General features: G+C 72.9%; 40 protein-coding genes and 2 pseudogenes (1 of these 42 running past the window's edge). 22 read left to right on the top strand and 20 right to left on the bottom strand.

Annotated features, from left to right (window positions below):
- A protein-coding gene (locus GPA10_RS22000; RefSeq protein WP_157167009.1) for an SCO1417 family PLP biosynthesis transcription factor crosses the window boundary here: on the top strand, nt 1-735 show its end. The gene continues 771 nt to the left of window position 1, outside the view; 735 of the gene's 1506 nt are visible here — the last part of the coding sequence; the start codon falls outside the window, past its left edge; it ends in the stop codon at nt 733-735.
- Nucleotides 736-899: 164 nt separating this feature from the next.
- On the opposite strand, the gene GPA10_RS21995 is transcribed toward GPA10_RS22000, so the two are convergent.
- Both GPA10_RS21995 and GPA10_RS21990 read right to left on the bottom strand, forming a co-directional pair.
- A complete protein-coding gene (locus GPA10_RS21995) occupies nt 900-2474 on the bottom strand; it encodes a hypothetical protein (protein ID WP_343041206.1) in 1575 nt (524 codons plus the stop codon).
- 36 nt (nt 2475-2510) lie between these two features.
- Complete coding sequence (locus GPA10_RS21990) at nt 2511-2705, bottom strand: hypothetical protein (RefSeq protein WP_030560547.1); 195 nt, start codon at nt 2703-2705, stop codon at nt 2511-2513.
- Nucleotides 2706-3170: 465 nt separating this feature from the next.
- Between GPA10_RS21990 and GPA10_RS21985 the strand changes: the two genes are divergently transcribed.
- The 5 genes and pseudogenes from GPA10_RS21985 to GPA10_RS21965 all read left to right on the top strand — a co-directional run bounded on the left by GPA10_RS21985 (nt 3171) and on the right by GPA10_RS21965 (nt 9446).
- Complete coding sequence (locus GPA10_RS21985) at nt 3171-3563, top strand: ankyrin repeat domain-containing protein (protein ID WP_157167008.1); 393 nt, start codon at nt 3171-3173, stop codon at nt 3561-3563.
- A 302-nt stretch (nt 3564-3865) separates the two neighbouring features.
- Complete coding sequence (locus tag GPA10_RS21980; RefSeq protein WP_058851947.1) at nt 3866-5284, top strand: hypothetical protein; 1419 nt, start codon at nt 3866-3868, stop codon at nt 5282-5284.
- 327 nt (nt 5285-5611) lie between these two features.
- Nucleotides 5612-6736 (top strand): glycosyltransferase family 4 protein, encoded by a 1125-nt coding sequence (locus tag GPA10_RS21975; protein ID WP_157167007.1) that lies wholly within the window; start codon nt 5612-5614, stop codon nt 6734-6736.
- A gap of 206 nt (nt 6737-6942) precedes the next feature.
- Nucleotides 6943-8064, top strand: a pseudogene (locus GPA10_RS21970) (glycosyltransferase); the annotation flags it as partial.
- 518 nt (nt 8065-8582) lie between these two features.
- Nucleotides 8583-9446, top strand: coding sequence for an SGNH/GDSL hydrolase family protein (locus GPA10_RS21965; protein WP_157167006.1), 864 nt, complete (start codon nt 8583-8585; stop codon nt 9444-9446).
- Between the two features lie 41 nt (nt 9447-9487).
- Here GPA10_RS21965 and GPA10_RS21960 read toward each other — a convergent pair whose 3' ends face one another.
- The 5 genes from GPA10_RS21960 to GPA10_RS21940 form a co-directional block, all read right to left on the bottom strand.
- Nucleotides 9488-10366 carry a 5-oxoprolinase subunit C family protein gene (locus GPA10_RS21960; protein WP_157167005.1) on the bottom strand — a complete coding sequence of 293 codons (879 nt, stop codon included), beginning with the start codon at nt 10364-10366 and terminating at the stop codon, nt 9488-9490.
- On the bottom strand, nt 10363-10986 hold the full coding sequence (locus tag GPA10_RS21955; RefSeq protein ID WP_343041205.1) for a 5-oxoprolinase subunit B family protein: 624 nt from the start codon (nt 10984-10986) through the stop codon (nt 10363-10365). The genes GPA10_RS21960 and GPA10_RS21955 overlap by 4 nt, the downstream gene beginning before the upstream one ends.
- A complete protein-coding gene (locus tag GPA10_RS21950; protein WP_157167004.1) occupies nt 10983-11747 on the bottom strand; it encodes a LamB/YcsF family protein in 765 nt (254 codons plus the stop codon). The genes GPA10_RS21955 and GPA10_RS21950 overlap by 4 nt, the downstream gene beginning before the upstream one ends.
- 160 nt (nt 11748-11907) lie before the next feature.
- Entirely contained in the window at nt 11908-12675 is a 768-nt protein-coding gene (locus GPA10_RS21945) for a putative hydro-lyase (RefSeq protein ID WP_157167151.1), read from the bottom strand.
- A 56-nt stretch (nt 12676-12731) separates the two neighbouring features.
- Nucleotides 12732-14033: an MFS transporter gene (locus GPA10_RS21940; RefSeq protein WP_058851954.1), complete on the bottom strand. Its 1302-nt coding sequence runs from the start codon at nt 14031-14033 to the stop codon at nt 12732-12734.
- 305 nt (nt 14034-14338) lie between these two features.
- Between GPA10_RS21940 and GPA10_RS21935 the strand changes: the two genes are divergently transcribed.
- From GPA10_RS21935 to GPA10_RS21920, 4 genes are all read left to right on the top strand, one after another.
- Complete coding sequence (locus tag GPA10_RS21935) at nt 14339-15049, top strand: GntR family transcriptional regulator (protein WP_157167003.1); 711 nt, start codon at nt 14339-14341, stop codon at nt 15047-15049.
- A 160-nt stretch (nt 15050-15209) separates the two neighbouring features.
- Complete coding sequence (locus tag GPA10_RS21930) at nt 15210-16736, top strand: hypothetical protein (protein WP_343041204.1); 1527 nt, start codon at nt 15210-15212, stop codon at nt 16734-16736.
- 115 nt (nt 16737-16851) lie between these two features.
- Nucleotides 16852-17766, top strand: a complete 915-nt coding sequence (locus GPA10_RS21925) for a hypothetical protein (RefSeq protein WP_343041203.1) — start codon at nt 16852-16854, stop codon at nt 17764-17766.
- 191 nt (nt 17767-17957) lie between these two features.
- The gene (locus GPA10_RS21920; RefSeq protein WP_157167002.1) at nt 17958-22769 is read left to right on the top strand and encodes a hypothetical protein; all 4812 of its coding nucleotides are present in this window, start codon (nt 17958-17960) and stop codon (nt 22767-22769) included.
- Nucleotides 22770-22777: 8 nt separating this feature from the next.
- On the opposite strand, the gene GPA10_RS21915 is transcribed toward GPA10_RS21920, so the two are convergent.
- The 5 genes from GPA10_RS21915 to GPA10_RS21895 all read right to left on the bottom strand — a co-directional run bounded on the left by GPA10_RS21915 (nt 22778) and on the right by GPA10_RS21895 (nt 30048).
- Entirely contained in the window at nt 22778-23896 is a 1119-nt protein-coding gene (locus GPA10_RS21915; protein WP_343041202.1) for an aromatic ring-hydroxylating oxygenase subunit alpha, read from the bottom strand.
- Nucleotides 23893-25095 carry an N-methyl-L-tryptophan oxidase gene (solA, locus tag GPA10_RS21910; RefSeq protein WP_343041201.1) on the bottom strand — a complete coding sequence of 401 codons (1203 nt, stop codon included), beginning with the start codon at nt 25093-25095 and terminating at the stop codon, nt 23893-23895. Before solA ends, GPA10_RS21915 begins: the two co-directional genes overlap by 4 nt.
- Nucleotides 25096-25391: 296 nt before the next feature.
- Nucleotides 25392-27881, bottom strand: coding sequence for a GcvT family protein (locus GPA10_RS21905; protein ID WP_343041200.1), 2490 nt, complete (start codon nt 27879-27881; stop codon nt 25392-25394).
- The gene (locus GPA10_RS21900) at nt 27878-28963 is read right to left on the bottom strand and encodes an S-(hydroxymethyl)mycothiol dehydrogenase (RefSeq protein ID WP_343041199.1); all 1086 of its coding nucleotides are present in this window, start codon (nt 28961-28963) and stop codon (nt 27878-27880) included. Before GPA10_RS21900 ends, GPA10_RS21905 begins: the two co-directional genes overlap by 4 nt.
- Nucleotides 28964-29304: 341 nt before the next feature.
- Complete coding sequence (locus tag GPA10_RS21895) at nt 29305-30048, bottom strand: IclR family transcriptional regulator (RefSeq protein ID WP_058852058.1); 744 nt, start codon at nt 30046-30048, stop codon at nt 29305-29307.
- A gap of 315 nt (nt 30049-30363) precedes the next feature.
- Between GPA10_RS21895 and GPA10_RS42620 the strand changes: the two are divergent.
- Both GPA10_RS42620 and GPA10_RS41760 read left to right on the top strand, forming a co-directional pair.
- Nucleotides 30364-30660 (top strand): annotated as a pseudogene (locus GPA10_RS42620) (bifunctional 3-phenylpropionate/cinnamic acid dioxygenase ferredoxin subunit); the annotation flags it as partial.
- Between the two features lie 170 nt (nt 30661-30830).
- Nucleotides 30831-32540 (top strand): NAD(P)/FAD-dependent oxidoreductase, encoded by a 1710-nt coding sequence (locus GPA10_RS41760; protein ID WP_246259542.1) that lies wholly within the window; start codon nt 30831-30833, stop codon nt 32538-32540.
- Here GPA10_RS41760 and GPA10_RS21880 read toward each other — a convergent pair.
- A complete protein-coding gene (locus GPA10_RS21880; protein ID WP_157166999.1) occupies nt 32515-33102 on the bottom strand; it encodes a hypothetical protein in 588 nt (195 codons plus the stop codon). The genes GPA10_RS41760 and GPA10_RS21880 overlap by 26 nt on opposite strands.
- 586 nt (nt 33103-33688) lie before the next feature.
- Here GPA10_RS21880 and GPA10_RS21875 point away from each other — a divergent pair.
- The 5 genes from GPA10_RS21875 to GPA10_RS21855 are packed head-to-tail and all read left to right on the top strand — an operon-like array spanning nt 33689 to nt 42072.
- Nucleotides 33689-36802: a sensor histidine kinase gene (locus tag GPA10_RS21875; protein ID WP_157166998.1), complete on the top strand. Its 3114-nt coding sequence runs from the start codon at nt 33689-33691 to the stop codon at nt 36800-36802.
- The gene (locus GPA10_RS21870) at nt 36799-37239 is read left to right on the top strand and encodes a roadblock/LC7 domain-containing protein (RefSeq protein ID WP_030560569.1); all 441 of its coding nucleotides are present in this window, start codon (nt 36799-36801) and stop codon (nt 37237-37239) included. Before GPA10_RS21875 ends, GPA10_RS21870 begins: the two co-directional genes overlap by 4 nt.
- 9 nt (nt 37240-37248) lie before the next feature.
- Nucleotides 37249-37650: a DUF742 domain-containing protein gene (locus tag GPA10_RS21865; protein WP_058851964.1), complete on the top strand. Its 402-nt coding sequence runs from the start codon at nt 37249-37251 to the stop codon at nt 37648-37650.
- Nucleotides 37651-37675: 25 nt separating this feature from the next.
- Nucleotides 37676-41470 carry a hydantoinase B/oxoprolinase family protein gene (locus GPA10_RS21860; protein ID WP_343041198.1) on the top strand — a complete coding sequence of 1265 codons (3795 nt, stop codon included), beginning with the start codon at nt 37676-37678 and terminating at the stop codon, nt 41468-41470.
- Nucleotides 41467-42072 (top strand): GTP-binding protein, encoded by a 606-nt coding sequence (locus GPA10_RS21855; protein WP_157166997.1) that lies wholly within the window; start codon nt 41467-41469, stop codon nt 42070-42072. Before GPA10_RS21860 ends, GPA10_RS21855 begins: the two co-directional genes overlap by 4 nt.
- Before the next feature lie 196 nt (nt 42073-42268).
- Here the strand turns inward: GPA10_RS21855 and glpK are convergent, their stop codons facing one another.
- From glpK to GPA10_RS21835, 4 genes are all read right to left on the bottom strand, one after another.
- Complete coding sequence (gene glpK / locus GPA10_RS21850; protein ID WP_157166996.1) at nt 42269-43786, bottom strand: glycerol kinase GlpK; 1518 nt, start codon at nt 43784-43786, stop codon at nt 42269-42271.
- 24 nt (nt 43787-43810) lie between these two features.
- Nucleotides 43811-44563, bottom strand: coding sequence for an MIP/aquaporin family protein (locus tag GPA10_RS21845; protein WP_157166995.1), 753 nt, complete (start codon nt 44561-44563; stop codon nt 43811-43813).
- 476 nt (nt 44564-45039) lie between these two features.
- A complete protein-coding gene (locus GPA10_RS21840; protein WP_343041241.1) occupies nt 45040-46230 on the bottom strand; it encodes a lipid-transfer protein in 1191 nt (396 codons plus the stop codon).
- Nucleotides 46227-46652, bottom strand: a complete 426-nt coding sequence (locus tag GPA10_RS21835; RefSeq protein ID WP_058851969.1) for a Zn-ribbon domain-containing OB-fold protein — start codon at nt 46650-46652, stop codon at nt 46227-46229. Before GPA10_RS21835 ends, GPA10_RS21840 begins: the two co-directional genes overlap by 4 nt.
- Nucleotides 46653-46749: 97 nt before the next feature.
- On the opposite strand from GPA10_RS21835, the gene GPA10_RS21830 reads away from it, so the two are divergent.
- From GPA10_RS21830 to GPA10_RS21820, 3 genes are all read left to right on the top strand, one after another.
- Nucleotides 46750-47724 carry a M15 family metallopeptidase gene (locus tag GPA10_RS21830; RefSeq protein WP_246259539.1) on the top strand — a complete coding sequence of 325 codons (975 nt, stop codon included), beginning with the start codon at nt 46750-46752 and terminating at the stop codon, nt 47722-47724.
- Nucleotides 47725-48143: 419 nt separating this feature from the next.
- Nucleotides 48144-48455 carry a YidB family protein gene (locus tag GPA10_RS21825; RefSeq protein WP_058851970.1) on the top strand — a complete coding sequence of 104 codons (312 nt, stop codon included), beginning with the start codon at nt 48144-48146 and terminating at the stop codon, nt 48453-48455.
- 211 nt (nt 48456-48666) lie between these two features.
- A complete protein-coding gene (locus GPA10_RS21820) occupies nt 48667-49206 on the top strand; it encodes an NUDIX domain-containing protein (protein ID WP_343041197.1) in 540 nt (179 codons plus the stop codon).
- A 91-nt stretch (nt 49207-49297) separates the two neighbouring features.
- On the opposite strand, the gene GPA10_RS21815 is transcribed toward GPA10_RS21820, so the two are convergent.
- Nucleotides 49298-51658 (bottom strand): glycoside hydrolase family 31 protein, encoded by a 2361-nt coding sequence (locus tag GPA10_RS21815; RefSeq protein WP_157166992.1) that lies wholly within the window; start codon nt 51656-51658, stop codon nt 49298-49300.
- Between the two features lie 248 nt (nt 51659-51906).
- Between GPA10_RS21815 and GPA10_RS21810 the strand changes: the two genes are divergently transcribed.
- Nucleotides 51907-53889 carry an acetoacetate--CoA ligase gene (locus GPA10_RS21810; protein ID WP_157166991.1) on the top strand — a complete coding sequence of 661 codons (1983 nt, stop codon included), beginning with the start codon at nt 51907-51909 and terminating at the stop codon, nt 53887-53889.
- A gap of 103 nt (nt 53890-53992) precedes the next feature.
- Nucleotides 53993-54904, top strand: a complete 912-nt coding sequence (locus GPA10_RS21805; RefSeq protein ID WP_157166990.1) for a hypothetical protein — start codon at nt 53993-53995, stop codon at nt 54902-54904.
- Nucleotides 54905-54973: 69 nt separating this feature from the next.
- Here the strand turns inward: GPA10_RS21805 and ptsP are convergent, their stop codons facing one another.
- A complete protein-coding gene (gene ptsP, locus GPA10_RS21800; RefSeq protein WP_058851975.1) occupies nt 54974-56644 on the bottom strand; it encodes a phosphoenolpyruvate--protein phosphotransferase in 1671 nt (556 codons plus the stop codon).
- Nucleotides 56645-56725: 81 nt separating this feature from the next.
- Nucleotides 56726-57175 (bottom strand): PTS sugar transporter subunit IIA, encoded by a 450-nt coding sequence (locus GPA10_RS21795; protein WP_058851976.1) that lies wholly within the window; start codon nt 57173-57175, stop codon nt 56726-56728.
- Nucleotides 57176-57671: the final 496 nt, after the last annotated feature.

Genomic DNA, 57671 nt, shown 5'->3' with positions numbered 1-57671 from the left:
GCGTACGTCGTCGCCGACTTCCACAACCCCACCGGCGCGCTCGCCGACGACGACCAGCGCCGCCGCCTGGTCGACGCGGCCCGGCACGCGGGCACGGTCCTAGTCGTCGACGAGACCATGAGCGAACTCCGCCTCGACGAGGACCTGGAGATGCCGCGCCCCGTCTGCGGGTTCGACCCCGCCGGGTCCACCGTGATCACCGTCGGCTCGGCGAGCAAGGCGTTCTGGGCCGGTATGCGGATCGGCTGGGTGCGGGCCGCGCCCGACGTGATCCGCAGCCTCGTGGCGGCCCGCGCGTACGCCGACCTCGGCACCCCCGTCCTCGAACAGCTGGCCCTGAACTGGCTGCTCAGCACCGGTGGCTGGCAGCAGGCTGTCGACGTGCGCAGGGACCAGGCCCGCGACAACCGTGACGCACTCGTCGCCGCGGTCCGCCGCGAGCTGCCCGGCTGGGACTTCGACGTCCCGCGCGGCGGCCTGACGCTGTGGGTCCGCACCGGCGGCCTCTCCGGCTCCCGCCTGGCCGAGGTCGGCGAACGCGTGGGCGTACGCGTGCCCTCCGGGCCCCGCTTCGGCGTCGACGGGGCCTTCGAGGGCTATGTGCGCCTTCCGTTCACTGTCGGCGGCGCGGTGGCGGACGAGGCGGCGGCCCGCCTCGCCGCGGCGGCCCGCCTGGTGGAGTCGGGCACGGGCGGCACCCCCGAGGCGGAGGGGACACACGCCTTCGTGGCGTGAGACGCCCGCCCTCCGGCGCGCGCGGCGACGTTCTCAGCCCGTCCGGCGTTTGAGGACGAGGCGCGAAGCGCCGACAGAGCTGGGGTCCAGGGGGCGCAACGCCCCTGGTTACGGGAAGAGGGCGGGCCTGGGGCGCCCCGGGAAGGCCGACGGCCCCGGGCGCCTCACCCCTCGGCGACCGCCGCAGGCGCGAGCGAGGCGTCCGCCGAGGCCGCCCGCCCCGGAAGCAGGGCGAGGACGGCCCGGCGATGCGCGTCGCTGGTGGCGTCGTCGTACGGGTCGGGAGTCGCGGGAACCTGAAGACGGTGCACGGCACCGGCCCCGAGCCGGGCGTACCCCCGCCCCGCGGGCATGTCCCCCGCGGGAGTGGTGTGCGGCGCCGCCCCCAGCACGGCCTGGACCTGATCGAACGTGGCAGGACCGAGCACCACGCGCGCGCGGGTGTGCCGGTGCACGGCGTCACTGAGGGCGTCCAGGCAGTCGAGCTGGTCGGCCACGACGACGGTGACACCGGCGGCACGCCCGTGCCGCAGGGGCACCTGGAGCAGGTCCTGCGGATCCTGGTGCCCGTCGGCCGCGGCCAGATGACCGAGGACGCTGGGCCGGTCGATGACGATCCACAGCGGCCGCCTGGTGTCCTCGGGCGGCGGATGACCGGCCTGCCGGGCCCGGTTCGCCGCGATGAGGCGCCGCTCGGTCTCGTGCGCGGCCCACTCCAGGCTGGCGAGAGCCCCGGCGAGACCGCACTCGACGGCCAGCACGCCGTCGCGTCCGGCCAGGCACGCGTAGTCGGCGCTGCCGCTGCCCTCGACGACGACGACGTCGCCGTACTGGAGTGCCTGGAGGGCGACGGAGCGCAGCAGGCTCGTGGTGCCGCTGCCGGGCTGGCCGAGGACCAGCAGATGCGGCTCGGTGGAGCGGCTGCCGGTGCGCCACACGACGGGCGGCACGTCGCGCTGTGCGTCGCCGTCGGTCACGGGCAGGGTGCGCTGCACCCCGCTCGGGTCGGTGAAGCCGAGCACGGTCTCACCGGGAGCGGTGACGAAGCGCTGCGCGGCGATGTCGGTGGGCAGCGGCGGCAGCACGGTGACGGTGAGGGTGTTGCCCTCCTCGTCCCAGGTGAAGTGGTACTCGCGGCCGCGGCCCGACTTGGCGTGCAGGACCTGCTCGATCCGTGCCCGCGCGGCGGCCTCGCCGTCGGTGAAGTACGCGGGATAGCGCACCTCCAGACGCGAGACGCGGCCGTCGTCGTCGAACTCGTACGCCGTGAAGGCCTTGTCCCACTCGCCGCCGTGGGCGAACAGCGGACTGGGGTCGTCGGGGACGGAGAAGTACGGCACGAGCGCCTCGTAGAGCGACTGCAGGCGCTCGGACTGCGCGTCGTCCGGGCCGGAGGGGGCCGGCTCGGTGCGTTCGCGGCCGGTCCAGGCGGCCGCCCCCATCAGGCAGACGGCGGCGAGCAGCGGACCGTACGGCATCAGGACCACCACCAGGAACACGGACGCCACCAGGAACAGCAGGGGGCCGCGCCGGTCCTTGGGGGTCGCTGTCCACTTGCGCCGCCCGGCTCCCGCGAGGCGGCGCAACCCGCGTGTGATCGTGATCAGCGGGTGGAGGACGTCGGTGGCACCGTCGGCGGCCGACCGGGCCAGCTCGCGACTGCGCGCGAGGTGTTCCCGGCCCCGGGCGATCCGGTCGCTGCCGTTGCTCAGGATGCGGGGGAGAGGGCGCCGGTCCACGTCGGTCTCCTGGAGGTGGGGTGAAGGGCGAAGCCGTCAGAACTTGATGCCGCCGAGCAGGCTGGCGAGGCTCGCGCTGCCCGCCTTGATGCTCGGTGCGATGGCGGTGCCAGCCAGGAAGAACCCGAAGAGGGCGCAGACCAGGGCGTGGGACGCCTTGAGCCCGTCCTTGCGGAAGAAGAGGAAGACGATGATGCCGAGCAGTACGACACCGGAAATGGACAGGACCATGAGAGTTCTCCTGATCGAGGGGGACAGTCACCATGAGTTCTTCCAGGCTCACAGCATGTATCCATACGATAAAGGGTGCAATTGGGGTAAATTTCCGATATTTCACTCGAACGGCATGGCTCGCTGAGCCGGTCGCGCACGTCCGGAGGGGTGTCGAGGGCAGTGTCGAGACGGGTGTGCGTCCCCCGGTCGAGACGGGTGTCCGTCCCCCGGTGCGATCTTTGCCTCGGGCACGGTCGGTCATGTGCCGCGACGGGCAGTACCCTGTCGATTCACTCGTACGGCTGCACGGCCTGGGCAGCCCGCACGGCTGCGCGGCCGGTGGAGTTCGTGGAACCTGCCGGAGGAGTCGTACATCGGCTCACGTCGAGACTCACGTCGAGACGTGCGCCGAACCCCATGTCGAGACGCGCGTCGAGCCACACCGAAGCGCGAGAGCACCGAGCGCGAAAGGCGGTCATCACCATGAGCGAAGCCCTCGACCCCGAGGTCGTGGAGCTGGCGGGCAAGGTCTTCGATCTGGCGCGCGCGGGCGACACCGACGCGCTCGCCGCCTACGTGGACGCGGGCGTGCCCGTGAACCTCACCAACGACAACGGCGACTCGCTCCTCATGCTGGCCGCCTACCACGGCCACGCGGCGGCCGTACGGGCCCTGGTGGAGCGGGGAGCGGACGCCGACCGCGCCAACGACAAGGGGCAGACCCCCCTCGCGGGTGCCGTCTTCAAGGGCTCCGACGACGTGGTCCACGCGCTGCTCGACGGCGGCGCCGATCCGGCCGCGGGGACGCCGTCGGCGATCGACACCGCGCGCATGTTCGGCAAGGCGGAGCTGCTCGCCCTGTTCGGGGCCGCCTGAGCGGGGTACGCGACCTGGCGCGACGGGGGCGCCGGAAATGTGGTCGCGGCGGGCTGAACCGCTGGGTCATCATGACGACGTGATTCACGGACGCGACGTCGGGGCAGGTGTTGCCGCAGCGCGCGGACCGTGAGCGGCCCGGCCCCGGACTCCCCGTCCGGGACCCTCCCGGGTCACCGACGAGAGGCAGAGGAAGATGGTCTACAGCAAGCAAGAGACGGCGGGCGGCCCGACGTGTTGGCGCACGGCCAGGTAGTGCGGATTCCCCGGTTGCGTCGACGCTTGATGTGAGGCTGTTTCCCATGTTCGAACCGGTCATAGCGCCCAGCGGTACGCTGCTCGGCCTGCTCCAGCGGGGCCGCGGCGACGGCACGCTGCACGCGCTCACCGCACCGCGGTCGGAGGCGCTCTCCGCCCTGGACCACTGCGTGCTGCACGATCCGCGGCACGACTGGCAGGTGGAGAACCGCTCCCTGTACTACGCGCGGCTCTACCTCGACCTGAACGGCGAGCTCGGCGCCATCGAGCGCCATCTCTTCGACCCCGACGACGCGCACGACCCCGACGACACCCGTACGGGGCTCGCGCTGTCCGTGCTCGGCCACCTCGCCTCGTACGACAGGGCGGACGCCCTGCACCTGCTGCGCAGGTACGCGGAGCACGGCGCGAACTGGGCCTGGGCGCTCGACGAGCTGGCCCTGCGCGACGACGACGCCGGACTGCGCGCCCTCGCGGGGCCCGTGCTGGCCAGATTCCCCACCGACGCGGAGGGCGAGGCCGAACTGGCCGTCGCCGTCCGCGACGCCTTCGAACCCAGGCCCTGGCGCCTGTGGGCGGAGGATCCGCGCCCCGAGATCGGCGCCCGCGTGCGCGCCGCCGCCGAACGGGGCTCCTTCGACCGCTGGCAGCGGCAGCTCGCCCCCTCCGGGCCGCGCCCCGGCTGGAGCGTCCAGGCCGTGCTCGCCTGGGCCCAGGAAGGCCTGGAGCGGGGTGCCGCGCTGCATGTGCCGGCCGCCCGCTGTCTCGCCGCCGTCGCCGGACCCGAGGACCGCGCCGACATACTGGACGCGGCGCGGCACGGCACGGACGGGGCGCGCGGCACGGCCTTGCGCTACCTGGCCGATGTGCACGACCCCGATGTGCTCGACCTCCTCGAAGAAGCGGCGCAGAGCCCGTCACGGGTCGTCGTCGACATCGCCGCCGAGACCTTCGAGCGGATGCGGTCCGTCGCCGCCGTCGAGCGCGCTCGGCAGTGGGCGGGGCGCCCCGACACGCTCGGCGCCGCCGCCGGACGCATGCTCGCCTGCCGGGGCGGCGCCCAGGACAGCAGGCTCGTACTCGCCGCGCTCCGCGAGGAAGTGCGCGGGGAAGGCCCCGACGCGCCGACCCTGTGGCCGCTCGTCGACGGCGCGGGACGCCTCGGCATCGGCTGCGCGGCGCCCGTCCTGCGCCATGTCTACCGCGAGACCGCCTCCTCCCACCTCAGGGGCCGCGCCGCCCGCGCCCTTGCCGCCACCGATCCCTCGTTCGCCGCGGGGTTCGCCGTCGAGTGCCTGTGGGACTGCGAGGAGTCCACCCGCGAAGTCGCCGCCCGGCACGCAGAGACCGGTGACGCCCGCGTCGTGAACCGCCTCCGGCGGCTCGCCGCGGATCCCGCCGAGGAGGACGACGTGCAGTCGGCGGTGCGCAGCCGGATCGGTCCGGACGCGCCCGCTGTGTGAGCACGTCGGTCCGCTGAGCGGGTTACGCGTGTCCGTTGCTGCGGGGGCGGGCCGGGGCGACTTCCGGCCCGCCCCCGGGGGGTGTCGGTCCGGCGTTGGTGTGGTGGCGCGGCCCTGGCTCCTGGTCGTTGGTGTGGTGGTGCGGCCTCGGGGCGTCGGTCCGGTCCGCCGCGATGCTCCGGCCTTGTGGCGGTGGTCCGACCCCGCGGGCGGGGGCCATCCCCGCGGCACTGGTCCGGCCTTGCGGAGCGGAACGCTCATGGGACGTTCCTCAGCCGGAAAGATCCACGTTGACGTGGGCACGCCCCGTCTGACGACAACACCCGTATGCGTGTCGTCATCGTCACCGAATCCTTCCCGCCGGACATCAACGGCGTGTCGCACTGCGCCCTGCAGACCGCGCGACAGCTCGTCGCCCGCGGTCACGAACCCCTCGTCGTCGCCCCGGCCACCGCCGCCGCAACCGACGCGGACCTCCTCTCCCCGTGCCCGGTCGTGCGCGTCCCCTCCCTGCCCCTCCCCGGATACCCGCAGGTCAGGGTCGCACTGCCGAGCCGCCGGCTGGCCTCGGCACTGAGCGCGCACCGGGCCGACCTCGTCCATCTGGCGAGCCCGTTCGTCCTCGGCGTACGCGGGATGGCCGCCGCGGCGCGCAAGGACATCCCCACCGTCGCCGTCTACCAGACCGACCTCGGCGGCTACGCGCGTACCTACATGGGCATGGGCGAGGCCGCCGCGTGGCGGCGCATCCGCGCGGTGCACGCTGCCGCCGACCGCACCCTCGCGCCCTCCACCGCCGCCCTCACCGACCTGGTCTCGCACGGTGTGCCCCGGGTGCGGCTGTGGCCGCGTGGCGTGGACACCGACCGCTTCCGGCCCGACGCCCGGGACCCCGCGCTGCGGCGCGCACTCGCCCCCGACGGCGAACTGATCGTCGGCTACGTCGGCCGGCTCGCCCCCGAGAAGCACATCGAGCTCCTGGCCGGGGTGTGCGGCCTCGACGGCGTCCGTGTCGTGGTCGTCGGGGACGGTCCGAGCGCGGGCGCCCTGCGTACGACACTGCCGCATGCGACGCTGCTCGGGCGCCGCACCGGCGACGAACTCGCCCGCATCTTCGCCTCGCTGGACGTCTTCGTGCACACCGGGCCCCTGGAGACCTTCTGCCAGACCGTGCAGGAAGCCATGGCCAGCGGTGTGCCCGTGGTCGCGCCCGCCGTCGGCGGCCCCCTCGACCTCGTGGTCCCCGGCCGGACCGGCAGCCTCGTGGCACCCGGCGACGCCGCCGCCGTACGTGACGCCGTCTGGTCCATGGCCGCCGACCCCGGCCTGCGGGCCGCGTACGGCGTCGCGGGCCGGGCCGCCGTTCAGGCGCGGACCTGGGACGCCGTGGGGGACCAACTGATCGGGCACTACGAAGACGTGCTTGCGGAGAGGACGGCGGTGGCGGCATGAGCGGGGGGCTCGGCACGGGGCGGTCGGATGCGGCGGTCGGGGTGGCGGGGGTGGTCGGGGCGATCGGGGTGGCTGCGGTGGCCGGGGCGAGCGGGGTAGCCGGGGCGTCCGGAGCGACCGAGGCGATCGGGGTGACCGGGGTGGCTGCGGTGGCCGGGGCGGGAGGGCCCGCGCGGTCCGCTTGGCCCGCATGGCCCGTGCGGCCCATGCGCAACACGGGGCCCCTGCGGATCGTCCGCCTCGCCAACTTCGTCACGCCCTCCTCGGGAGGGCTGCGTACCGCGCTGCGGGAGCTGGGGCGCGGTTATCTGGCCGCCGGGCACGAGCCGGTGCTAGTCGTCCCCGGGGAGAGGGCCGGTGTAGCCGACACCGAGCAGGGACGCGTCATCACCCTGCCCGGACCCGTGCTCCCCGGTACGGGCGGCTACCGTGTCCTCGCCGACCGGCGCCGGGTCACGCGGCTCCTGGAACGGCTCGCCCCCGACCGGCTCGAAGTGTCCGACCGCACCACCCTGCGCTGGACCGGCGAGTGGGCGCGCCGCGCCCGGGTCCCGGCCGTGATGGTGTCCCACGAGGCGGCGGACGCGGTCATGCGCACCTGGGGGCTGCCGCCAGGTCTGGCCCGCCGTGCCGCCGACGCCCTCAACTCCCGCTCGGCACACGCCTACGCGCGCGTGGTCTGCACGACGGCGTGGGCGGAGCGCGAGTTCGTACGCATCGGCGCGGGCAACGTCGTACGCGCCCCTCTGGGCGTGGACCTGGCCGACCGGCACCCGGGCCTGTGGGACCGGCGGACACGCGAGCGCCACGCGCGCGTGGACGACGTGCTGCTCCTGCTGTGTTCACGGCTCTCCGTGGAGAAGCGGCCCGGCACGGCGCTCGACACGCTGGAGACGCTGCGCGGGCGCGGGGTGCCCGCGGTGCTCGTCGTCGCGGGCGACGGGCCGCTGCGGGCCCGGCTCGAACAACGGGCGCGGGAGCGGCGCCTGCCCGTGACGTTCCTCGGCCATGTGTCCGACCGCGCCGCGCTCGGTGCCCTCCAGGCCACGGCGGACGTGTGCCTCGCACCGGGCCCCTGCGAGACCTTCGGACTCGCCGCGCTCGAAGCCCTCGCGTGCGGGACGCCGGTGGTCGCCAGCGCGTCCTCCGCGCTGCCGGAGATCGTGGGCGGCGCGGGCGCGGCGGCCGCCGACACCGCGCCCACCTTCGCCCACGCGGTGCGGGCGGTCCTCGAACGCCCGGAACGCGTCCGGCGGGCGACGGCACGCGCGCGTGCGGAGTGCTTCGGCTGGGATGTGGCCGTGGGGGCGTTCTTGGCTGCGCATGAGGTAGCGGGTGGTGCTGGTGCTGGTGCTGGTGCTGGAACCGGTGCCGGTGTCGGTGCCGGTCCGAGTGCGGGCGTGAGCGCGGATGCGGTCGGCGCTGCTGGTACTGACGCTGTCGCTGTTGTGCTCGGTACGAGAGTGACTCCGGATGTGGCTATGGCTCAGGAGGGGGCAGCGGCAGCGGCTGCGGCTGCGGCAGCGACTGCGCTGGTAGCACCCCGATCCGACGGTGCGCTCCCCTCACTCCCTGCGGCGGCCCTCCCGTTCCCCGATGGCGTCGCCGTGGCGGCGGCGGGCGGGCTGGGCGAGCTGAGGGAACTGGAAGAGCCGGATAAGCCGGATGAGGTGAGTGTGCCGGGGGATCTGGGTGAGCTGGGTGAGCTAGGTGAGCCGCGTGAGCCGGGCGTAGTCGCCTCCGCGGAGGCCGTCGGGCACGGTGGTGCCGCGGTGGCCGTCGGACGGGGCCGCCGGGCGCGGATCGCCGCGGGGACCGGCGGGGCACCGGACGGAGGCGGCGCCGGATGACGCCGGTGACGTACGTGGCGCTCGGCGACTCCCTCACGGAGGGCGTGGGGGACCCCGTGGACGGCGCCTGGCGCGGCTGGGCCGCCCTGCTCGCGGCGGGCCTCGGGGCACCAGGGCACGCCGTCGACTTCCACAACCTCGCCGTCAGCGGGGCGCAGACCTGCGACGTGCGCGACCGTCAGACACCGCGGGCCCTGACCCTGGCGCCCGACCTCGTGTCCGTCGTAGTCGGCGTCAACGACACCCTGCGCTGCACGTTCGACATCCGGACCGTCGCCACCCGCCTGGACGAGGTGTACGCCGCCGTGACGGCGGGCGGCGCCGTGCTGCTCACCGCGTGCGTGCCCGATCCGGGGGCGATGCTGGGGCTGCCCGCCGCGCTCGGCCGGCCGCTGGCCCGGCGGCAGCGGGCCGTCAACGCGGTCGTGCACGCCCTGTCCGAGCGTCACGGCGCCCTCCACCTGCACGCCGCGGACGCCGCGTGGGTCGCCGACCGCACCCTGTGGAGCGCGGACCGGCTGCACCCCGGGGAGCGCGGCCACCGGATGTTCGCCGCACGCTTCCACGCCCTGCTGGCCGCCGAGGGCCTGGCTCTCGGCGCGCCGCCCGGGACAGAGTCCGAACTGCCGCCGCCTTCCCGTGCGGCGAGTCTCCTGTGGCTGGCCACGGCGGGTACGGGCTGGGTCGCCCGGCGCTGCACCGACCTGCTGCCGCAACTGCTCGGCCTCGCCGCGGAAGAGGTGCGGCACACGGTGCGCGGCACGGGAGCGGGACTGGACGTGCGCGCCGACCACGCCGCCGCGGCGGCCCTCGCCGGGCTCGTCACGTCCGGGCCGCAGGCACAGCCGGAAGCGGCGTAGGAGGGCGCGGCACGAAGGCCGCACGCGTCTTTCCCGCCCGGTCACGCCCCGGGCCAGCCCCCCACCCCGACGAACCGCACCACAGTCCCCGGCACCGCCTGAGCCGCGGCCGTGAGGTCCTGTTCCCTGACGACGCCCACCACCGGGTAGCCGCCCGTGGTCGGGTGGTCGGCGAGGAAGACCACGGGGCTGCCGTCCGGGGGGACCTGGACGGCGCCGAGGACCATGCCCTCGCTCGGCAGTTCACCGGCCGTCGCGCGCTCCAGGGAAGGCCCCTGCGTGCGCAGGCCGATGCGGTTGCTGGCGGACGACACACGGTACGGGCGCGTGACGAGCGTGCGCAGCGCCGCGGTGGTGAACCAGTCGGCGCGCGGTCCGGGCGTCGTACGGAGGATCAGCTCGCGCGGGGGACCGGGCTGCGGAACGGTGTCCACGCGCGCGTGGGCGAGGGGCGCGAGGCCCAGGGGCAGGACGGCGCCGTCCGTGAGCGGCGGCGGGCCGAGCCCGGAGAGCAGATCCGTGGCGCGGCTGCCGAGGACCGGTTCGACGGCCACCCCACCGCTCAGGGCGACGTAACCGCGTACTCCGTAGAGGGCGGGTCCCACCTCCAGGAGCGCGCCCGCGGGCACCCGCACCGGCGTGCCCCAGGCCACCGCGCGCCCGTCCACGGTGACCGCGCTGGGCGCCCCGCCCACGGCGACGGTCACCGCGCAACGGGGGCGCAGCGCACAGCCGTTGAGGGTGGTCTCCAGGACAGCGGCACCGGACGGATTGCCTACGAGGCGGTTCACGAGTGCGGCGGCGGGCCGGTCGAGGGCGCCCGAGCGGGGCACCCCGAGGTGGGCGTGTCCCGGACGCCCTCCGTCCTGCACAGTGGTCAGCGCACCGGCCCGTACGACCGCGAAGGCCCGGTCGGTCATCGGGCCTCCGGGACGAAGCGGACCCGTGTGCCCGGCGCGAGCAGCGCGGCCGGTACGCGCGCGTGGTCCCACAGCACGGTCCGCGTGGTGCCGATGAGCTGCCACCCGCCGGGCGAGGCGCGCGGATACACGCCGGTGTAGGGCCCGGCGAGGCCGACGGACCCCGCCGGTACCGCCGTCCGGGGAGTCGCCCGGCGCGGCACCTCCGGCACGCCCCCGAGGCCGGTCAGATAGCCGAAGCCCGGCGCGAACCCGCAGAAGGCGACGCGGAATTCGGCCGCCGAGTGGATCCGGGCCACCTCCGGCACGGGCACGCCCCACAGCGCCGCCACATCGGCCAGATCAGGACCGTCGTAGCGCACCGGGAGTTCCAGGACGTCCTCCGCGCGCGCGGTCAGCGGCGGAATCTCCCAGGACGGCAGGCGGGTGGCGAGCCTGCGCACCTCGTCGGGGCCGGGGAGACCGTCGAGGAGCACCGTGCGCGCCGCGGGCACGATCTCGCGCGCCTGGAGGCTCCCCGCCGCGCGGCGCCGCAGCAGCTCGGCGTGCAGGGCCGCCGCTGCGGTGCCGTCGGCCACCTCGACGAGCAGCGCCCGCTCGCCCATGGGCAGGACCCTCACGCGAAGGCCTCCACCCGCACGCCCGCCGCCTCCAGGCGCGACCGGACCCGGCGGGCGAGTCCCACCGCGCCCGGGGTGTCGCCGTGCAGGCACAGCGAGCGGGCCCGGACGGCGATGGTCCGCCCGCTGTGCGCGACGACCGTGCCGGAACCGGCGATCTCGATGGATCGTTCTACGACCGTGTCCGCCGCCGTGACCACGGCCCCGTCGGTGCCGCGCGGCACCAGCGTGCCCTCGTCGGTGTACGCCCGGTCCGCGAACGCCTCCGTCACCACCGGGAGTCCGGCCTCCGCCGCGGCCTCCAGGAACCGCGACCCGGGCAGCCCGAGCACGGGCAGCCCCGCGTCGGCGAGCAGCACCCCCTCGACGACGGCGCCCGCCTGCTCCTCGTCGTGGACCACGCGGTTGTAGAGCGCGCCGTGCGGCTTCACGTACGCCACCGCCGCGCCGGCCGCCCGCGCGAACACCTCCAGGGCACCGATCTGGTAGGCCACTTCGGCGGCGAGTTCGGCGGCCGGCACGTCCATCGCGCGGCGGCCGAAGCCCGCCAGGTCGCGGTACGACACCTGGGCGCCGATCCGCACCCCGCGCTCCGCGGCCCGCGCGCACACCCGCCGCATCGTGGCCGCGTCGCCGGCGTGGAAGCCGCAGGCCACATTGGCGCTGGTGACGACGGAGAGCAACTCCTCGTCGTCGGTGAGCCGCCAGCGCCCGAAGCCCTCGCCCAGGTCGGCGTTGAGGTCGATCGAGGCCCAGGTCATGAACGCATCGCTCCTGTGGATCGGGTTCTCCGCCGCCGGTTCGGGCGACGTGGTGCTGCTTGTCGCCGGTTCGGGCGACGTGGTGTTGCTTGTCGCCGGTTCGGGCGACGCGGTGCTGCTCGGCGCCCGTTTCAGGCGACGCGGTGCTTCTCGGCCCGTTTCAGGCGACGCGGTACTGCTCGTCACGGGCGTCGGTGACGAACATCTGGCCCGGCGCGTGCGTGATCGCGAACGGGGGCCGGGACGCCATGACAGCGGCCTGCGGGGTCACCCCGCACGCCCAGAACACCGGGATGTCGTCGGGCTCGGCGATCACCGGGTCACCGAAGTCCGGCTCGCTCAGATCGGCGATGCCGAGGCCTCCCGGGTCGCCGCAGTGGACCGGGGCGCCGTGCACCGCGGGCAGCAGCGAGGTCTCCCGGATCGCCGCGGCCAGGTCGCGGGGCGGTACCGGGCGCATGGACACCACCATGGGCCCGCGCAGGCGCCCCGCCTCCCGGCACTGGCGGTCGGTGACGTACATGGCGACGTTGCGGCCCTGGTCGACGTGGCGCAGCGGCACCCCGGCCGCCGAAAGGGCCCACTCGAAGGTGAAGCTGCAGCCGATGAGGAACGACACCAGGTCCTCGCGCCAGTGCGCGAGGACGTCGGTCGGCTCGTCGACGAGATCACCGTCCGCCCACACGCGGTAGCGCGGCAGATCCGTGCGCAGATCGGCGTCCGGGGCCAGCGGCGTCGTCCAGGAGCCCGCGTCGGTGACGTCGAGGACGGGGCACGGCTTCGGGTTGCGCTGGCAGAACAGGAGCATGTCGTACGCCCAGTCTGCGGGGACGGACACCAGGTTCGCCTGGGTGTGCCCCGGTGCCCAGCCGGTCGTCGGGCCGCTGTGGCCCCCGCGGAAGACGGCGCGCGCCTCCTGCGGACCCAGCGCGGCCCTGGCGTCATGGGCGCGCCCATTGCTTTCCGGGTGCCCGTTCTCGGCGCTCACAGCAGTTCCCTCCCGCGCGTCTCGGGCAGCCCGAGGAGGGCGACCACGGCCAGTGCGTAGCCGAACGCGCCGAAGATCAGGGCGCCGCCCACACCCCAGCTGTCCGCGAGGAAGCCGACGGTCGTGGGGAAGACGGCGCCCACGGCGCGGCCGGTGTTGTACGTGAAGCCCTGCCCGGTGCCGCGCACGGCCGCCGGGTACAGCTCGCTCAGGAAGGAACCGAAACCGCTGAAGATCGCCGACATGCAGAAACCCAGCGGGAAACCGAGCACCAGGAGAAGGCCGTTGGCCCCGTCCGGGATGTTGGTGTACGCGGCGATGCAGGCCCCGGACAGGAACGCGAACAGCGTGATGTTGCGCTTCCGCCCCAGTTTGTCCGTCAGGTAGCCGCCCGTCAGATAGCCGAGGAAGGCGCCGGAGATCAACAAGGTGAGGTAGCCGCCGGTGCCGACGACGGTCAGCCCGCGGTCCTCCTTGAGGTACGTGGGCACCCAGGTGGCAAGCGTGTAGTAGCCGCCCTGGACGCCGGTCGACAGGAGTACGGCGAAGAGCGTCGTGCGCAGCAGGTCCGGCTTGAAGATGGCCGTGAACGAGCCCTTCTCCGTGCTGCGTTCCCGCTCGGCGGCGGCCTCCGGGGCGTCGTGCACGTTGCGGCGTACGTAGACGACGAGCAGCGCGGGCAGTGCCCCGGTGAAGAACATCACGCGCCAGGCGATGTCGTCGTCCATGAACTGGAACACCAGGGTGTAGACGATCACCGCGAGACCCCAGCCCACGGCCCAGGAGCTCTGGATCGCCCCGAGGGTGCGGCCGCGGTTCTTGGCGGTCGCGTACTCGGCTACCAGGATCGCGCCGACCGCCCACTCGCCGCCGAAACCGAGACCCTGAAGGGCGCGGAAGACGAGCAGCGTCTCGTAGTTGGGTGCGAAGCCGCAGGCGACGGTGAACACCGCGTACGTGATCACGGTGATCATCAGGGCCTTGACCCGGCCGATCCGGTCCGCCACGACGCCGGCGACGGCGCCGCCCACCGCCGAGACCACCAGCGTGACGGTCGTGAAGAGGCCGGTCTGGCCGCTGTTCAGGCCGAAGTAGGCGGACAGCGCGACCATGCTGAGCGGCAGCGTGAAGTAGTCGTAGGAGTCGAGCGCGTACCCGCCGAAGGCACCGGCGAAGGCCCGGCGGCCGCGCGGCCCGAGCGCCCGCAGCCAGCCGAACGCGCCGTCGTCGTCCGGGGGTCGGTCCGTGCCCGCCTTGTCGTCCAGGTCGACGGCGGAGGGCGGTGGAGTCGTACTCATGGGCACCTCACAGAGGAGTCGGCGGTGCTGGGGTGCGGGGTGTGCCGGGCGCTGGGGCGTACCGGGGACATGGGGATCGGGGATGCCGGGGGTGCAGGGGATGCCGGGGGTGCCGGGGGTGCGGAGAGCGCAGAGGGTGCTGCGGGTGCTTTCGGGGGCTGGGTACAGGGCGGGCCCCGGAGGGGGAGCGGGCGTCGCCTGCCGGACAACGTAGAGGATTGTTCAACGATCCCTCAATACCCATGTTGTCTCGTTCTTGTATCTGCGATTGAATCCGGGCATGGCTGAGGGGATGGCTGCTGACCATGGCTGAACTGACCGGTCTCGCCGACGACCGCGCGCTGCTCGGGCGTACGAGCACCGCGGAACGCGTCGCGGACATCCTCCGGAGCCGTATCGCGGAGGGGTACTTCTCGCCCGGCACCCGCCTCTCGGAGGACAGCATCGGCGGTGCGCTCGGTGTCTCACGGAACACCCTGCGCGAGTCGTTCCGCCTCCTCACCCATGAAAGGCTGCTCGTCCACGAACTCAACCGCGGCGTCTTCGTGAGGGTCCTCAGCGTCGACGACGTGGAGGACATCTACCGCACCCGGCGTCTCGTCGAGTGCGCCGTCGTGCGCGGTCTCGGGCGCCCCCCGTACGCCGTGGACGGGCTCGCCGCCGCGGTCTCCGAAGGCAGGGCGGCCGCGAGCCGGCAGGACTGGAAGGGCGTTTCCACGGCCAACATCCACTTCCACCGGGAACTCGTCGCCCTCGCCGGGAGCGCACGCACCGACGAGCTGATGCGCAGCGTCTTCGCCGAACTGCGGCTCGCCTTCCACGTCGTGGACGACCCGCGCCTCCTCCACGAGCCCTACCTCGTACGCAACCAGGAGATCCTGGAGGCACTGCGGTCCGGCCTCGGCCCGAAGGCGGAGCGGCTGCTCGCCGTGTACCTGGACGACTCGCTCGCGGGACTTGTCGACACGTACGCGCGGCGGGTGGCGGAGAGCGATGTCGGGGGCGGCGCGGGCTGAGCCGGGGGCGGCACGGGCTGAGCCGAGGGCGGCGCGGGCTGAGCCGAGGGCGGCGCGGGCTGAGCCGAGGGCGCGGCGGCGGTCGTCGTGCCCGGTCCCGGCGGCAGGGGCATCTGCGTCGTTTCGACCGTTGTCAGACCGAGGACCTAGTCTGTGCACCGTGACTTCGCCTGCCGTACCGGACCCCGTTCCGTCCCAGCTCAGCGCGGGGCCGCGGCCCGCTCCGGGCCCGGCCGCCGACGAGGGCCTGGCGCGGCGCCTGCGCGCGCTCGCGTGCACGGCCCCGCTGCACGACCTCGACGCCCGCAAGGTGAACCTCGCGGGGGAGTACTCGGTGTACGCGATGGCGGAGGTGGCCCTCTCCGCCATCGACCTCGTCACGCTCACCATGGACTTCGACACGGGCGCCGACCACGAGCAGATCGTCGCCAGGCTCCTGCCCCGCGTCGCCGCCCAGGCCCCGCGGCGCCCCACCGCCGAGCACGAGCGCGTCGCCCGCTGGGTCCTGGAGAACCTGATCAACGTCGGCAGCGTCGACCGCGGCTTCCGCGCGGTGTACGGCACGTTCGGCGCGGACGGCACCTACGTCCGGCGGGACTACGACTTCAAACTGATCGAAGAAGTGCCGGGCTACGGCGGCGGTGTGTACCTGCGCACCACCGACGAAGCGGTGAACGTCCTCGTGGGCGCCCTCGACACGGACGTCACCAGCGCCCAGATCGCCGCCGAGGTGAAGCTGGAGGTCCTGATCAGCCGGGGCCGCCTCGCCGACGCCCAGCTCGCCGCCGAGCAGGCGCGGTACCGCACCGTGCAGTATTCGGAGACGCTCCGCAGAGCCCTGGACGCCACCCGGCGCAACGTCCGCGCGGTGGACTGGCTCCAGGCCGTCCCGGACATGATCGCCGAGGCCCTCGACCACGTCGCCGACCGCTATCGCCACGAGAACGCGATCCTGACCAACATCCGCAAGGCGCGCGACGAGTCCGAGGACCCCGAGCAGAAGCGCCGCGCCGCCGAGCTCGTCGACATCGTCAAGGACTGCATCCGCCGCCACACCCAGCTGCAGTCCCGGCTGCTCGAAGCGGGCCCGCTGTTCCGCGCGGAGCAGGACCGGCAGGCCTTCGCGACCCCGACCGCCCGCGCGGGGCTCGATCTGTACGGCCAGCTGGTGGCGCCCCTGATGCCGCTGCCCGCCGAGCAGGCGACCCGCGTGACGGACGCCTTCTTCGCCCGCGGGACGGGCCTGCGCACGCCGGTGTCGGTGCGCGTCGCCGACCTCGTGGACATACTGCTCACGCCGCCGCAGGAGCGCGAGCACCTGGGCGCGGAGATGCCCGAACCCGACCTCATCGCCACGCCCGACGACAGCCGCTTCAGCGAGGAGCAGCTGGCGAGCGCCATGGAGCTGCTCGCGCTGCCGCCGGATGCGCCCCGCAGGCTCTCCGGACTGCTCGCCGACGCCCGCCGCCGCGATCCCGAACTGCCCTACCTGGTGGCCCTGCTGGCCGTGCACGCCGCGAGCCCGCCGGTGGGCACGGCCTACCGGCAGGGCGAGCAGCAGCTCCTGTTCGCGGTGGACGACGGCACCGAACTGGACGACCAGGAGTTCGGCGGTGCCGACCTCATCGTCGGCACGGCGCTCCTGGACGCGGCGGGGATGGCGGCCGACCGCACGGAGGCCGCGTGATGACGGCGACCCGCGCCGCTCGGCGCGCCCCACACCCTGTGCGGCAGTACGCCACCTCCCGCCCCGTGCAGCAGCCCCCCGAACGACACCCTGACCGCATCAAGGAGCCCAAGCCGTGACCGACCACCCCGCAGAGCACGCCGCGTGGGGCGAGCCGGACGCCGCCGCGGCATCGGCGGCAGCGCCCACCGGGGCCGCCGCCACCCCCGCCGTCACCCCGGCGGACGCCGCCGACGCGGCCCGCCTCGTCTCCTTCGGCCTCCAGCCCAAGCTCCAGCCCGCGCGCGACCAGGAGTACGGCGAACTTCTGCGCAGATACCGCGAGGACCCGCCCTTCGCCCGGCTCGCCGACGCCGTGGCCACCGGGCTCGGTCTCGTCGTCCTGGAGGTGTCGCCCCGCGCGGGCATGGCCGTGACCGCCGACGAGGACTCCGTGTTCGCCGTCCGCATGGGCGACTACGCGCGCCGCGCCGCCGCCGACTCCACCGACCGCTTCCTGCACGGCCTCGCCCACCTCGCCGTCGCCGCCATGGCCTTCCCGCGCCCTGAGGACCTCGTCGACGACGGGTACATCGGGCGTGTCACCGTCAACGGCGTCGACGCCTTCGTACGGCAGGCCTGCCGCCGCCTGGAGGAGCGTGCCGAGGAGCACGGCGAGAACACCGACCCCGCGACGGACGCGCCGGGCCTGGAGTCCGCCTGGCGGATCTGGGCCCGCCGCAGCTCCACGGGGGCCACCAAGGACGCCCGCAGGCTCGCCGGTTCGACCACCGGCATCGTCGGCAAGGCCGCCGCCTTCCTCACCGACTCCGGGTTCCTCCAGCGCACCGGCGACGACTCCGGCGGGACCTACCGCACGACGGCGAGATACCAGCTCCAGGTCCGCGACATGGCGGGCACCGCCGCCATGGCCGAACTCCTGGAACTCGGCGTCGTCCCCGTCACCGACGGCTCCGCGACACTGCTGCCTCCCGACGACACCGACGACCTGGAACTGGCCGCCGACGCGGGTCTGCCGTTCCACTCCTGACACACCTGGCACCGCGGGTGCCGCCCAGACCGCAGCACAACTCAGCAGCAGCACTAGTCAGCACACAGCAGCACTACTCAGCACGTAGCAGCACAATTCAGCACACAGCAGCACCCCGAAGTACTCCGCAGCACCCCGCAGCACCCCTGAACCCCCTACGTCCGCACGACTTACGACGAGAGTCCGCCGCCATGTACGAGCTGTCCCGGGTCCGCCTCTACTCCATCGGCCCTGCCGGTGCGCGCTACGCCGACACCGTGCTGGACCTGCGCGGTGTCGGTGACGTGGTGCCCGACCCCGCGCCCGCGCAGGCGGAGTTCTTCGAGGAGGAGCCCGTCGGCCCGCCCCGCCGCCCGGCGCCCGCGGGCGTGCTCTTCCTGGAGAACGGCGGCGGCAAGTCCGTCCTGCTCAAGCTGATCTTCTCCGTGATGCTGCCCGGCCACCGGAACACGCTGGGCGGTGCCAGCTCCGGTGTGCTGCGCAAGTTCCTCCTGGCCGACGACTGCGGACACGTCGCCCTGGAGTGGCAGCACACGCTGACGGGGGAGTGCGTCGTCGTCGGCAAGGTGAGCGAGTGGCGCGGACGGCAGGTCTCCAACGACCCGCGGAAGTTCGCGGAGGCCTGGTATTCCTTCCGGCCGGGCCCCGGTCTGAGCCTGGACTCGCTGCCGGTCGCCGAGTCCACCGCGGTGCGGGCGCCCGTGGAGGGTGCGTCCGGTGCCCAGGGACGACGGCGCACCATGAAGGGCTTCCGGGACGCCCTGACGGACGCCGTGAAGGCGTACCCGCACCTCGAAGTGCACTGGGAGGAGATCCACGACCGCTGGAACGAACATCTCGGGGAGCTGGGCCTCGACCCCGAACTGTTCCGCTACCAGCGCGAGATGAACGCCGACGAGGGCGAGGCCGCCGGTCTCTTCGCCGTCAAGAAGGACTCCGACTTCACCGATCTGCTGCTGCGCGCCGTCACCGACACGCGCGACACGGACGGCCTCGCCGACCTCGTACACGGCTTCGGCAACAAGCTGGGACGCCGCGCCGAACTGATCGCCGAACGCGACTTCACCGCGGGCTCCGTCGACCTGCTCGGTCGCATCGTCGACGCCGCGGACACCCGGGCACGCGCGCGTGACGTGCACGCGGGCGCCGAGCGCCGCACCCGCACCCTGGCCCGCCGGCTCTCCGCCCGCGCCGTCGAGGAGCGGGGCCGCGCCGCCGAACTCGCCGAGCAGGTCACCTCGGCCGCCCACACGGTCACGGCCGCCGAGCAGTCCCGTGGCCGGTCCGCGCTGATCGCCGCCGAGCTCGCCTACCGGCACGCCTCCCTGGCGCTCACCGTCGCCGAGAAGGCCGCCGCCGCCCAGCGCCGTGAACTCGCCGACGCGCGCACCCTGCACTCCGCCTGGCAGGCCGCAGAGGCCGTCCTGCGCCACCGCGCCGCCGCCGACCGCTCCGCGCGCGTGGCCGTCGCGATCCGCGAGGCCGAGCGGGACGCCGCCCCCGCGCTCGCGGCCCGCGCGAAGGCCGCGGCCGACCTCGTGCGCGCCCTGCACACCGCCGCCGAGGGCGCCGAGTCGCACGCCAACGAGGAGGAGGAGCGCTCCGCGGCCCTCCAGGAGTCCGGCGAGACCGCGCACCGCGACGCCACCGTCGCCGCCACCGAGGCGCAGCGCGCCCGCAGCGAGGCCGGGCATCTGCGCCAGCGCCTCACCGAGGTCGAGCAGGAGACCGACGAAGCCGTCCGCGCGGGCTGGCTCGACGACAGCGCGCCCGACGCCGACCCGGCCCGCGCCGCCCTCGCGGCGAGCGACGCCGAGAAGTCGGCGGTCGCCGCCTGGGACGAGGCGAGGGAGGCCGCCCGCCGCGCATCCGACCACGCCAAGGAAGCCGCCGGGGTCGAGGCCCGTGCCGAGTTGACGGCGGCCCGCGCGGCCGACGCGGCGACGGCCGCCGGGCAGGCGTACGACGCGGAGCAGCGCACCGCCGAGTCCCTCGCACGGGAGGAGAGGCTCGCCGAACTCCTCGGCCTGCCCGGCGCGTACGGGGCCCGGAGCGCGTCGGCCGGTGTGCCGCAGCCCCGCCACGCCGACGCCGGAACGGCCGCAGGCAACGGCACGGGCACGGCCGGCGGCAACGGCACGGGGACTGTCACCGGGGCCGGGGCAGGCTCCGGGACCGCGTCCGCCCCGGACGGACCCGTGGGCGCGCACCCCGCGCGCGACGGCGTCCACCCGGACGGCTCGTACGCGTCGGCCGCCGCGGGACCCGGCGGCGAGGCCCCCCTCACCTCCGCGGAGCTCGACCGCGGCGCCGACGACCTGAAGACGCTGCTCGACGACGGAGTGGCCGCGGCCGAACGGCAGTTGTTCGAGCTGCGGACGGCCGCCGCCGACGACTCCCGCATCCTCGGAGCACTCGGCGACGGCGGCCTGCTGCCGCCGGGCCCCGACGTCCTCGCCACCGTCGAGTTCCTCGGCGAGCAGGGCATCCCGGCCCTCCCCGGCTGGCGCTACCTGGCGCAGGCCGTCGATCCCGCGGACCACGCGCGCGTGCTCGCGGCACGCCCCGAGCTCGTCGACGGCGTCGTCATCACCGACCCCGACACGCACGCCCGCGCGCGTGAGGCACTCGTCGGAGCCGCGCTGCTGCCGCGCTCCACCGTGGCCGTGGGCACGGCTGCCGCGCTCCTCGCGCCGACACCGGGCGAGTCCCTTGACGGTGCCGACGGCGCCGTCTTCCTCGTACCGCCGAACCCGGCCATGCACGACGAGCACGCGGCCGACGAGGAGCGCCAGGCCCTGCGCGCCCGCGCCACGAGCCGCGACGAGGAGATCCGTGCGCTCGCCCAGCGCCTCGCCAAGGACCGGGAGCTGGCCGCGCGGCTCGCCTCCTGGCGGTCCGGCTGCCCCGCGGGACGTCTCGCCGAGCTCGCCGCCGCCGCGCGTGACGCGTGTGCCTTCGCCGAGGAGGCGGAGGCCGAACTGGCCGAGGCGCGTACCGCACGCGCGGAGGCCGACGAGGCCGCCGCCGACGCCGCCCGCGTCCGCGACGAGCGCCAGGACGTCGCCCAGCGCGCCCGCCGCGCCGCCGACGCCCTCGCCGGACTGGCCTTCCGCCTGCGCGAGCGCGCGGGCTGGCAGACGAAGCTGCGCGAACTGGCCGACGACGCCGTCGAGTCGGAGGCCCGCGCCCAGACCTGCCTCGACCGGGCCCGTGCCGCCGACGAGGACCGGCGCGCCGCCCAGCGCGCCGCCGACGACGCACGCCGCACCGCGCGCGCCCTGCGCGCCGAGCGCGCCGAGATCGCGGGCGCCCCCGAAGACGTCCCCCTGGACCAGGACGGGCCCAAGACCTCGCTGCCCGCGCTCCGCGAGGCCTACCGCGCGGCGTCACAGCTGTACGAGAAGGTCGGTGTCGGCGCCGACCTGCGCGCCGAGCAGGCGCGGGCCGAGAGCGACGAGAGCGCGGCCCTCGCCGAACTCGACCGGCTCAGCAACAAGGTGCGCACCCGCGCGGCCCAGCTCCTCGAAGGCACCGACGGCGCCGACGGGCCCTCGCGGCAGGCCGCCGCGGCCCGCGCGGAGGCCCAGGTCCAGCTCATCGAATCGCGTGCCTCCACCGCCAGTGAGCAGCTCGGCCGGCTGCGCGGCGAAACGGAGCGGCACGCCCCCGAGGACGGCGACGCGCACACCGACCTGCCCGACGACCTCGTGCCCGCCGACGCCGAGCAGGCCCAGGTGCTCCTGCGCACGGCGACGACCGAGCTCGCCGAACGTACCGAGGCCCTCAGCCAGGCCAAGGAGGCGCACGCCGCGCTCCTGCGCGCCCACCGCGCCACGGAGGACGCGGCCGGAGGCTTCGACGAGACGGCGGCGCTCCTGCGCGACCTGCTGCGCGAGCACCACGACGGCACCGAGGACGAGGAGCAACCCGAGACCTACCCGGGCGCCCTGGAGGAGGCCCGCCAGGCCGCCGCCGAGGCCCGGCGCTCCCTGCGCGGCTGCGCCGCCGACCTGTCCGCTGCCGAGTCGGCCGTTCGCGAGGCCTCGGACGTCCTCGTGCGGCACGCCAACGCCACCCGGTACGAGCAGGTCCGTACCCCCGCCCGGCAGCAGATCCGCGAACTGCCCGCCTCCGCGCTGCCCGAGCACGCCAAGAAGTGGGCCGACGCCTTCGCACCCCGCCTGCGCGTGCTCACCGACGAGCTGGAGCAGCTGGAGCGCAACCGCGACAGCATCGTCGACCGGCTGCGCGGTCTGGTCGAGTCCTCGCTCGCCACGCTCCGCTCCGCCCAGCGCCTGTCCAGGCTCCCCGAGGGCCTGGGGGAGTGGTCGGGCCAGGAGTTCCTGCGCGTCCGCTTCGAGGAGCCCGACCAGGCGACGCTCGCCGAGCGCCTCGGCGAGGTCATCGACGAGGCCACCCGTGCGGCCGTCAAGAAGAACTCCGACCTGCGCAGGGACGGCATGTCCCTGCTGCTCAGGGGCGTGCAGGCCGCCCTGGAGCCGCGCGGCGTCGCCGTGGAGATCCTCAAGCCCGATGCGGTGCTGCGCGCCGAGCGGGTACCGGTGGGGCAGATGGGCGACGTGTTCTCCGGAGGGCAGCTTCTCACCGCCGCGATCGCCCTGTACTGCACGATGGCGGCCCTGCGCTCGAACGACCGCGGCCGCGACAAGCACCGGCACGCGGGCACGCTGTTCCTGGACAACCCCATCGGCCGCGCCAACGCGACCTACCTCCTGGAGCTCCAGCGCGCCGTCTCGGACGCCCTGGGCGTGCAGCTCCTGTACACGACAGGCCTGTTCGACACCACGGCGCTCGCGGAGTTCCCGCTGGTGATCAGGCTCCGCAACGACGCGGACCTGCGCGCGGGCCTGAAGTACATCAGCGTCGAGGAGCACCTGCGGCCGGGCCTGCCGCAGGAGCAGCAGGCACCGGCCGAGGAGACGGTGCACGGGGAGATCACGGCGACACGGATGTTCAAGAAGCCGGCCGCCACCGGCTGAGGGGTGGCTCAAGCGGCCAGGCGTCGGACGAGCCAGTCGTGGAAGACCCCGATGTGGTGCTCGGTCGGCACCAGGACCCCGCCGTCGCGGTAGGCGCGTGAGCCCATCGCGGGCTGGGTGCGCTCGCAGGCCGCGAAGTCCTGCTCGTTGACCCGGTGGAACAGCTCCGCGGACTTCGTCACGTCGGCCCCGGACGCGACGACGTCGGGCGCGTACAGCCAGTCGCACTCGACGACCGTACGATCGACGGCCAGCGGGAACATCCGGTGCAGGATCACGTGGTCCGGTACGAGGTTGACGAACACGGCCGGTTTCACGGTGATCGCGTAGTAGCGGCGGTCCTGGTCCTCGGAGACCCCCGGGAGCCGGCCGAAGCCCGCGGAGCCGTCCACCGTGAAGCCGTCGACCTCGTCCCCGAACGCGGCACCGTGCCCCACGTAGTACTGCGCGGCGAAGCCCTCGGCGAACTCCGGCAGGACCTCGGTCAGTTCGGGGTGGATGGTCGCGCAGTGGTAGCACTCCATGAAGTTCTCGACGATCAGCTTCCAGTTGGCCCGCACGTCGTAGCGGACGCGGTGGCCGAGCGCCAGGTCCTCGGTGCGGTAGCGCTCGATGGCCGCGGGATCGCCGAGGCGCTCCACGGCCGCCCCGATCACCGTGGCCTCGAAGGACGGCGGCTCGTCGGCCAGGCACACCCAGGCGTAGCCCAGCCACTCGCGCAGCGCGACCTCGACAAGACCGTACGCGGAGCGGTCGACGTCCGGCATCCGCGTCAGGTTCGGCGCCGCGATCAGACGGCCGTCCAGGCCGTACGTCCAGGCGTGGTACGGGCACTGGAGGCCGCGCCGGACCTCGCCCGCCTCGTCGGCGCACAGCCGGGCGCCCCGGTGGCGGCACACGTTGAGGAAGGCCCGCAGGGAGCCGTCCCGGGAGCGGGTGATCAGGACGCTCTCGCGGCCGATCCGCACCGTGCGATACGCGCCGGCCTTGTCGAGGTCCGCGGCGCGTACGGCGCAGCACCACAGGGCTTCGAAGACGCGCTCCTGTTCCTGGCCGAAGACGTCGGGGTCGGTGTAGTAGTGGCCGGGCAGCGTCGCGAGGAGGCTCGCGGAGACCTCTGTCGTCACGTCCGTACTCCTGGAACGGGCGCCGCGGCGGGCGCGGGGCCGAGCGGGCCGGTGATGCGTGCGGGATCGAACAGGCCGATGGGGTGCCCGGTGGTGCCGTCGAGCGCCAGATCGGCGACGATCTCGCCGACCACCGGCACGAACTTGAAGCCGTGACCGGAGAACCCGCAGGCCACCGTCACCGACTCCGGGTGCGCCGGATGGCGCGTGATGACGAAGTGCTCGTCGGGGGTCGTCGTATACATGCAGGTCGATGCCTTCAGGAGGCGTCCGGGGAGCAGCGGTATGTGCCGGGACATGTGGTCGGCCATCATCGCGGCCTCGTGCGGGTGCACCGTGCGGTCGATGGTCTCCGGAGTGCAGACGTCGCCCTTCCTGAAGAAGGCGACCTTCACACCGAGGTCGGGGCCGTCGATCGAGGGGAAGCCGTAGGCCTGTACGCCTGCCTCGTCCTCCCAGACGTAGATCGGGTGTCGCTCCGGCAGGAACGGGCCGACGCCACCCGTGGGCTGGAACCAGTACATGATCTGCCGCTCGATGGTGAACGGCACCCCGAGGTCCGCGAGCAGCCCCGGCGCCCAGGCTCCCGGGCAGATCACCAACTGGCCCGCGGTGTAGGTGTCGTCGGCGGTGTGCACGCGCACGCCCCCGCGGAACGGTTCCCACCGCGTGACCGGCTCCTCGAAGTGCAGGTCCGCGCCCTGGCGGGTCGCGCATTGCAGATGTGCGGCGACGGTGTTCTCGGGGCGGACGAGACCGGCGCGCTCTTCGTAGAGGGCCACTTCGTCGTCGCGCGGTGTCAGCGTGGGGAAGCGGCGGCGGATCTCCCGGGCGTCGAGCATCTCGTGCGGCAGCCCCCAGGTCTCGGCCGAAAGACGCGCTCCGGAGACGACGCGCCCGTCCGGCCTGCCGACCATGACCCCGCCGCACAGGGTGGCGATGTCGCGGCCGGTGTCCTGTTGGAGCTTTTCGTAGAGTTCGTACGCGCGCAGGAGCAGCGGTACGTAGGCGGGGTCCTCGAAGTACGACTGCCGGGTGACGCGCGAACCGCCGTGGCTGGAGCCGCGCTGGTGCACGGGGCCGAACTTCTCCAGGCCGAGGACGCGGGCGCCGCGCACGGACAGATGGTGGGCGGCGGCGCTGCCCATGCCGCCCAGGCCGATCACGATCACGTCATGGGTGGGGGTTGCGGGGGACACGGTGGCCTCCTGGGGCACGGGGCCGGCACCCGACGCGACCGGGGGCGGCACCTTGTGGGGCTCGGGGCTAGGGGGCTCGGGACTAGGCGGCTCGGAGCAAGGGGGGCTCGGGGCTAGGGGGGCTCGGGGCCAGGGGGGCTTCTGATGGATCTGCGCGGCGTCGCGACGCCCAGCACTCCCTCTCGCCGCACCGGCCCAGAGCCCAAGTGCGCTCCATCACGGGGGCTTCCGGTCGGCACGCCGAGAGCAGTCACCGGACGCCGCTCCTTCCTCCCAGGGGATCCATCAGAAACCCCCTAGCACCTGATGCGGGTCATCTCCGGGTCGAAGAGCGGTTCGTCGGCGACGGTCGCGGGGACCCTCTGACCGAAGTACTCGATGGCGACCCCCGTACCGGCGGCCAGCGGCGGCAGCCAGGCGTACGCGACACAGCGGCCGAGGGTGTAGCCGTACGAGGCGCTGGTCACGTATCCCGCCGACGCGGCCCCGGGCGCCGCGTCGGCGCCGACGTACACGGGCTCGCTGCCGAGGACGACGGCGGTGGGATCGTCGAGGAGGAGAGCGGTGAGCCTGCGGGTGACCGGGCCGCGTCGCGCGAGCGCCTCGCGGCCCACGAAGTCGTCCTTGTCCATGCGGACGGCGAACCCGACGCCCGCTTCGTAGGGGTCGTGTTCGGTGGTCATGTCCTGGCCCCACGCCCGGTAGCCCTTCTCCAGGCGCAGACTGTTGAACGCGCTGCGGCCCGCGGCGATCACGCCGAGGTCCCGGCCCGCGTCCCAGAGCGTGTCCCACAGCCGGAGCCCCAGGTCGGCACTGGTGTACAGCTCCCATCCCAGCTCGCCCACATAGCTCAGACGCATCGCCGTGACCGGTACGTGGCCGATGTGGGTACGGCGTGCCTTGAAGTACCCGAACGCCTCGTGCGAGAAGTCGTCACGGGTCAGCGGCTGGACGAGCGCGCGGGCCAGCGGCCCCCAGACGCCGACGCAGCACGTCCCTTGGGTGATCTCCCTGATGTGGACGTCGCCGGGCGCGTGGGACCGTAGCCAGGTGAGATCGGCGGGGGAGTTGGCGCCGAGCTGGAAGTGGTCGGGGGCGAGCCGTGCCACGGTCAGATCGGAGCGGATGCCGCCCGCCTCGTCGAGAAGGAGGGTGTACGTGACCGAGCCAGGCTTTTTGCGGAGATTGTTGCTGGTCATGCGCTGAAGGAAGCCCAGGGACCCGGGCCCTGCGACCTCCAGGCGGCGCAGGGGCGTCATGTCGTACAGCGCGACGCGCTCCCGGGTTGCCCGCGCCTCGGCGGCGGCGACGGGTGACCAGTGGCGGGCCGACCAGTCGTCCCGCGCGGGTACGTCCCAGTCGGTGGCGAGCGCGGCGTTGGTCTCGTACCAGTGGGGCCGTTCCCAGCCTCCGCTCTCCAGGAAGACCGCGCCCAGCTCCTGCTGGCGGGCGTAGAAGGGGCTGACGCGCAGCGGGCGCGGCTCGTCGGCGGGCTGGAGCGGATGGACGATGTCGTACACCTCGGCGAACTGCCGCGCACCGCGTTCGGCGACATACGCGGGGGAGCGCTGGGCGTCCTCGAAGCGGGCCGGGTCGCAGTCGTGGACGTCCGTGCCGGGCCGCCCGTCGACCATCCACTCGGCGAGCGCCTTCGCCACGCCCGCGGAGTGGGTGACCCAGACGGCCTCGGCGAGCCAGAAGCCGCGCAGCGCGGGGGCCTCACCGAGCAGCGGCATGCCGTCCGGGGTGAAGGAGAAGACACCGTTGAAGCCCTCTTCGACGGCCGACTCCTTGAGCGCGGGCAGCAGTCCGCAGCAGTCCTGCCAGCTCGGAGCGAAGTCCTCTTCGGTGAACGGGAAGGAGGACGGCATGGCGAGGCCCTCGGCGGTGGCCTCGTCGTACGGGGGAACGGCGAACGGGTCGACGGGAAGGGGACGGTGGGCGTAGGAGCCGATGCCGATGCGGTCGGTGTGCTCGCGGAAGTAGAGGTCGCGGTCCTGGAAGCGGAGGATGGGCCGGGACGCCTCGGTGCGGGGATCGTTCGCTCCGGCGAGCTCGGGCAGGGGGCGGGTCCGTGCGTACTGGTGGGCGAGCGGTTGCAGGGGGACGTCGACGCCCGCCATGCGTCCGATCACCGGCCCCCAGAAGCCCGCCGCCGACACGACATGGTCCGCGGGGAAGGTGCCGCGGTCGGTGACGACGCCGGTGACGCGGCCCTCGGCGCGCTCGATGCCGGTGACCGTGTGCCGGTCCAGGAACCGGGCGCCGCGGCGGGTGGCCCGGTCGAGCTGGGCGCGGCAGGCGGGCACGGCTCGGGCCAGGCCGTCGTCGGGGGTGTGCAGACCGCCGAGGACCTGACCGGTGTCGAGCAGGGGCCACAGGTCCTTGCAGCGTACGGCGTCGACGAGTTCGGCCCGGATGCCCCAGGACGCGGCGAGCCCCGCCTTGCGATGCAGGTCGGCCCAGCGTTCCTGGGTGGTGGCGAGTTCCAGGCCGCCGACCGGACGGAAGCACGGCAGTCCGTCGACGGACAGGGAGCCGAACTTCCGCACGGTGTAGGCGGCGAATCCGCTGAGCGTCCTGGAAGGACTGGTCTGGAAGACGAGCCCCGGCGCATGGGAGGTGGAGCCGCCGGGCGCGGGCAGCGGGCCCTGTTCGAGGACGGTGACGTCGGTCCAGCCGCGGGCGGTGAGTTCGTCGGCGAGGCAGCACCCGACGACGCCCGCCCCGACGACAACGACACGAGGGGAGGTTCCGGGCGCTGCGGCGGTGGGGCGGCCGGTCACAGGACCACCACCGATCGCAGCACCTCACCGCGGCGCATCCGGGCGAACGCCTCCTCGACCTCGGCGAGAGTGATCTTCTCGGTCACGAAGGCGCCGAGGTCGAGCCTGCGGCTGAGGTACTGGTCGACGAGGAGGGGGAAGTCCCGGGTGGGCAGACAGTCGCCGTACCAGGACGACTTGAGGGCGCCGCCGCGTGAGAACAGGTCGATCAGCGGCAGTTCCATGGACATCGCCGGATCGGGCACACCGACCTGGACGAGCACGCCCGCGTGGTCGCGCATGTAGAAGGCCTGTTCGTACGTCTCCGGTACGCCGACCGCGTCGATGGCGACGTCGACGCCGAAGCCGCCGGTGAGCCCGCGGACCGCCTCGACGGGGTCGGTGCCCCGCGAGTTGACCGTGTGGGTCGCGCCGAACCGGGTCGCGCCGTCGAGTTTCGCGTCGTCGATGTCGACGGCGATCACGCGCCGAGCCCCGGCGTGCGAGGCCCCCGCGATCGCGGCGCAGCCGACGCCGCCGCAGCCGATGACGGCGACGGTGTCGCCGCGGCCCACGTTTCCGGTGTTCACGGCCGCCCCGTAGCCGGCCATGACGCCGCAGCCGATCAGGCCTGCCGCCTCCGGCCGGGCCGCCGGATCGACCTTCACGGCCTGGCCCGCGGCGACGAGCGTCTTCTCGGCGAAGGCGCCGATACCGAGCGCGGCGCTCAGCGGAGTGCCGTCGAGAAGCGTCATGGGCTGGGCCGCGTTACGGGAATCGAAGCAGTACCAGGGACGGCCGCGCAGACAGGAGCGGCATGTGCCGCAGGGCGCGCGCCACGCGATGACCACGTAGTCGCCGGGCCGCAGCCCGCCGGAGTCGGGACCGACCGCCTCGACGGTGCCCGCGGCCTCGTGCCCGAGCAGGAACGGGAAGTCGTCGGAGACCGCGCCCTCCCGGTAGTGCAGGTCGGTGTGGCAGACCCCGCAGGCCTGCACGGAGACAAGTACCTCTCCCGGACCGGGATCCGGCACGACGATCGTCTGCACCTCGACGGGTGCGCCCTTCTTCGCGGCGACGACGCCACGGACCTCGTGTGGCACGACCAGGCTCCTCGACTTTGGGTCGTCTGTTGCGTACTCCACGATCGGTTGCGCTATGAGAGACATCGTGGGAGTCGCATCAACGAACCGTCAAGGGGCCGTGGTGCACGCTGGTAAACGCTCCGGGAGTCGCGAGAGCGGATGGGTACGGCCCTGGCCACACCCCGAGCCCACGCCCCCGGCACACGACGAGCGCGGAGCCTGGAACGTGCGGCTCCGCGCTCGGGTTCAGTGGTGGCTGTGGCTGTGGCTGTGGCAGCGGTGGCAGTGGTGGCGGTGGCAGTGTCAGTGCTGGCGATGGCGGTGGTATCGACGGAGCGGGACCGCCGCTCCGGGGGGCGTCAGAAGCCGTAGCCCATGCGGCGCGAGAGCTCCGTCGCCGCCGCGACCGTGCGCTTGGCCAGTTCGGTGAGCCGTTCCTCGGTCAGCCGGTACACGGGACCGGAGGCGCTCAACGCGCCGATGACCTTGCCGTCGTGCGCGCGCACCGGCGCGGCCACCGCGGCCAGGCCCACCTCCAGCTCCTCCACGGCGATCGCGAAGCCCTGCTGGACGACGGCCTCCAGATCGCGGCGCAGCGCCACCGTCCCGGTCACCGTGTGGTCGGTGATGCGCGGCAGTGTGCGCGCGACCATGCCTTCGCGCAGGGTCGTCGGAAGGTGCGCGAGCAGCACCTTTCCGCTGGAGGTGGCGTGCAGCGGGGTGCGCCGGCCGAGCCAGTTCTGGGCGGTCACGGAGGCCGGGCCGCGGGCCTGCATGATGTTGACCGCGGCGTCGTCGTCGAGGACGGCGATGTTGACCGTCTCGCCCACTTCGTCGGCGAGTTCGCGGCAGACCGGGCCGCCCTCCTGGGAGATGTCCATCCGCACGGCCGCCGCCCCGGCGAGGCGCAGCACGCCCGCGCCGAGGAAGTACTTGCCGCGGTCCTTCGCCTGCCCGACGAGCCCGCGGTTCTCGAGCACCCCGAGCAGCCGGAAGGCGGTCGACTTGTGCACCCCGAGCTCGTCGGCGATCTCGGTGACCCCTGCTTCGCCGTGCCGGGCGAGGATCTCCAGGACGCTCACCGCGCGGTCCACGGACTGCACGGAACCGGCGGACGCCTTCGCCTCGCGAGGCTTCTCCGGCTTGTCCCGGTGCGCCTCACGGCGCTGCTCCCGGGGCCCCTCCCGGCGGGGTTCCCCGTTCTGGCCAGGCTCTTTCCGCGTGCGGTTCATATCTCAACTCTCACCACTCGGCGGCCGTTCGAAGCCGCGTCCCAGGGAGGCCCTTGACGCGATGGGCTTCCCACCGGATTCTGTTGCGCATAGCGCTCTCTGATGCGTCATATGAAACTGCATGCTAGCGAAGAGTCCCTCGCCGAAACGGCCCAGGAACGGGCCGACCGATCCAGAGGAGGGCCCGTGCTCCCCGTCTGCCGTATCGAAGACCTCCCCTCGGGCGAGTCCGTCCGGCTCGACACCACACCGCCCGTCGCGGTGTTCAACGCGGACGGCGAGCTGTACGCCGTCGACGACACCTGCAGTCACCAGGACGCCTCCCTGTCCGAGGGCTGGCTCGAGGGCTGTCTGGTCGAATGCCCCCTGCACGCGGCCACCTTCGACCTCCGCACGGGCGAGCCGACGTGCCTGCCGGCCCGGCGCGCGGTGCGCACCCACCGCGTGAGCGTGGTCGACGGGACGATCCATGTCCACCTCACCGAACCGGCCGCCGTCCCGATGCCGGCCCGGACACCGGTCGCCGCGACCACCCCGGCCACCGTGACCGCGTCGGCTGCCGTGACCGCCCCGGTCGCCGCGGTCGCCCCGGCCACCGCGACCACCTCGGCCGCCGCCGCGCTGGGCCCGCTCGCCGCCGAGGACTCCGCCGCATGAGGACCGTCGCCGTCGTGGGCGCCTCCCTCGCCGGTCTCTACGCGGCACGCGAACTGCGTGCCCAGGGCTACGACGGCCGCCTCGTGATCATCGGAGCGGAGCCTCATCCGCCGTACGACCGTCCACCGCTGTCCAAGGACTTCCTGGCGAACGAGGGATCCCTCGCGCACAAGGGATCCCTCGCGGACAACAACTCCCTCGCGTACGAGGGCTCGCTCGCGAACAGGGACTGCTTTGCGCACGAGGAATCCCTCGCGCACGCGGGTTTCCTCGCGGATGCGGGCCCGCCCGCGTACGCGCACGAAGCCATCACCGCTCCGCCCGGTGAGGCGGCTCCCGGAGGTACGAACCTCGGCGGGGCAGCCCGAGGTTCGGCTTGCCGCGACGAGGCGCGCCCCGGCAAGCCGAACCTCGGCGCCCCGCACCCGGCCGCCCCGGGCCAGAACCCCCCGCACCCGGCCGCCTCAGGCCTCGACGAGGCGACCACCGACGGCAGCCTCCTCACCCTCGCCGACCCCGAGGAGATCGCCGAGCTGGCCGCCGACTGGCTGCTCGGTGTGCGCGCGACCCGACTCGACCCCCGCGGCCGCACCGTCCACCTCGACGACGGCCGTGCGGTCGTCACCGACGGCGTGGTCGTGGCGACCGGCGCGTCGGCCCGTCGCCTGCCGGGCCCGCGACTCGCGGGCGTCCACACCCTGCGCACCCTCGACGACGCCCGTGCCCTGCGCGCCGAACTGAACCGGGGGCCGCGCAGCGTCGTGGTGATCGGCGGCGGCTTCATCGGCGCGGAGACGGCGTCGTCGTGCGCCGCGCTGGGCCACGACGTCACCGTCGTCGAGGCGGCACCCCTGCCCCTGATCCCGCAACTCGGCCCCGACATGGCCGCGTTCTGCGCCGGCCTGCACCGGCGCGGCGGCGTGCGCCTGCTGACCGGGACGGGGGTAACGCGCCTGCGCCACACGGCCGCCGGTGGGTCGGCGGGCTCGCATGGCACGGTGGGCTCCCGTGCCACGGCGGGCTCGCATGGTGCGACGGTCCCTCCTGGCGCAGTGGGCCCCCGGGGCGGAGTGGGCCTCCGTGCCGCAGGGTCCTCCGGTGGCGCGGCGCGATCCGGCGGCAGGACCCGCCCCGAACGCGTCACCGCTGTAGAGCTCACCGACGGCCGCCTCCTGCGCGCGGACGTGGTCGTCGTCGGCATCGGTGCGACCCCCAACTCGGGCTGGCTGGCGGACGGCGTGCTCGCCGACCGTGACGGTGTCCACTGCGACGCCGGCTGTGTCACCAGCCTTCCCCAGGTGGTCGCCGTGGGGGATGTGGCCCGTGTCGGCGGCGTCCGCGCCGAGCACTGGACGAGCGCGACCGAACAACCTCGCGTCGCCGTACGCAACTTGCTCGCCGGACGCACCGTGGAGACCTTCAGCGCACTCCCGTACTTCTGGTCCGACCAGTACGGCTCCCGCATCCAGTTCGCCGGACACCGGCCCGCGGACGCCACCGTACGCATCGAGGAGGGCAGTGTGGACAGCGGCAGCTTCCTGGCCCTCTACGAGCAGGCCGGCCGACTGCGAGCCGCTCTCGCCGTCGATCGGCCGCGGCCTTTCATGAAGGTGCGGCGCCAACTGCGGACCCAGGGGCCGGAGACGGGGCCGAGGCCAAGACCGAGTGGAGCCGAGCGCGCTACGGGTGCGACAGCTGTCCCCTAGCTCCGCCGCCGGCGCCTCCGCGGCTGCGTATGTCCTCCTTCGAGCGGGTGGCCGCGGAGCGGGCGGCGGCACGGGCGTCGCGCCGGGCCCGGCGCCGCTCTCGGCGCAGCTGACGCGCCGAGCTGCTGGGCATCGACACGACGCCGTTGCGCTGGTTCCACACCTGGCGGGTCACCCAGACGTCGCACACGCTCCAGGTGGCCCCGATCGTGCTGGCCACGCTGCTGAGGACCATGGGGAAGGCGAGCCAGGACTCGGCCATCGTGCAGAAGAACGCCGTCATCGCCTGGATGAGCGTCAGCGACACGATGAGCACCGCCCGCACGGCCGCCGACCGCACGGGGTCCGGCAGTCTCCGCCGGGTCGCGGGCTCCTCGATCCACAACTCCCGCCGTTCGACGTACTCGTCGCCCTGATCGTCCTCGTCGTAGGCCTCGGGGCCGTACCCGGCGGATGCCACCGCGTGCGGCCCCGCGCCCGGCGTCCGTGCGCCCTCCAGCGTCCGCGTGCCCCCCGGCGTTCGTACGTCCTCCGACGCCCTCCGACGTTCCTTCGTGCCCATCAACTCGTCACTCCCCCCGCTGCGCTGCCCTGCCCGTGCGTCTGCCTGACCCCGCACCGGCTGCTGAGCCGATGCCGTGGCCGTCCTGCCGGGTGCCGCGCGGCCGGTCGATCGAGAGCTCTCATGTCCGACTCTCCACTTGCTGCCCGCTTTACGGCGCTTCACGCGGCAGCGCAAGGGACTCCGCGCGTGCCCGCCTGTCGTTCGTGTCCCTTGTATGGCCCCGGCTACCCCGTATCCCCCCGAGCAACTGCTCTCGTACTGAGAGACGAACGGGTGTCCCGAAAGATTCCCGCCCGGCAGGGAAGATCCCCTCCTGCCGCGAATGGTTCCATGCAGCGAACACTTCAGGCCAACTGGGCCGTCCGGCACGGGGGATGGGGGTGTCGGGCTGGCGCCGCATGCGGGAGGCAATCTCCCCCAATGCCCGGACAACTGGTGACGTCCCTTTCGCGTCACGGCTGAAAAGCGTCCGGACGTGCCTTCGAGTTGCCCGTGTGTCAGTAGTAGGCTCGCGCCGTTTGTTGACGCACATGCGTGCCCCCGGTCAATTCCTGATCGCGAGGGGCCCGATCTGGGGGAGGCCATGCGCTTTCGCGGGAAGTCAATCCGCCGGAAGATCGTGGCATTGCTGCTCGTGCCGCTCGTGTCCCTCACGGCGATCTGGGGCTTTGCCACGTTCCTCACGGGGCGCGAGGCGAACAAGCTGATCGGCACCGCCAAGATCATTGACGAGCTGGCCTTTCCCGTCCAGGACGCCGCCGAGGTGGTCCAGGAGGAGCGCCGTCAGACCCTCGTCTATCTGGCGGACCCCCGGGCCTCGGACGCACTCGCCGCACTGCGACGCAGCCGGGAGGCCACCGACAAGAGCGTGGCCAGGGTCGAGTACCGGGCCAAGCACTCCGACTCGCGCGGATCGCTCGACGATCAGTCCGAGGAGCGCCTCAGCGTGGCCCTCGACGCCTTCAAGGGCCTCGACGCGCTGCGCCGCACGGTCGAGGAAGGCACGATCAGCCGCGAGAAGGCGCTGAAGATGTACACGCGCCTGACCGAGCCCTGCTTCGGCTTCCTGATGACGCTCAACGCCCTCGACGACGTGGGTGTCACCGCGGAGGGCCGCGCGCTCGTCGGTGTCGACCAGGCGCGGGAACTGCTGTCCCGCGAGGACGCGTTGATCGGTTCGGCGCTCGTCGCGGGCAGTGTCACCAGAGGTGAGATCCGCCAGGTCACCGATCTGACGGCGCAGCGCAGCCTGCTCCTGGACAACAGCCTCGCGCAGCTCCCCGACGCCGAGCGCGCCCGCTTCGAGCGCTACTGGAACGGCGCCGAGACCAGCCGCCTGCGCGACGCCGAGAAGTCCCTGGTGGAGTCCGGCGCCGGCACCCCGCGCGGGGTCACCTCCGGCGACTGGAACCGCGAGGCACGCAAGGTCCTGACCGGCCTCGCCGACCGCAACGACGACGCCGTCGAGCGCCTGCGGGAACGCGCCCGCCCCGCAGCCGTCAGCGTCATCGTCCAACTGGCCGTCATCGGTGTGCTCGGCCTGCTCGCCGTGATCTTCTCCCTCTTCCTCTCCATCCGCGTCGGCCGCAGCCTGATCCGGGACCTGCGCCGGCTGCGCCTGGAGGCCCACGAGGCCTCCGGTGTGCGGCTGCCCGGCCTGCTGCGCCGCCTCGCGGCGGGCGAACAGGTCGACGTGGAGACCGAGGCCCCCCGCCTGACCTACGACAAGGACGAGATCGGCCAGGTCGGCCAGGCGCTCAACACCCTCCAGCGCGCCGCGGTCGAAGCCACCGTCAAGCAGGCGGACCTGCGCCGCGGCGTCTCCGAAGTGTTCGTCAACCTCGCCCGCCGCAGCCAGGTCCTGCTGCACAAGCAGCTCACGCTCCTCGACACCATGGAACGCAGGACCGAGGACACCGACGAGCTCGCCGACCTGTTCCGCCTCGACCACCTCACCACCCGCATGCGGCGGCACGCCGAAGGCCTGGTCATCCTCTCCGGAGCCGCGCCGTCACGGCAGTGGCGCAAGCCCGTCCAGCTCATGGACGTCGTCCGCGCCGCCGTCGCCGAGGTCGAGGACTACGAACGCATCGAGGTGCGCCGCCTGCCGCGCATCGCCGTCACGGGCCCCGCGGTCGCCGACCTCACCCATCTGCTCGCCGAGCTCCTGGAGAACGCCACGGTGTTCTCGCCCCCGCACACCGCGGTGCAGGTCCTCGGTGAGCACGTCGCCAACGGCTTCACCCTGGAGATCCACGACCGCGGCCTCGGCATGGCCTCCGAAGCCCTCCTGGACGCCAACCTCCGCCTGGCGGAGACCCCCGAGTTCGAACTGTCCGACACCGACCGCCTCGGCCTCTTCGTGGTCAGCCGCCTGGCCCAGCGCCAGCGCGTCCGGGTCTCTCTGCAGCCCTCCCCGTACGGCGGCACCACCGCTGTCGTGTTCATACCGGAGACGCTGCTCACCGACGACGTGTCCGACACCGGAGGCGTGGGTTTCCGCCTCGACCGGCCCCTGCCCCAGAAGACCCTCGGCGGCGACCCCGCGAAGGAGCGGACGGCGGCCCTCGCCCAGACGGCCGTCGAACTCCCCGGACTTCCCGCCTCCGTTCTCGACGGCCCGGTCGAGCTGGAGGCACCGGTCGGCATGGCCGGTCTGGACGGCTTCCCTGGCGCCCTTGAGGACGAGGACAGCGAACGCGGCGGCCTGTTCCGCCCCCGCCGCCGCGCCACGGACCTCCCCAAGGAGCAGCACCAGCAGGCGCGTGACACACGGGAACCCGACCTCGTCGAACCGGTACGGGCCACCGACTCCCTCGCACACGAGCCGCCACACTCCGAAGAACTCCTCGACGACGATCAGGCCCCCGGCGGCACCGTACCGCTCGCGCGCCGCCGCACGCCGAAGCTCGTGTCCTCGCACGGGCGTCGCGTGGGCCCCGCGCGGACACGCGACACGGACGGCGCGGACGACCTGGACGACGACTCCCGCGCGCGCCGCGAGCCCGGCGCGGGTTGGCCGGGGCGCGGCCCCGGACGGGACCCCAGGGCCACGGGCCAGGCACCCGCGGACACCCGTCCGGACCCGGGCGCCGCACGCGGCACCCCCGACCGGCGCGTACGGGACGGCCTCGGCGCCCCCGCGCGGGACGGCGCCGACTCCTCCGCGGGCGCCGGCCTCGACCTGCCGCGCCGCCCCCGTTCGGACACCGGCTGGCCCGACCTCACGCCGCCGCGCCCGCTGGGCACGGAAACCCCGGCCGGCTCGCAGCCGCTGCTGCCCCGGCGCCGTCCGATGTCGGACGCGCCGCCCGCCACCACCCGCACGGAGACGCCGCCCGGTGCGGACCGGGCGGCGAGGACGGACAGAGGATCCATGGACCGGGCCGCAGGCAGCATGGACACGCCGCCCCGCACGGCCGCCGACGACCCGGTCGCACCCGCCCCGGGAGGGCTGCCGCGCAGGGTCAGGCAGGCCAGCCTCGCCCCGCAGCTGAAGCAGGCACCGGACCGCCGTACGGAGCCTGACGCCGCCCCCGCCGGGGCCGGGACGGAGGAGCGCGACGCCGACGAGGTCCGCAGCCGGATGGCTTCGCTCCAGCGCGGCTGGCAGCGCGGTCGCGAAGAGAACGCCGCGGGCGACGACGTCCAGGACGGCGCAGCACCAGGAACGACATCTGAGGGGGACGGTCGATGACCGCACCGAAGGCCGACGCACGCACCACCGCGACCGGGGGATCGGGAGAGCTGAACTGGCTCCTCGACGACCTGGTGGAGCGTGTCGCCAGCATCCGCAAAGCGCTCGTGCTCTCCGGGGACGGGCTGCCCACGGGCGTGTCGAAGAACCTGACGCGTGAGGACAGCGAGCATCTCGCCGCTGTCGCGTCCGGCTTCCACAGCCTCGCCAAGGGCGTCGGACGCCACTTCGAAGCGGGCAAGGTCCGGCAGACGGTCGTCGAACTGGACGACGCCTTCCTCTTCGTCACGGCCGCGGGCGACGGCAGCTGTCTCGCCGTGCTCGCGGACGCGGACTCCGACGTCGGCCTGGTGGCGTACGAGATGACGCTGCTGGTCAAGAGGGTGGGTGTGCACCTGGGGTCGGCGCCGCGCACCGACCTGCCCACGGGAGGGTAGTGGGAGGGCATGAGCGACGACGACGGTCAGGTCGAGATGCCGCACTGGTTCGACGACGACGCGGGCCCGGTGGTGCGCCCGTACGCGATGACACGCGGCCGCACGACCAGCGCGGGCCAGCACCGCCTCGACCTGATCGCGGTCGTGATCGCGGAGTCCCGCGCAGAGGAGACGGAGGCCGACCAGACACTGTCCCCGGAGCACGTGGACATCGTCGGCCTGTGCCGCGACACGCCGCAGTCCGTCGCGGAACTGGCGGCGGAACTGGACCTTCCGATCGGCGTCGTCCGCGTCCTCATCGGTGACCTGGTCGACGACCGACTGGTGCACGTGACCCGCCCCGTTCCCCCCGCCGAGCTGCCGGACGAGAGTATTCTGCGCGACGTGATCAACGGCCTCCGGGCGCTCTGAACAGCGCGAGAGCGGGGATTGAGACGTGACAGGATGGCAGTTCTGGGTCGACAGGGGCGGCACGTTCACGGACGTCGTCGCCCGCGGCCCGGACGGCGCTCTGCGCACGCACAAGCTCCTGTCCGACAACCCGGACCGCTACGCGGACGCGGCGGTCGCCGGCATCCGGGAACTCCTCGCACAGGCCGACGCGTTGAAGAAGGCGGACGCCCCGCAGGGGAATGCGGGTGCCCCGCAAGGGACTGGGGACACCCCGCAAGGGCATCAAAGGCATGATGCCCTGCCGGACCGTGCGGCCGCTCCGCGGAAGCAGAAGAACGTCGACACCGTCCGCATGGGGACCACCGTCGCCACCAACGCCCTCCTGGAGCGCAAGGGCGAGCCCACCGCCCTTGTCATCACGCGCGGCTTCCGGGACGCGCTGCGCATCGCCTATCAGAACCGCCCCCACATCTTCGCCCGCGCCATCGTCCTCCCCGAGGAGCTCTACGCCCGCGTCATCGAGTTCGACGAGCGCGTCGGTGCCGACGGCGAGGTGCTGCGCGCCCCCGACCTCGACCGACTCGGGGCGGCCCTGCGGGAGGCCTACGGCGACGGCATCCGCGCCGTCGCCGTCGTGTGCGTGCACAGCCATCTGCACCCCGCCCACGAGCAGGCGGCCGGGGACCTCGCGCGGCGCATCGGCTTCCCGCAGGTCTCGCTCTCCAGCGAGGTCAGCCCGCTGATGAAACTCGTGCCGCGCGGAGACACCGCCGTCGTCGACGCCTATCTCTCACCCGTCCTGCGACGCTACGTCCAGCACGTGGCCGACGAACTGCACGGCGTGCGGCTGATGTTCATGCAGTCCAACGGAGGGCTCGCGGCGGCGGGCCAGTTCCGCGGCAAGGACGCCGTCCTGTCCGGGCCCGCGGGCGGCATCGTGGGCATGGCCCGGATGTCGGAACTCGCCGGCTTCGACAAGGTCATCGGCTTCGACATGGGCGGCACGTCGACGGACGTCTCGCACTACGCTGGCGCGTACGAGAGGGTCTTCACGACGCAGATCGCGGGCGTACGACTGCGCGCGCCCATGCTGGACATCCACACGGTGGCCGCGGGCGGCGGCTCCGTCCTGCACTTCGACGGCAGCCGCTACCGGGTGGGACCCGACTCCGCGGGCGCCGCCCCCGGCCCCGCGTGCTACCGCGGCGGCGGCCCGCTCACCGTCACCGACGCCAATGTGGCCCTCGGACGCATCCAGGCGGCCCACTTCCCGCGGGTGTTCGGACCGGACGGCGACCAGCCGCTCGACGACGGCCTCGTACGCACACGGTTCGCCGAACTCGCACGGGACATCACCGCGCGCACGGGCGACGACCGCACCGCCGAGCAGGTCGCGGAGGGCTACCTCCAGATCGCCGTCGCCAACATCGCCGCCGCCGTCAAGCGCATCTCGGTCCAGAAGGGCCACGACATCACGCGGTACGCCCTGACGACCTTCGGCGGCGCGGGCGGCCAGCACGCCTGCATGGTGGCCGACTCGCTCGGCATCCGCACCGTCCTCGTACCGCCCATGGCGGGCGTCCTGTCCGCCCTCGGCATCGGACTCGCCGACACGACGGCGATGCGCGAGCAGTCCGTGGAGGCCCCCCTGGAGGGTGCCGCCATGCCCCGCGTCCACCGGACGGCCGACGACCTGGAGACCGCCGCCCGTGGCGAGCTGGCCGCCGAGGACGTACCGGACGACCGCGTGCACGTCACGCGCCGCGCCCACCTGCGCTACGACGGCACCGACACCACCCTCGCCGTCGACCTCACCGACGACCCCGACGCCATGGGACGCGCCTTCGAGGAGCGCCACCGCGCCACCTACTCCTTCACCCTGGACCGTCCCGTCGTCGTCGAGGCTCTGTCCGTGGAGGCCACCGGCCGCACCGAACCGCCCGACCTGTCGACGCTCGGCGGAGGCAGCGCCGCACGCGGCCCCGCGCGGACCGTGCGCCTGCACACGGGCGGCTCCTGGCGCGAGGTGCCGCTGCACCACCGTGAGGAACTGCCGCCCGGCGAGCGGGTCACCGGACCCGCGATCATCACGGAGGCCGGCGCGACGACGGTCGTGGACGAGGGCTGGCGGGCGGCCATGACCGGCGACGGGCACCTGGTCATGGAACGGGTGACGGCTCCCGCGAGTTCCTCTGCGGGAACGGAGGCCGACCCGGTTCTCCTGGAGGTCTTCAACAACCTCTTCATGTCCATCGCCGAGCAGATGGGCGCCCGCCTGGAGTCCACCGCCCAGTCGGTCAACATCAAGGAGCGGCTCGACTTCTCCTGCGCCCTCTTCGACCCGGACGGCAACCTCGTCGCCAACGCCCCGCACATCCCCGTGCACCTGGGCTCCATGGGCACCAGCGTCAAGGAGGTGATCCGCCGCCGCGGCTCCACCATGCGGCCCGGTGATGCCTACGCGGTCAACGACCCCTACCACGGCGGCACCCACCTCCCGGACGTCACCGTCATCACGCCCGTCTTCGACGCTCCCGGAGAGCGGATCCTCTTCCACGTGGCGTCGCGCGGCCACCACGCGGAGATCGGCGGCATCGCGCCCGGTTCCATGCCCGCCGACAGCCGCACGATCGAGGAGGAGGGCATCCTCTTCGACAACTGGCTGCTCGTCGAGGACGGACGCTTCCGCGAGGCGGAGACCCTGCGCCTGCTGACCGAGGCCCGCCACCCCTCCCGCAATCCCGCCACCAACCTCGCCGACCTGCGCGCCCAGATCGCCGCCAACCACAAGGGCGTCGACGAAGTGGCCCGCATGATCGAGGACTTCGGCCTCGACGTCGTGCAGGCCTACATGCGGCACGTCCAGGACAACGCCGAGGACTCCGTACGGCGTGTCATCGACACCCTTGAAGAGGGTCGGTTCAGCTACGAGACCGACTCGGGTGCCGTCATCCGGGTGCAGGTCTCCGTAGACCGCGACCAGCGCACGGCGACGATCGACTTCACCGGTACGTCGCCGCAGCTCGCCACCAACTTCAACGCGCCGTTCGCCGTGGTCAACGCCGCTGTCCTGTACGTCTTCCGCACGCTGGTCGGCGACGACATCCCCCTCAACGACGGCTGTCTGCGTCCTCTGCGCATCACCGTGCCGACCGGTACCTTCCTGTCGCCGCAGCCGCCCGCGGCCGTGGTGGCGGGCAACGTGGAGACCTCACAGGCGATCACCGGCGCCCTCTACGGAGCGCTCGGTGTCCAGGCCGAGGGCTCCGGCACGATGAACAACGTCACCTTCGGCAACGACCGGTACCAGTACTACGAGACCGTGGCCTCCGGATCGGGCGCCGGTGACGACTTCGACGGCGCCTCCGTGGTGCAGACCCACATGACCAACTCCCGGCTCACCGACCCCGAGGTCCTCGAATGGCGGCTGCCCGTCGTCCTGGAGGAGTTCGCGGTACGCCACGGCAGCGGCGGAGCGGGCCGCCGAAGGGGCGGGGACGGCGCCACCCGCCGTATCCGCTTCCGGGAGCCCATGACGGTCTCCACTCTGTCCCAGCACCGCGTGGTGCCGCCCTACGGCATGGCGGGCGGCGAGCCCGGCGGCCTCGGCTCGGGGCGCCTCGAGCGTGCCGACGGCAGCGTCGTACGGCTCGCGGGCAGCGACTGCGCCGACGCGGGCCCCGGCGACGTACTCGTGATCGAAACACCCGGCGGCGGCGGATACGGACCGCCACCGGGCGCCCCCTCTGCCGCACCCGCCGCCTCGCCCCCCACGCGGCCCGTCCGACCCACCCACGCGACACCACCGATGACTGATGCAGGAGAAGAAAGCGAATGATCTTCAAGCGTTCTGAGCGCGGTACGGCCCCCGTAGAGCCGGTCACGCTGAAGATCCTGGTGGCGGGCGGATTCGGTGTGGGCAAGACGACCCTCGTCGGCGCGGTCAGCGAGATCAAGCCCCTGCGCACGGAGGAGACCCTCAGCGAGGCGGGCCGGCCCGTCGACGACACCAACGGCGTCCCGGGCAAGCACACCACCACCGTGGCCATGGACTTCGGCCGGATCACACTCCGCGAGGACCTGGTCCTGTACCTCTTCGGCACCCCCGGACAGGACCGCTTCTGGTTCCTGTGGGACGAACTGGCGACAGGGGCGCTCGGCGCCGTCGTGCTCGCCGACACCCGCCGACTCGAGGACTGCTTCGCCGCCGTCGACTACTTCGAGCGCCGCTCCATACCCTTCGTCGTCGGCGTGAACTGCTTCGAAGGGGCGACCCGCTACCCGTCCGACGCGGTACGGCACGCCCTGGACCTCGACGAGAGCACCCCCGTCGTGCTGTGCGACGCGCGTGAGAAGGAGTCCGTCAAGGAGGTCCTGATCGACGTGGTCGAGCACGCGATGGCCGTCGGAGCGGCGGCCAGGGAGCCCGTCGCCACCTGACGCCACCGGGAACGCGCGCAGCAGCGCGTCCTCTGCCCGACCGGGGTATCGAACCGTCGGCTCGCGCGCGCGGGCGGGCGCTGGACCCTGCACGCGGGCGTGCTCTCCACGCGCGCGTGCCCGCCGCGCGGGCCCCGGCCGGGACAGAGGGCCGGAGCCCGCGCGCGGCGCGTGCGTCAGCCCTTGTCAGCCCGCATCAGTCCTCGTCGGCGTGCCAGCCGAAGCTGCGCTCGACCGCCTTGCGCCAGTTGCGGTACTCGCGCTCGCGCTCCTCATCCGCCATGCGCGGCGCCCACTCTGCGTCCCGCTGCCAGTGGGACTTCAGCTCGTCCAGGTCGTGCCACACGCCTGTCGCGAGACCGGCGGCGTACGCGGCCCCCAGACACGTCGTCTCGGACACGCGCGGCCTGATCACCGGCACCCCGAGGACATCCGCCTGGTGCTGCATCAGCAGGCCGTTCCTGGTCATCCCACCGTCGACCTTCAGCGTGGTGATGCGCACTCCGGAGTCCTGGTACATCGCGTCGACGACCTCACGCGTCTGCCAGCTCGTCGCCTCCAGGACCGCGCGGGCGAGATGCGCCTTGGTCACGTACCGGGTGAGGCCGGTGACCACGCCCCGCGCGTCGGAGCGCCAGTAGGGAGCGAACAGACCGGAGAACGCCGGCACGATGTACGCACCGCCGTTGTCGTCCACGCTCGCCGCGAGCGTCTCGATCTCGTCGGCCGAGCGGATGATGCCGAGCTGGTCGCGGAACCACTGCACCAGCGCCCCGGTGATCGCGATCGAGCCCTCCAGGCAGTACACGGGAGCCTCGGAACCGATCTTGTACCCCATGGTCGTGAGCAGGCCGCTCTTGGAGGGCACGGGCCGGCTGCCGGTGTTGAGCAGCAGGAAACTGCCCGTCCCGTAGGTGTTCTTGGCCGTCCCCGTGTCGTAGCAGGCCTGCCCGAAGACCGCGGCCTGCTGGTCGCCGAGCGCGGCGGCCACAGGCACCCCGGAGAGCTGCCCGACCGCCGTGCCGTAGACCTCGGCCGACGACCTGATCTCCGGCAGGACCGCTTCCGGGACGTTCATCGCCGCCAGGATCGAGGAGTCCCACTGGAGGGTCTCCAGGTTCATCAGCATCGTGCGTCCGGCGTTGGTGACGTCGGTGACGTGCACGCCGCCGCCCGTGCCGCCCGTGAGGTTCCAGATCAGCCAGGAGTCGATGGTCCCGAAGGCGATGTCGCCGCGCTCGGCACGCGCCCGCAGCCCCGGGACGTTGTCGAGCAGCCAGGCCGCCTTCGGGCCGGAGAAGTAGCTGGCCAGGGGCAGGCCGGTCCGCTCACGGAAGCGGTCCTGGCCGTCCTGGCCGCCGAGCTCGTTGCAGAGCGCCGATGTCCGCGTGTCCTGCCAGACGATCGCGTTGTGCACCGGCTTGCCCGTGGAGCGGTCCCACAGGACCGTCGTCTCCCGCTGGTTGGTGATGCCGAGGGCGCTCAGCTGGTCGGCGCGCAACCCCGCCTTGGCGAGCGCGCCCGCCACCACCGCCTGCACCTTGGACCAGATCTCCGTGGCGTCGTGTTCCACCCAGCCGGGCTTCGGGAAGATCTGCCGGTGCTCGCGCTGGTCCACGGCGACGATCGCGCCGTCCTGGTTGAAGACGATGCAGCGGCTCGAGGTGGTGCCCTGGTCGATCGCGGCGACGAATTTCTCGGAGCTGTCCGTCATGGCTACCCCTTGGAGGATGGCGCCTCAGAAGGCTGCGTTGTAGATGAGACCCGCTAGGAGCCCGCCGGCCAGCGGTCCTGCGACCGGCACCCAGGCGTAACCCCAGTCGGACGTGCCCTTGTTGGGGATCGGCAGGAAGTGGTGCACGACGCGCGGGCCGAGGTCGCGCGCGGGGTTGATGGCGTAGCCGGTCGGGCCGCCGAGCGACAGGCCGATGCCGACCACGAGGAAGGCGACGATGAGGGTCTGGGTGCCGGACTTGCCGAGGCCCTCTGTGAGCCCGAACGCGAGGATGGGGAGCACCAGGCCGATGGTCCCGATGACTTCGGTGAGGAGGTTCGCGACCGGGTTCCTGATCTCCGGGATGGTGGAGAAGATGCCGAGCGTCGGCGTGGGGCTCCGCGACCCCGGCACGTCCTTGGCGCCGCCCGGGACGTTGGCGTTGAACTGCGCCAGGTACACGAGGTACGCGAGGCCGGCACCCAGCATGGCGCCGATCATCTGCCCCGCCACGTAGATCCAGGTCTTGTCCCACTCGCCGGTGTCGATCGCGATGCCGAGGGTGACGGCGGGGTTGAGGTGGCCGCCGGACAGCGGTGCGGCGGTGTAGGCGCCCGCCATCACCCCGAAGCCCCAGCCGAACGCGATGACGATCCACCCGGAGGCCTGTGCCTTCGAGTGATTCAGAGTGACGGCGGCGCACACGCCGGCGCCGAAGAGAATCAGGATCGCGGTGCCGATGATCTCTCCGACGAAAATATCCCCATTCGAGTACATGGCGGCTCCTAGGCCTTTGCCGGGGTGGTGGGCCCCGGTACTCCGTGCAGGGTGCGTTCCCACGGCTACTGCCCGGCGACTGCCTGTCACGTCGGCCGCGGGCGGGGGAGTCCGGTACCCCGCCCGGCCTCGGTCACGAGCGTCCCGTCACAGTCGTATCGCCCACGGGGGGATGACCCGTTGAGCTGGCCCTTTGTGCAGAGCCTCGGAGCACACGGGCCCTGAGCGGCGGAGTGCCGAAGAGCGGCGATGCCGACTGACACCGGGAAGTGTTCACCGGTGGTGATGGAGCGTCAAGGTCGCGGACGGCACGGGCTCAACCGGCGTGAAGCCTTCCGTCACCCCTGTCTCCGTCCTGTCTCCGTCCTGCCTTCTTCCTGCCTTCTTCCTGTCCCCGTGCCCCGTTCCCTGGCCCCGCCGCACCCCGCGCCGCCGCGGGACCGGGGAACGGGCCACCCCACGCCGTCGCGGCGTCTTCAGCGCACCACCACCACGGACGAGCCGTGCCCGAACAGTCCCTGGTTCGCGGTGATCCCGACGCGCGCCCCCTCGATCTGCCGTGCGCCCGCTGTGCCGCGCAACTGCCACGTCAGCTCGCAGACCTGCGCGATCGCCTGGGCGGGCACCGCCTCGCCGAAGGAGGCCAGGCCGCCACTGGTGTTCACCGGTATGCGCCCGCCGGGGGCCGTGGCACCCTCCCGCAGGAGCTCGGCTCCCTGGCCCGCGGCGCACAGGCCCAGGTCCTCGTACCACTGGAGCTCCAGGGCCGTCGACAGGTCGTACACCTCCGCCACGGAGAGGTCCTCGGGGCCGATGCCCGCCTCTTCGTAGGCCGCGCGGGCCACGGACTCCCGGAAGGTGTGCTCGGCGGGCGGCACGGCCGCCGCGGAGTCCGTCGCGATGTCCGGCAGGTCCAGGACCGTGGTCGGATACGTCGGCGTGACGGTGGAGACCGCGCGGATGCGCACCGGGGAGACCGCCCCGTGCCGACGGGCGAACTCCGGCGTGGACAGCACGAGCGCCGCCGCGCCGTCGGACGTCGCGCAGATGTCGAGCAGCCGCAGCGGGTCGGCGACCACGGCGGACGCGGCGACCTCCGCGGCGGTCACCGCCTTGCGGTACCGGGCGAGGGGGTTGAGCGATCCCTGGGCCGCGTTCTTCACCTTGACCCGGGCGAAGTCCTCCAGCGTGTCACCGTGCACGGTCATCCTGCGGCGGGCGTAGAGGGCGAAGTAGGCAGGGTTCGTGGCACCGAGGACGCGGAAGCGCAGCCAGTCCGGATCGTCCGGCCTGTCGCCCCCCGCGGGCCGGAAGAAGCCCTTGGGGGCGGCGTCCGCGCCCACCACCAGGACCACGTCGGCGAGGCCCGCGAGCAGCTGGGCGCGTGCCGTGCCGATCGCCTGGGCCCCCGAGGCGCACGCCGCGTACACACTCGACACGCGAGCGCCCTGCCAGCCGAGCGCCTTGGCGAACGTCGCCCCGGCCACGTACCCGGGATAGCCGCCGCGCACGGTTTCCGCGCCCACCACGGACGTGATGTCCCGCCAGTCGACACCGGCGTCCGCCAGGGCCGCACGCGCCGCCACCGTCCCGTACTCGACGAAGCCGCGGCCCCACTTGCCCCAGGGGTGCATGCCCGCGCCGAGGACCGCCACGTCACCCGTCACGCCGTCACCCCCACCGGCCGCCAGTGCCACGTCGTCCATGTCGTTCCCGCGTCCTCGCTGAGCACGCCGGGGACGGCTGCCACCTCCATGCCGACCTCCAGGTCGGCGACGGTCACTCCGGGAGCCCCCTGTCCTAGCACCACCATTCGTTCCGCGGCGAGCTCCACCGCGATCAACGTGTAGGGCCGCCACGGAAGTTCCGGGTCCGACACATACGGTGCGGGCGGCCGGTACCGGCCGTCGGTGTACGACCAGACCCGTCCGCGCGGCGACAGCGGGACCTCGTCCAGGTCGGTGCCCTGACAGCCCGGATTGCGGCAGAGCACGTCCTCGCGGGGGAAGAACACGGCCCCGCAGGCCGTGCAGCGCGTGCCGAGCAGCCGGAAGGCGTCTCCCTCCCCGGCGAACCAGTGGGCCACCACGGGTGTACGGGTGCGCGACAAGATTCCTCCAGAGAACCGTATCTGACGGAACGTCAGGAGTGTACGCCGGGGCCACCGACTGATACATGAGGGAGACATGAAAAGAGTCTCCCCGTGGTGGCGCGCTTCGGCCGTGACGGCCGCCGCGCTGTTCGCCGTGACGACCGCGTCCGCGTCCGCTCCGGCGCAGCCCACACAGCCCACACAGCCCGCACAGCTCGCACGGCCCGCAGGGCACCCGGGGGCCTCAGGGGCCTCCGGGGCTTCGGAGTTCTCGGAGTTCATGGAGCCCTCGGTCTCCGAAGGGGGCGCTTCCGCCCGGCACCCCCAGGATGACGCGTCCCGCCCCGGCCGGAACGGACGCAAGGCGCCCCCGGAGTTCGTCGCTCTCCGGTCGGTGGACCCGACCATCCTCCAGGAGATGCGCTACTTCACCCCGCACAACTTCGTCGGCGAGCGCATCGACGGCTACCGGCAGCCGGTCTGCCTCCTCACCCGGCCCGCGGCCCGTGCGCTGCACACGGCACAGCGCAAGCTCCTTCGGCAGGGGTACTCCCTGAAGGTCTACGACTGCTACCGGCCCCAGCGTGCCGTCGACCACTTCGTGCGCTGGGCCAAGGACCTCGACGACGAGCGCATGAAGCGCGAGTTCTACCCGCGCGTGGACAAGTCCCGCCTCTTCGAAGACGGCTACATCGCGGAGAAGTCCGGTCACAGCAGGGGTTCCACCGTCGACCTGACGCTCGTGCGGCTGCCCGCCAAACCCACCCGGCCGTACGTCCCGGGGGAGCCGCTGACGCCCTGCTACGCGCCCCGGGGCGAACGCTTCCCCGACAACTCCGTGGACATGGGCACGGGTTACGACTGCTTCGACACCCTGTCGCACACCGACGACCCGCGCGTCCAGGGGAAGCAGCGCGCCCACCGTCAGCTGCTCAAGGAGACCCTCGCGCAGGCGGGCCTGGTGAACCTGCCGGAGGAATGGTGGCATTACACGTATAAGCCGGAGCCCTTTCCCGACACGTACTTCGACTTTCCCGTTTCGTACCGTTCGCTCAGCTCGCCCCGTTGAGCGAGCATCGCCGCATGTGCGGCTCGGTGGGAATGGAATGTGAAATCTCTGGGAAGAAGCGGAAAGGGATCGAAGGGGCTCGGATCGCCACTGGCCGGAACGCGCGCTGCACCGGCCCATGCTCTCCAGTTGGCCGGTAATCGCTGGTGAGGGGCGTGCAACTCCGGACCGGCACGTGAAAGTTCACGATGTTGCCATGTTGCCGTGGCGGAAAAGTGGCGGTTACCGCGGTTATATCGGGGCGGTGTGTGGCCAGTTTGCGGTTCCTTCGAATTGCCCGCGCAACCATCAACGACCAACATCGCGTCCTGTCCCACAAGGCCACCGCGTCGGCGGGAATTCTGCCGGTGCGTCCGGACGACTCCGTGCGGCGCGGGCCGGGACCATCGATCCACCTTGCTACTTCATTGGAGAAAGACATGGCTGCCATCGAAGCGCCGGCAACGGCCCTGGAGCAGTTCCTCATCGCAACCCTGTACGACGGCAGCCAGGTCGGCGCCGCGGTGGAGCAGCTCCGCCAGGCCGGTCTCGGTGACAAGGTCGACTCCTGGCTGAGCACGGGCGAGAACCTGCCCGTCACCGCCGACGAGCTGGGCAAGGCCCTCTCCGACAGCGTCGGCCGGATAGCCGCCCTCACCGGCCTCGGCGCGGACGAGGTCGCGCAGAAGATCGCCGCCGTGCTGCCGCCGGCCGTCGACGCGGTGAGCCCGAACGGCGAACTCGTCTCCTAGTCCCGCCATCGGGACGGCAAACGGCCGCCGCCCGTCCTGACGGCGGCGGTGGCCGTCCACCCCGGGGCCCGTTCGCATACGCGCGTGCGAGCGGGCCCCGAGGCATGTCCGGCTGACGCTGCCGGAGGGTCCCGAGGCATGTCCGGCCGACCAGAACCGAGAAGGGGCTCAGGGGAGACCGCCACCCCGGCGATCGGCTACAGTCCGCCGCGTGTCCGCATCCACATCCGAATTCAGCGTCAAGCCCGTCCCGGATTCCCACTGTTCGGGCTGTGGCGCACCGTACGGGGAGCACCTCACCGGCTGGCCCCGCAACTGCTCCACCTGTGGCAACGTCGCCTACCGCAACCCTCTGCCGGTGGCGATCGCCCTACAGCCCGTGTACGACACCCATGGCACAGGCCTGGTGGTCGTGACCCGTACCATTGCCCCCGCGCGCGGGGGAATCGCTCTGCCCGGCGGCTACATCGACGACCGGGAGGACTGGCGGCACGCCGTCGTCCGCGAGCTCAAGGAAGAGACCGGCATCAGCGCGGCGAGCCGCGACGTGCGCATCGTCGAATCGCTCAGCTCGCCCGACGGTCACGTGCTGCTCTTCGGCCTGCTGCCGGAGCGCCCCGTCGCCGACCTGCCGGAGTCCGTGCCGACGGACGAGACGGAAGGCTGGGAGCTCCTCTACCGTCCGGCGGAACTCTGCTTCCCGCTGCACACGGCCGTGCTGCAGGCGTGGTTCGAGGGCCGCTACGTCTGACGCCGTGACCGGCCACAGGCCATCGCCCCGAGCCGGACGACTCCAGAGCCATACGTCGAGGACGTGGGACTCCGGGACCCGTCGCCCGCGGTCAGGCGCCTGCGCGCACCCGCACCGCGTACTCCGGAGCACCCCCCGGGCCGTCGCCCTCCTTCTCGACGACAAGCCGGTCACCGCTCCACCGCACCCCGAAACGCTGGAGTTCGGGCTCCTCCCACCCGTCGCCCCCGTCGGCGATCACCAGACCGCCGCCCGAGCGCCCCTTCGGGGGCGCCCACACCTCCAGCACGAGCGTCCCGTCCGCGTCCCGGACGGGCAGCACCGCGCCCGCGCGCGCGAGCACGGGTATGCGGCACAGGGGCGCATCGAGGACGACACGGCCGGGACCTTCGTACGCCTCCCCCGTGACGGTGTCGTACCAGCGGCCGGGCGGCAGCTGCACGCCCCGCCGGACGGACCCCTCCGTCAGGACAGGAGCGACCAGCAGACAGTCACCCAGGAGGAAAGCGTCCTCACAGTCACGCAACGCCCTGTCCTCCGGGGCACCCCACCACAGGGGACGTGCGTAGGGTGCCCCGGTGCGCCGTGCCAGGTGCGAGAGCGTCACGAAGTACGGCTGCAGCCGACCGCGCTCGGCGAGCGCCACGCGCGCGTGCTCAAGCACCTTCGGACCGAACTCCCAGGGCTCCCTGCGGCCCGCGTCCAGCGCCGCGTGCGTACGGAACAGCGGGAGGTAGGCGCCGAGCTGGAACCACCGCAGATACAGCTCCGGTGACGGACTGCCGTCGAACCCGCCGATGTCGGGACCCGAGTACGGCACTCCGCACAGGCCGAGCCCGAGGACCAGTGCGAGCGAGGCCCGCAGCCCCGGCCAGGTGCTGGCGACATCGCCCGACCACGTCCCTCCGTAACGCTGCATCCCCGCCCAGCCCGAGCGCGAGAAGAGGAACGGCCGCTCCGACGGCCGCAGTTCACGCATGCCCTCATACCCGGCGCGAGCCATGCCCAGGGCGTACACGTTGTGCGCCTCCCGGTGGTCGCCGCCCCGGCCCTCCAGGTCGTGCCGGGCCGAACGGGGCAGAGTGGTCTCTCCGAAGGCCGCGAACGACACCGGCTCGTTCATGTCGTGCCAGAACCCCGAGAAACCCTGCGCGAGACGCTCGTCGTAGAGCCCGCCCCACCACTTGCGCACCCGCCCCGCCGTGAAGTCCGGGTACACCGACTCGCCGGGCCACACCAGACCCCGCACGGCCCTTCCCGAGGCGTCCCGCACGAACGCGTCCGCCGCCGCCCCGGCGTCGTACACCGCGTTCCCCGGAGCCGCCTTCACCGCCGGGTCCACGATCGACACCAGCCGGGTCCCCTCGCCGCGCAGCTCGGCGGCCAGCTTCGGCAGGCCGGGGAAGCGCTTCTTGTCGACCGTGAACACCTGGTGCGCGTCCAGATGGTCGATGTCCAGGTGCAGCGCGTCCAGCGCGAGACCGTGCTCGCGGTAGCCCGCGACGATCCTGCGCACCTCCTGCTCGCTGCCGAAGCCCCACCGCGCGTGATGGTGGCCGAGCGCCCACGACGGCGGCACCGCGGGAGCACCCGTCAGTCCCGCCCAGGCGTGCAGCACGCGCGCGGGGGTGCCCGTCATCACCCAGCACCGCAGCGGCCCCCCGGCCATCCGCACCTCGCACGACCCGGCCCTGTCGTGCCCGGAACCGGCGCCCTCGGTGCCCTCGCGCACGGTCACGGAGCCGTCCCAGGTGTTGTCGTGGAAGACCAGATGCGTCCCCACGTCGGCGACCACCCACTGCACCGGCATCGTGATGTACAGCGGATCGTCGCCGGGCCCGAAGGAGCCACCGGGATCCGTGTTCCACAAGCGGTACGTGCCACTCCGCAACCGGGGGCCCGCGGCCCGGCCGCCAAGGCCGAAGAACCGCGCGTCCGCCGCCACCTCCGACCGCTGCACCCAGCGCGCAGGACCACCGCCCGCGGGCTCCCACCAGCGCGGCGGCAGATCACGGCGCAGCATCACCCCGCCCGGCGTGCGCAGCTCGACCGCCCCGTGCCGGGAGACGACCACCGTGGCCCGCTCCGACACCACCCGCCAGCCGCCCTCCTTGTCGGGCTCCAGGACGGCCCGGGGGTCCGCCTCCGGGCTCCCGCCCGCCAGCGCGTACGACGGGTCCGGCTCCGCGCCGTCCCAGCCCCAGAACACCGCCCCGCCCGACGTGACCCGCACCCGCAGCTCAGAACGCGCGAAGCGCACCACTCCGCCGCCGGGACCGGGCTCCACCAGCGTCACAGGGCCCGGCGTCCGGGCCCGCTCGTCCCCCCGATGCGGCAGTGCCGCGGCGTCCACCCGCCGCCTGCGCCACGCGGAGCGCACCATGCGCAACCTCTGAGCCGTGTCGGACAGGCCGACTGCCTTCACCGAACGCACCAGGTCACGACCGTTCATGCTGCTCAGCCTGCCACCGAAGGACCACCGGGTGCGCCGCGTTCAACTTCCGTTCATTCCGAGCGCCATCAGGCGTTACCCATCCCCTCCGAAGGCACACCTCGACTCCTCGCCGGACCCCTGACGGAAACGGACACCCTGGTGCAGAAGTCGATCACGTGGCATCGTCCGTGTCACCCGTGTCACGCGCACACCCAGCCCGTGCGCACGACAGCCGCCCACGACGCGCACAGCCCAGGAGCACCCCGATGTCCTCATCGAACCCCTCGCCGCTCTGGAAGCCGGACCAGCAGCGGATCGCCGGCGCACAGATCACGCGCTTCCAGGCCTGGGCGGCCGAGCACCACGGAGCGCCCGCCACCGGCGGGTACGAGGCCCTGCACCGCTGGTCCGTCGACGAGCTGGACACCTTCTGGAAAGCCGTCACCGAATGGTTCGACGTACGCTTCTCCACCCCCTACACGCGCGTGCTCGGCGACCGCTCCATGCCCGGCGCCGAGTGGTTCCCCGGCGCCACCCTCAACTACGCCGAGCACGCCCTGCGCGCCGGAGAGGACCCCGAGCGTGCCGACACCCCGGCCGTCCTGCACGCCGACGAGTCCCACGAGCCGACCCCGGTCACCTGGGCCGAACTGCGCCGGCAAGTGGGCTCCCTGGCGGCCGAGCTCCGCGGCCTGGGCGTGCGCCCCGGAGACCGCGTCAGCGGCTATCTGCCGAACGTCCCCGAAGCCGTCGTCGCCTTCCTCGCCACCGCGTCCGTGGGCGCCGTCTGGACCTCGTGCGCACCCGACTTCGGGGCCCGCAGCGTCCTCGACCGCTTCCAGCAGGTCGAACCGGTCGTCCTCTTCACGGTCGACGGCTACCGCTACGGAGGCAAGGAACACGACCGCCGCGACACCGTCGCCGAGCTGCGCGGCGAACTGCCCACCCTGCGCGCCGTCGTCCACATCCCCCTGCTCGGCACCACGGCACCCGAAGGTGCCCTGGAGTGGTCCGCGCTCACCGCCGCGGACACGGCACCCGTCTTCGAAGCCGTCCCCTTCGACCACCCCCTGTGGGTGCTCTACTCCTCCGGCACCACGGGCCTGCCCAAGGCGATCGTCCAGTCCCAGGGCGGCATCCTCGTGGAGCACCTCAAGCAGGCCGGACTGCACTGCGACCTCGGTCCGGACGACCGCTTCTTCTGGTACACGTCCACCGGCTGGATGATGTGGAACTTCCTCGTCTCCGGCCTGCTCACGGGCTCCACGATCGTCCTGTACGACGGCAGCCCCGGCTACCCCGACACCGCGGCGCAGTGGCGCGTGGCCGAGCGCACCGGAGCCACGCTCTTCGGGACATCGGCCGCGTACGTCATGGCCTGCCGCAAGGCGGAGGTGCACCCCGCGCGGGACTTCGACCTCTCGCGCGTGCAGTGCGTGGCCACCACCGGTTCGCCCCTGCCGCCGGACGGCTTTCGCTGGCTCCACGACGAGTTCGCCGACGCCTCCGGAGAGGTGTGGATCGCCTCCGTCAGCGGCGGCACCGACGTCTGCTCCTGCTTCGCAGGCGCCGTCCCGACGCTGCCCGTCCACATCGGCGAACTCCAGGCCCCCTGTCTGGGCACCGACCTGCAGTCCTGGGACCCCCAGGGCAAGCCCCTCATCGACGGCGTCGGCGAGCTCGTCGTCACCAACCCCATGCCGTCGATGCCGATCCGCTTCTGGAACGACCCGGACGGCAGCCGGTACCACGACAGCTACTTCGACACCTACCCCGGCGTATGGCGCCACGGCGACTGGATCACCGTCACCGCACGCGGCTCCGTCGTCATCCACGGCCGCTCCGACTCCACGCTCAACCGCCAGGGCGTACGCATGGGCTCGGCCGACATCTACGAAGCCGTCGAACGCCTCCCCGAGATCCGCGAGTCCCTGGTGATCGGCGTCGAGCAGCCCGACGGCGGCTACTGGATGCCGCTGTTCATCCATCTCGCCCCGGGCGCCGTGCTCGACGACGGCCTGCGCGACCGCATCAAGCGGACCATCCGCGAACAGCTCTCCCCGCGCCACGTCCCCGACGAGGTGATCGAGGTCCCCGCCGTTCCGCACACCCTCACCGGCAAGCGCATCGAGGTCCCGGTCAAACGCCTGCTCCAGGGCACCCCGCTCGACAAGGCGGTCAACGCGGGCTCCGTCGACAACATCGAACTGCTCCACTTCTACGAGCGCCTCGGCCGCGAACGCGCCTGACCCCGCACGCCCCACGGCCCCCGAGCCCAGCACGCTCCGCTGCCGTTGTCAGTGGCTCCCGTTACGGTGAGTGAGCATTGATCGACCGAACGCAGGGGGAATCATGGGGCACACCCGGCACGACACCATGCGACGCGCCCTTCGCCGCGAAGTCGCCGGCACCATCGGCCTGCTGGCCGACGCCGACGACTTCGCGGCGATGCGCCACTACGCCAGCTTCGTCTTCGACGACCACGTGACGTATCTGCGGCAGGTGGAAGGCCTCCTCAAATCCCGCGCCGCCGACGGCAGGCTGACCGGCATCGCCCTCTTCGACCCACAGGAGTACGCGGAGTTCTGCGCGGAAACAGGCCTAGACCCCGACACCTCCGCGAGCCGCACCCGCTACACCGCGGAACTCGCGGCGACCGGCCCCACCCTTCCGTACGAGGACCGGCCGCTGGCCGATCTGCTCCCCGACCTCGTCGACGAGACCGTCAGGCAGAGCACCTGGGAGTACGCGACCATGCTCCTGGCCCGCATCGGCACCTGCGCGGACTGCGGAGTCGACATCGGCCGCGCCGCCTTCGCCCGCGCCTCCGATCTCGTCATGCGCGTGATCGGCACCGAGGGCCCCGCCACCCGCCACCTCGTGTGCAGCGTGCCGAGCGACGGACAGACACTCCTCGCCGCACTGCACGTCACCCACGGCGCGGACGGCCATCCCGAACTCGACGAGACGGAAGCACTGGAGTTCACCACGGTCCTCGCCGTGGGCATCGCCCTGCGAAGTCCGGGCGGCCTGGTGATGCGCGCCGGTGACGGCATCCGCGACCGCGTCCACGGCTGGCGCCTGCAGGACGAGCGCCTGCACCCGCTCTCCGCCGCCGAGGTCTTCGACGCCTACTGCACGGACGCGCTCTCCGGTGACCTCATCGCCCCGGAGTCCGGCGTCGACTACTGCGCGGCACCCGACCTCGGCGGCGACGACTCCGGAGAAGAAGGAACGACGGGACAAGGGGGACACCGCCACTGACGCCGGAGGGGCGCCCCACCCGTGGTGGGACGCCCCTCCGGACCAGACCTGCCGAGCGCGGCGCGTCCGCTACTCGCCGGACAGCACCGCGTGCGCCGCCTTGCGGGCCTCTTCGGCGCTGTCCGCCGCACGCGCCGCGGCCGCAGCCCGCTCGCACTGCGCCAGCGTGTACTTGCCGAGCGTCGCCCGCACGTAAGGAATCGACGCCGCACCCATCGAGAGGGAGGTGACGCCCAGACCGGTCAGCACACACGCGAGCAGCGGGTCGGACGCGGCCTCACCGCACACACCGCAGCTCTTGCCCTCGGCCTGCGCGGCCTCGGCCGACAGCGCGACCAGGTCGAGCAGGGCGGGCTGCCACGGGTCCTGCAGCCGGGACACGGCACCGACCTGACGGTCGGCGGCGAAGGTGTACTGCGCGAGGTCGTTGGTGCCGAGCGAGAGGAACTCGACCTCCTGCAGGATGGAGCGCGCCCGCAGGGCGGCCGACGGGATCTCCACCATGGCGCCGAACTTGGCCTGGAGTCCGGCCTCGCGGCACGCGTCGGCGAACGCCTTGGCGTCGGCACGGTCCGCGACCATCGGAGCCATGACCTCGAGATAGACGGGAAGCCCCTCGGCGGCCACGGCCAGAGCGGTCAGCTGCGTCCGCAGCACCTCCGGGTGGTCGAGGAGCGAGCGCAGACCGCGGACACCGAGCGCCGGGTTCGGTTCGTCGGCCGGGGTGAGGAAGTCGAGCGGCTTGTCCGCACCGGCGTCGAGGACGCGCACGACGACGCGCCCCTCGGGGAAGGCCTCGAGGACCTTGCGGTACGCCTCGACCTGCTTCGCCTCGGTCGGCGCCTGGGTGCTGTCGTCGAGGAAGAGGAACTCGGTGCGGAACAGGCCGACGCCCTCCGCGCCCGCCTCGACGGCGGCGGGAACGTCGGCGGGGCCGCCGACGTTCGCGAGCAGCGGCACCTTGTGCCCGTCCGACGTGGCGCCGGGCCCGGTCGACGCGGCGAGCGCCGCCTTGCGCTCGGCCGCGGCGGCCTCGAGCTGCGCGCGCTTCTCGGCGGTGGGCTCCACGAAGATCTCGCCGGTGCTGCCGTCGACGGCGACGACCGTGCCCTCGGTGATCTCACCGGCGCCGGGCAGCGCGACGACGGCGGGGACGCCGAGCGCCCGCGCCAGGATCGCGCTGTGGCTGGTCGGGCCGCCCTCTTCGGTGACGAAGCCGAGGACGAGCGCCGGGTCGAGGAGCGCGGTGTCGGCGGGCGCGAGGTCCCGGGCGATGAGGACGTACGGCTCGTCGCTGTCGGGCACGCCCGGCATCGGAACGCCGAGGAGCCGCGCGACGATGCGGTTCCGCACATCGTCGAGGTCGGCGACGCGGCCCGCCATGTACTCACCCGCGCCCGCGAGGAGTTCGCGGTAGTGCGAGAAGGCGTCGTAGATGCCGCGTTCGGCCGTGCTGCCGACGGTGATGCGCCGGTCCACGTCGGCGATCAGCTCCGGGTCCTGGGCGATCATGGCCTGTGCTTCGAGCACCGCCTGGGCCTCGCCGCCGGCCAGGTTGCCACGCGCCATCAGGTCGGCGGCCACAGCCTCGACGGCCTTGCGGGCGCGCCCCTGTTCGCGCTCCGCGTCCTCCGCCGGGATCTGCTTGGCGGGCGGTTCGAGGACCGCCGTGCCCATGTGCCGAACCTCGCCGATGGCCACCCCGTGGCTCACGCCGACGCCTCGCAGCGTTGTCTCCATTTCACCCGTCTCCGGTTGTGCGGCGGGCCCAGCCGCCGCGGTGGATGTCCTACCTGCCGTCGGCGAGCGACGGCGCTGCCGTCACTTCCAGCTGAAGAGAGTGTCGCCCGGCTTCACTTCGCCGCTCTCGACGAGACCGGACAGCGACTCGGCCGTGGCCTCGAGTGCCACGATGGGGCAGATCGCGGACTTGCCGGCGGCCTCGACGGCGGCCGGGTCCCAGCGGACCACGGCCTGACCGCGCTGTACGGTGTCTCCCTTGTTGACGAGCAGCTCGAAGCCCTCACCGTTGAGCTGGACGGTGTCGATGCCCAGGTGCGTCAGCACCCCGTGGCCCTGCTCGTCCACCACGACGAACGCGTGCGGGTGCAGGGACACGACGATGCCGTCGACCGGAGCGACAGCCTCGGAGGGCTCGCGAACAGGGTCGATGGCAGTGCCCGGTCCGACCATCGCGCCGGAGAAGACGGGGTCGGGCACCGCGGCGAGCCCGATGGCGCGTCCTTCGAGCGGGGACGTAACGGTGGACATGGAGGGCCTCCCAGGGGGTGGAGATTCGATACCGCCGTCACTACCTGTCCTGGACGACGCACTGTTCAGAAGGGTAAGTCATAAGAAGTCCCGGTTCCGCACGAGAGGTACCGGTTGGCAGACGTAGAAGCCCTGCACAAACGATTTGCGCCTACCCGGACGCCGTTGTAGAGTCGGACTCCTGCCGACGGGCCGGACGACGCACTCAGCGTCGGGGGCCGGGCAGCAACTATCAGGTCGGATCCTATATCGGGGTCTGGTTCCTCATGTCCGCTGATCATTTCGATCACCGTGGTCGGGGAGCCGAAAATGACCTGCTAGGGTTTGAAAGCGCCGAAAGGCAAAAGGCCCCCCAGCGGCCACCGGAATTGAAATCCGAACCGGGAACGGAACGGAAAACGGATCTGGTAGAGTGGGAAACGCAGGAACAAGAGAAACAAAAAGAAACACCGAAGGGAAGCGCCCGGAGGAAAGCCTGAGAGAGTCTCTCGGGTGA

It is taken from the genome of Streptomyces typhae, from assembly GCF_009755605.1.
GTDB lineage: Bacteria > Actinomycetota > Actinomycetes > Streptomycetales > Streptomycetaceae > Streptomyces > Streptomyces typhae.
Note: the sequence above shows the minus strand (reverse complement) of the source record. Positions and strands in the feature narration are given on the sequence as shown.

Excerpts from the sequence above, each read along its gene's own strand:
- GPA10_RS21855 (WP_157166997.1), top strand. The coding sequence starts at position 41,467 with ATGATCTTCAAGCGTTCTGAGCGCGGTACGGCCCCCGTAGAGCCGGTC.
- GPA10_RS21975 (WP_157167007.1), top strand. The coding sequence starts at position 5,612 with ATGCGTGTCGTCATCGTCACCGAATCCTTCCCGCCGGACATCAACGGC.
- GPA10_RS21985 (WP_157167008.1), top strand. The coding sequence starts at position 3,171 with ATGAGCGAAGCCCTCGACCCCGAGGTCGTGGAGCTGGCGGGCAAGGTC.
- GPA10_RS21845 (WP_157166995.1), bottom strand. The coding sequence starts at position 44,563 with ATGTACTCGAATGGGGATATTTTCGTCGGAGAGATCATCGGCACCGCG.
- glpK (WP_157166996.1), bottom strand. The coding sequence starts at position 43,786 with ATGACGGACAGCTCCGAGAAATTCGTCGCCGCGATCGACCAGGGCACC.
- GPA10_RS21880 (WP_157166999.1), bottom strand. The coding sequence starts at position 33,102 with ATGGGCACGAAGGAACGTCGGAGGGCGTCGGAGGACGTACGAACGCCG.
- GPA10_RS21810 (WP_157166991.1), top strand. The coding sequence starts at position 51,907 with ATGTCCTCATCGAACCCCTCGCCGCTCTGGAAGCCGGACCAGCAGCGG.
- GPA10_RS21805 (WP_157166990.1), top strand. The coding sequence starts at position 53,993 with ATGGGGCACACCCGGCACGACACCATGCGACGCGCCCTTCGCCGCGAA.
- GPA10_RS21940 (WP_058851954.1), bottom strand. The coding sequence starts at position 14,033 with ATGAGTACGACTCCACCGCCCTCCGCCGTCGACCTGGACGACAAGGCG.
- GPA10_RS21920 (WP_157167002.1), top strand. The coding sequence starts at position 17,958 with ATGTACGAGCTGTCCCGGGTCCGCCTCTACTCCATCGGCCCTGCCGGT.
- GPA10_RS21935 (WP_157167003.1), top strand. The coding sequence starts at position 14,339 with ATGGCTGAACTGACCGGTCTCGCCGACGACCGCGCGCTGCTCGGGCGT.
- GPA10_RS21960 (WP_157167005.1), bottom strand. The coding sequence starts at position 10,366 with ATGACCGACCGGGCCTTCGCGGTCGTACGGGCCGGTGCGCTGACCACT.
- GPA10_RS21980 (WP_058851947.1), top strand. The coding sequence starts at position 3,866 with ATGTTCGAACCGGTCATAGCGCCCAGCGGTACGCTGCTCGGCCTGCTC.
- GPA10_RS21870 (WP_030560569.1), top strand. The coding sequence starts at position 36,799 with ATGACCGCACCGAAGGCCGACGCACGCACCACCGCGACCGGGGGATCG.
- GPA10_RS41760 (WP_246259542.1), top strand. The coding sequence starts at position 30,831 with ATGAGGACCGTCGCCGTCGTGGGCGCCTCCCTCGCCGGTCTCTACGCG.
- GPA10_RS21830 (WP_246259539.1), top strand. The coding sequence starts at position 46,750 with ATGAAAAGAGTCTCCCCGTGGTGGCGCGCTTCGGCCGTGACGGCCGCC.
- GPA10_RS21795 (WP_058851976.1), bottom strand. The coding sequence starts at position 57,175 with ATGTCCACCGTTACGTCCCCGCTCGAAGGACGCGCCATCGGGCTCGCC.
- GPA10_RS21965 (WP_157167006.1), top strand. The coding sequence starts at position 8,583 with ATGACGCCGGTGACGTACGTGGCGCTCGGCGACTCCCTCACGGAGGGC.
- GPA10_RS21950 (WP_157167004.1), bottom strand. The coding sequence starts at position 11,747 with ATGACCTGGGCCTCGATCGACCTCAACGCCGACCTGGGCGAGGGCTTC.
- ptsP (WP_058851975.1), bottom strand. The coding sequence starts at position 56,644 with ATGGAGACAACGCTGCGAGGCGTCGGCGTGAGCCACGGGGTGGCCATC.
- GPA10_RS21825 (WP_058851970.1), top strand. The coding sequence starts at position 48,144 with ATGGCTGCCATCGAAGCGCCGGCAACGGCCCTGGAGCAGTTCCTCATC.
- GPA10_RS21815 (WP_157166992.1), bottom strand. The coding sequence starts at position 51,658 with ATGAACGGTCGTGACCTGGTGCGTTCGGTGAAGGCAGTCGGCCTGTCC.
- GPA10_RS21990 (WP_030560547.1), bottom strand. The coding sequence starts at position 2,705 with ATGGTCCTGTCCATTTCCGGTGTCGTACTGCTCGGCATCATCGTCTTC.
- GPA10_RS21875 (WP_157166998.1), top strand. The coding sequence starts at position 33,689 with ATGCGCTTTCGCGGGAAGTCAATCCGCCGGAAGATCGTGGCATTGCTG.
- GPA10_RS21865 (WP_058851964.1), top strand. The coding sequence starts at position 37,249 with ATGAGCGACGACGACGGTCAGGTCGAGATGCCGCACTGGTTCGACGAC.